Source organism: Pseudoalteromonas sp. AOP7-A1-14, from assembly GCF_052376275.1.
In the GTDB taxonomy this organism is placed as follows: Bacteria; Pseudomonadota; Gammaproteobacteria; order Enterobacterales; family Alteromonadaceae; genus Pseudoalteromonas.
Window position 1 is genome coordinate 1 of sequence record NZ_JBQSVO010000003.1, and the last position, 57671, is coordinate 57671.

Consider the following 57671-nt stretch of genomic DNA (forward strand, 5'->3'; position numbering starts at 1 on the left):
GTATGATTTTCGTTGTATTGCGTTGCTCTATTTACAGGTCGATAATTAACAGGCCTCATGGCAACACCTCTCAATCAATTCGCATCGACATAACTAACTGGATTCCCACCAACATACCCATAGGTATTGATACCACCCGCTAATCCTATTGGGTCACTCTGAATATAACGACCAATCTCTGAGTCATAGTATCTGTGCCAGTTGTAGTTATTCACAAACTTTCTTGACTTCTAAACCATCTTTAAGGGAATAGTATTCCCCACACTTTTCATCAATATTTCTAAATCCAATACCTTCAGAATCAAGCATTTCAAAAAATGTTGTAGTGCCATCATTATTCCAATCCATATGTTCAATGTCATATCCTTTCGAGAAGGCCAGGAAAACAATAAAACCAAAATACAATACGACAATAGATAACACAGCTAAAGATAATTTTTTCACTTTTAATTACCATCCCGCCCATGGAGCACTCTGATACAACTTTGGCCCCTGAGACGAACGCTTTAAGGGTAATAGTTACCATTTACAAGCTCAACATCATTAAGGACATTACTTAAATCATCAGGTGTAATATGTATTCCTAGCTCCTTCATAGAATTTCTAATGAATCACAGTTGTTACATGCTATGCACAAATAAAAAGCAATGTCTCAACCCCGAAACCATTAAAATACTAAGTCAAAATATGTAAACCCTCAGCACCGAGGTCATAATTACCATAACAATCACATAAACTACCGGGTTAATTTCACTCTAACGATCTTACTTACACCATATAAAAAATAGAGGCACGCTGTTATAGCCAAAGATTTTAAAAAAAATACAATAGTAAACCAAACGGGCCTATTATTTAGGAACAAACTGTTTCCTGTTCTTAGATCTTGTATTTCTCCCCGAGATATACCTAACCAAAGATCTAAACTAAGCCACACAACTAAAAAAATGCAAATAAATGTCCAGAGAATCAAGCTGGGTTTAATTTTAATTTTCACAACTACATCTTCCTGCCTCATTATTCTCTGACCCTAGCGATGCAAATGAATCCACACCAGAACCTCCAATCAAGGTTAACGTTGCATCAGCTGCACTAGGCCTATAAGATCCAGCTGCTGCGATTTTCCTAGCTCGAGTCTTTCTGGCTGTTCTACTATTAGCTCTCCACTTTCTTGCGTTACTTAAACCTTTATAAACTTGAAAGCCCGTACGCCCAGCATTGGCCAGTCCAAGTATAGTTCCACTTGTATTACCGTAACTATAAGAACTAGAATCATAATCTACATTACAGATACCTTGTGACTGCCTAAACTGTTTAGTTAAATTGAACGAAATTGAATCCCCAAACCCAGCAATAAAGTTAACTGTGGATGGGTCTGGCGTCCACCCCCCTGTACCTTGATAAACAGCATCCCAAACAGGATCCATTGAAAATAGCCCATAAGGATCTATATACATCATCGGATTACCACCAACATACCCATAGGTATTGATACCACCCGCTAATCCTATCGGATCTGATTGTAAGTACCGACCAATCTCTGGGTCGTAGTATCTGTGCCAGTTGTAATAGAGCCCTGTTTCTGCATCGAAGTACTGCCCCGGAAAACGAATATTATTCGTTATTTGCTCAGCGATTGCTTGTTGAGTATTTACCTGCGTTGTACCAAAGGCATTATACTGGGCTTGCCATACTGTTTGTTTATATTCATCGGTGAGCCGTTGTGGGGCGCCTAAGTGCGAGTTATGAAAATAATAAATAGCGCCTGCTTTTACCATTGCCAATGGCTCACCCTGTAGATAAATGTATTCTTTGGTTATTTGCCCACTGCTATTAGCCTCACTGATTAATAAACCATTTTCATCATAAAAATAATAGCGGTTATTTCCTGCAACTGTTTTTTGAACCCTTAACCCCTTATAGTTGTACTGATAGTGCGTGGTTGACCCATTGTTGGTGACCGACTCTAATCGGTTTGCGTCATTATAGTTCAGCGTCATTTCACCACGGCTAATGGCATTTCCTCGTGCATCATAGGTAAATAATAACGGGCTTTGAGTGTTCACGGCTAATAATCTGTGCTCTGTATCAGCATAAACATAATTTACATTGGGTGTGTCGCCTTGTGTATGCGTTAAACGATTTCCTATGCCGTCGTATTCAAATTCACGCGCGGCCCAGCTGTCTAGGGCAAGCTGCCCGACATGAGTGTATGTGTAATGACGACTCAATTGCGGTTGCTCTTGGTCCGTAATATCTGAAATATTGCCAACCAAGTCATAAATATAATTTATATGATTCACCCCTGTTACTTGCTGGCTGGTCACACGGTACGCTGTATCGAACGTTTTTTGTAATGTAAGCCCATTCCCTAATTCGGCTAACGTCATCGGTCCAAATGGTAAATACTGGATGCCCGACGCTATTTGCGTTACCCCTTTTGTTGTAGTTAACTCAACTGATTGAATATTCCCCAGCGTATCGTAACTGTAGCTAACACTATTACCACTTGGGTAATGCAAACGTTGTAATCGGTCACTATCTCCATAATCAAACCCTAACGCAAATTGAACTTGATTATTAGACCAGCTTGTTTCGGTTAATTGAGCAAATTGATTGTATTTAAAGCCAGTAGTACCGCTGTGCTCAGTAACCGACGTTAGATGACCTGTGCCATTATTACTGCCGGTTGCTTCGTCATACGTAAATAACACTTGCTCCTGAGGAGTTGGATATCGAATAGCAATAGGGCGGTTAAGCGCATCGTATTCAATGTTTACTGTGATATTACGCGCATCGGTAGAGCTTATCAGGTTACCGGCCTCATCGTATTCGTAATGTGTTATACCTGAATCAGGGCTGGTACGTGTAATTAGCTCGTCAATATCATTGTAGGTGTACTGTGTTACCTTGCCTGTTGCGTCTGTCACCGCAGCTAACTTGCCTGTTATAGTGTAATCGTACAGTGTGGTATAGCCATTTTGGTCTTGTGTTTGAGTCAACCGGTTTAAGCCATCATACTGATAATTGATTGCTTGCTGGTTCGCATCTAAATTAGTGAGGGCGTTGCCTTTGGCATCGTAGGTAAATGTGTTTTCAACACCAAAGTCAGACACCGAGGCAATATTTCCGTCTACATAGTAACGATTGCTTTGATTGTAAACAACGGTATTATTTTCATTGATAAGTTGGGTGGCAATCACACGCCCAGCGCTATCTCGCTGATACTTAATTTTATCCGTCGCATTAACTTCTATCGTGTTTAAATTTTGATTGTCATCATAGGTATAACTTGAGGTGATACCCTGATTGTCTGTCACAGATTTTAATTGGCCATTTAAGTAGTAGTCGTAGTTAAGTTGGGTTATACCATTATCCCATAAGGACACTTGCCCAGTGTTTGTATAGCTCATACTCACGCTGTGGTTATCTAACTCTTTATACTGTGTAATACGGCCCATATCATCATACGCTGAGACAACTAACTGCGGTTGATATAATGCATTTTTTATTTCAGTCACTAAACCTTGGTTGTTATAGGTTAGCAGGGTAATATCGCTAACATCGACTCTTGGGCCATCGACTTTAGTAATATTGCCGTACTCATTATATGAGTATTGCGCTGTTTGACGACTCCCAATTGACGTTTCTGTTAGCCAGTCATTTTCATCATAATTAAAACGCGTATAAATACCATTATTATTAATTTCACTTAGCAAAGGTTTTTTATACTTCCAAGAATACTCTGTTATGTCAGGCTCGAGACCCTCAGCATCCACTGTGACTGATGATAAAAGCCCTGTACCATAATCCTTTTCTTGTAACGTGACCGTACCATTTACATCAACATACTGTTTATCAAAATCAATAATTTGAGTTTTAACCGATTCATTTAAGCAAGTTAAGCATTCTACTTTTGCTATTTTTCCCATCACAAAGTCAAACAGCTCAACTTTACCGGTTTTGCCTGTGACTTCTCTTTGGTTATCATTTTTATAGTTAACACTCGTAACACCATAATCACTGCCGTCTGAAGTTTCGACTACACGGCCTTTATCATCGTATTGATACGTTAATGTTGTTTTGCCTAATTCATTGGTTACAGAGGTTAATAAACTTGAATTACGTTCATCATCATAATGGTAATTAATTCTTGGGTGGATACCCTTTTTATTTTTAGGTTTTTCTATATACAGTAGCCGTTTATTATTATCAAAACGATGCCTAAACAATGCGCTACCCAGAGTAACATCGTAAAAGTAACCTGTATCATCGTATATGGTAGTAATACTACCTTGAACGCTGGGCACAGGCCCCTTAGAAACACTAAAAGTAGAGGAAACCTTGGATAAGTGATTTATTTTTACGACCGTACCATCCGCTTTTTTTATTTTAGTGAGTTGCCCTTTACTAAAGTATTCTTTGTCTAAGTTGGCTTTACTTAAAATAAAATCAGAATTTTCAGAATTGAGTTGTTGCCCGCCAGTTAACTTTTCTTGATATTTACCAACGCGGCTAACCCATTGTGGGTTATTTATGTCGTAATCGTAGTAATCAAATGACGATGATAGCTTTCCTTTTCGCCAAATCTGTATGTTACTTACTTCTTTAAGAAAATTTACTGCTTGCCAATTTTCATCTTTGTATGGCGATACAAATCCTGTATTCATTCGTATATCAAGTTGGTTAACCCATTGGCCACTTACATCAGTTATATTTTCAGTTTCGGTAGTTGTATTGGTTGAATAAGTAAAATCAAGCGGAAAATAGTCTTGTAAAGTATGGAACACACCAGAACTGTAACTCGTTGATTCTTTTTGTGGTAATGCAGGTATTGAGTTATTTATCTGCCCTGAAAAAGCATCTACGCCATTATCTTGTGGGCAACCATCATCACAATCTTTTTCTTCATTTGCGTCATAAGTAATAATAAATGGCAGAGGGTAAATATATACAGGAGCCCCCGTTCCATAACCAGGCTGGGTACATGCGGCTCTTTGCCAATATATTTTTTGATATGTAAAACCATATTGGAATATATAGCCATTGGCCCCATTAATTCGTTCTTGAAATGTTGCAGGTCTGCCGTCTGGTGGATCTCGAAACTCCCCTGCAATAGTATTGACAGTTCCATTAGTGGTTTTTCCATCTAGTGTAATATCACAAGTACCTTGCTCTTCTATAAAAGAACTATGACTTTCAACGTATTCAGTACATCGTTGTAATACATCATTATAGTTTGGACCACTTAATATCTCTTTGTGCAGTGATTGGTCTAATAAAAGATTATGGTATTGCATCGCCGCATCAAAACTTGTTAGCTGACCTCTGATCCATACACTACCAGCATTGGTAATACCTTTTATTGGGTACCAGTGTTCAAACTCTGGCGATGCAGTGGTGGGGTCAAAATCTATCGCCTTACAGTGGAATAAAGCTTGTTGCGTATTAGCTGGTGGAGTGGCATACAAAAGTGCTGAAAACAAAAAACTTACCAACACAAAAGTTAGCTTAAGTGCTCGTTTACTTGAACTATACATATTAATTCCATTTAAGTTATGTAATTTAGCTAAATAAGAACAGCGATTAAATATTCAGTCCAGATTAAAGACCCTATCCATTCAAATTGTAAGGGCTAACTAAAACTAGTTACTTTTTAGCATACACAAAAATACCGATAATAAAAACATACTGAGTACATTAATTTTAAATACCTATAACTTAAATTACCTTCCATCCCAAAAACACCAATGCAAAACCAACCAAATAAACCAAGCCAACCCAACTCAATGTTCGCACCAATTTAGAATGCTGAATACTGGGCTCTGAGCGCACTAGGCTAAAATTTAGCCATGCAAAAATAGGCGTGGTAACAAACGCAAGTGTCATGGCAAAGGTAAGCATGGGGCCGAGGGCTGATTTAAAAAATAAAATCACTGCCATGCCAGCAAAAGCTTGTAGCACGAGCCAAATATTTAAGCTGTGTTTAGATTGCTTAAAACCGAGTAGTTTGTGAGATTCATTTAAGGTGCGAGCGTAACCATCAAGCACAGTTAGGGTAGTACCAAACATACATAAGAAAGCGATAACTGATACTAATGGCCGTGCCCACTCGCCTATAGTCAACGCATACATATCAATAAGCTGCTTGGCAAATGCCACGCCACCAAGCGCAATCTCACTACTTTGGCCGAATTGCACTAATACGCCCAAGGAGAAGAATACTAATGCTAATGCTGCGGTTAACCAGTAGCCGATATTAAAATCAAATAAACCCTGCGCTCTTGTTACTGTTTGTTGGTTTTGCTTTTCTTTAAGCCAAAGCGAGCTTAATGCTGATATTTCAATAGGTGCGGGCATCCAGCCCATTAAAGCAACCATAAAACCAACCATGGCAAGTGCAAAGGGTGATGGGCCAACGGTGTCAGTACTACTAACCGGGCCATTGTTAAAAGCAATACCTAATGCAATGACAGTAGTGAAAGTTAATATAACCATAATAACTTTAGCCGCGTTATCAAGGGCTTTGAAATGGCCTAATAACAATATGCACAAGCACACAAATAAAATTAACCAGCACAATAATGTAATAGAGATATTTACGGGTAAAGCGTAGTGCAATAGGCTTGCAGTAAGTAATATAACTCCCGCTGTATTAACAATAGCAGCGACAATGTTCAGTACTATAAAGCTATAAAAAAACCACTTACCTTTGCTTTGATACCCTTCGACTAAACTATTCTTTGTCGCTAATGTATATTCGATTCCAAATCGAAAGAATGGGTACTTAAGCACATTCACAGCAATGATCAGCCACAGTAGCTGCCAACCAAACAGCGCCCCCGCTTGTGTAGATGCAACCAGGTGAGAACCACCAATTGCGGCGGTTGCCATTAATATACCGGGACCTAACGCATTTAAGCGCCCTTGCCACTTAGTAGTTGCTGTTGACATAAATTTCTTAACTGCTTATTTATAATTACTAAACAACTTACAGTCTTTTAATTTAAATTGAAAGTGAGGAAATTGAGAGTTAATGAAAGTGAATAAGTTTAATGTTGTGAGAAACTTAGAATAAAAAAAGCTGGATTTTAGTTACCTAAAAACCAGCTCCATATTAAAAACCAAAATGATTAACGTAAGTCCATTTCCTGAACTTTTTCGTGAGCAATCTCAGGGGTCGTACTCACTGGTTTTTCGTGTAGATTTGCTTTAACTTGTCCTTTTCGATGTTTTAGTGCCGCATCGAGTTTTTTGGCTGCACTTGCAATCGCAGGGTAAAGAACTTCGTTCTCACCTTTTACTGACAAGCGCGCGCCTTCATAAATGGTGCTAATTTCTGCTTGGAACTTGTGATGCTCCTTGGAAAGAATAATATCAAGTGCAATAAGAGATGGAAAATGACTTTCAATTTTTGAAAATTTTTCGTTGATGTGCTCTCTAATAGAGTCAGTAACGTCAACATGGTGACCAGAAAGATTAATTTTCATAGGGTATCCTTTTTTGTGTTACCTCATAATTAGTATTGGGGGTTATTTGAATTAACACAAGGAGAAAAAGCAGAAATATGACATTTATTTGTTACTAAAGTTGACTCAGATCAGTTCAGTCACATTAAATATGCAAAAGCCCGCATGTAGCGGGCTCTTCAACAGCATACTTAATTTTGTATATTAAGTGTACGAACAGCAATAATCAGCAAAGTCAGCCACTTTCACCTGAAATTTCACGTTAGCATCAACATTAAATGACTCGCCTTCAGACATGGTTTTCCATTCGCTCTCGCCTGGTAATAAAACTTGCCATTCACCACCATTTAATTCCATTAATTCTTTTTTGCTTGTAGCAAATTCAAATTCACCAGGTTGCATAAAACCTAATGTTTTTGTGCTGCCATCACTCATAACCACGGTACGGCTTGATACTTTACCATCAAAATATACGTTGGCTTTTTTAATCACACTTACATTATCAAACTGAGACATCCTCACTCCTGTTTATAGTTTATAAATTTAATTACGTCTACAGTGCCTGATACGCCTAAGGCTTGCAAGTAACAAGGTGTGAAAAATACTCACTTGAAACATAGAAGCTAGGTGAAAGGTCAAAGCTACTAGGGTTTAAAGGGCGAGCTTTATTCACCACAAAGGAGACTTAGTGGTAGAGATTATTCATTAGACTTTCTCTATGAAGCGCGAAGCGCCTCTGTGATCTCTGTGGTGAAATCCCTTTTACCTTAATCAGGCTAAAGTTGTATGGCTCGTGCCACTCTAGCTTTACTCTTATAATTTCCCCAACAAAAAAGCCCGCACTGCATTTAAAACAGTGCGGGCTTTTAAATTTAAGCCGTAAAAATTAAAACAATTCGTTTGCTTTGTTTACGATGTTTTCTACGGTGAAGCCAAAGTGTTCAAACAGCTCGTTAGCAGGAGCTGACTCACCAAAGGTGGTCATCCCCACTACTGCGCCATTTAGGCCAACGTATTTGTACCAGTAGTCAGCAATACCGGCTTCTACGGCTACGCGGCGTGTAACGCTTGCTGGTAGTACACTTTCTTTGTAAGCAGCGTCTTGTGCATCAAATACATCGGTTGATGGCATTGATACAACACGTACTTTTTTGCCTTGCTTACGTAGTTCAATTGCAGAGTCTTGCGCTAACTGCACCTCAGATCCTGTCGCAATTAAAATAAGATCGGGTTCGCCGTCACAACTAAGGATATAACCGCCTTTTTTCACATCACTTAACTGCTGTACTGAACGCTCTTGTTGCTCAAGACCTTGGCGAGTGAAAATCAAAGATGTTGGCCCATCTTGACGCTCGATGGCTTGTTGCCATGCAATGGCTGACTCGACTTGGTCACATGGACGCCAGTTAACAAGGTTAGGCGTTAAGCGCATGCTAGCAATTTGCTCTACAGGTTGGTGAGTTGGACCATCTTCACCTAAACCAATTGAATCGTGCGTATAAACAAAAATACTCGGCACTTTCATTAATGAAGCCATACGTACTGCGTTGCGCGCATATTCCATAAACATTAAGAATGTAGCGCCATAAGGGATAAACCCTTTATGTAATGCAATACCATTCATAATGGCCGACATACCAAACTCGCGAACACCGTAATAAATATAGTTACCGCTTGCGTCATCAGCAGTTACGCCTTTTGAACCATCCCAAATTGTTAGGTTTGAGCCAGCTAAATCAGCAGAGCCACCCATAAACTCTGGTAATAATGGACCAAATGCGTTCAATGCATTTTGAGAGGCTTTACGTGTCGCAGGGTTTGCAGGGTTTGCTTGTAGTTGCTCGATATATTCTTGAGATTTCTCGCTCCAATCAGCAGGTAGTTCTGAGCTTGTACGGCGTTTAAATTCTGCAGCAAGCTCTGGGTGTGCTTTTGCGTAGGCAGCAAACTTTTCATCCCAACTTGCTTCAAGTTGCTGACCTTTTTCTTTTGCGTCCCACTGATTATAAATATCAGCCGGAATATCAAATGCTTCCCCCGTCCAACCAAGAAATTCACGAGAAGCTATAATTTCATCTTCACCTAATGGCGCACCATGGCTGTCATGGCTACCTGATTTATTTGGTGAGCCATATCCAATCACTGTTTTACAGCAAATTAAGGTTGGTTTGTCGGTGATGCTACGCGCTTCTTCAATGGCTGCGCGAATAGCGTCTGAATCGTGTCCATCGACGCCACTGATTACATGCCAGCCATATGATTTAAAACGTGCTGGTGTGTCGTCGTTAAACCAACCTTCAACTTCACCATCAATAGAAATACCGTTGTCATCCCAAAATGCCACTAACTTGCCAAGCCCTAAAGTGCCAGCAAGTGAACACGCTTCGTGAGAAATACCTTCCATTAGACAGCCATCACCTAAAAAAGTATAAGTGTGGTGATCAACAATATCGTGGCCTTCACGGTTAAACTGTGCAGCAAGTGCTTTTTCAGCAATGGCCATACCGACGGCGTTTGTGATCCCTTGACCTAATGGCCCCGTAGTGGTCTCAATACCCGGCGCATAACCATATTCTGGATGACCCGGAGTTTTAGAATGCATTTGACGGAAGTTTTTGATTTCGTCAATTGGTAAATCATAACCACTTAAATGCAGTAGAGAATAGATAAGCATTGAACCGTGGCCGTTTGAAAGTATAAATCGATCTCTGTCTACCCACTCTGGATTGGTTGGATTGTGGTTTAGATAATCGCGCCATAATACTTCTGCGATATCAGCCATGCCCATAGGGGCCCCAGGGTGACCAGATTTGGCCTTTTGAACTGCGTCCATTGATAAGACGCGAATAGCGTTTGCAAGTTCTTTGCGAGACGGCATGAATTCTCCTACCTTTAACTGTGTTTGCGCTGGTTGTTGTATGTTACCCAAACAACTGGGATTGAACACCCATTCTTACTTATTGTGGGGGCTGTGTGCAATTAAAAACCCTATTTAATTGGCCATTATGAAAATTTTTTAAGAACAAAAAGTTATTAGTAAGGTTAATTAGCATTTAAATAGACGTCTAGGCGTAAAAATACTATGCAAATATATTTGTTTTAGATAAAATACGTCCCTTAATTTTTTAGCGCTCTTACCGACGTTTGTGAAGCGCAATATTTGTGAGCAGAAATACAATGGCAAAACATTTATTTACTTCTGAATCAGTTTCTGAAGGTCATCCGGATAAAATTGCAGATCAAATCTCTGACGCGGTACTTGATGCCATTTTAGAGCAAGATTCTCATGCCCGTGTTGCGTGCGAAACTTACGTAAAAACCGGTATGGTTATGGTCGGTGGTGAAGTCACCACGAGTGCTTGGGTTGATATTGAAGAAATCACCCGTAAAACGATACGTGAAATTGGTTACACTCATTCTGATATGGGTTTTGATGCTGATTCGTGTGCAATTTTAAATACTATTGGTAAGCAGTCTCCTGACATCAACCAAGGTGTTGACCGTACAAGCCCCGAAGAGCAAGGCGCTGGTGACCAAGGCTTAATGTTTGGTTACGCATGTAACGAAACTGAAGTGCTAATGCCTGCACCAGTGACTTATTCACACCGCTTAGTCCAGCGCCAAGCGCAAGTACGTAAAAGTGGAGAGCTCAACTGGTTACGCCCAGATGCAAAATCACAAGTTACTTTTGCATACGAAAATGGCAAACCAGTAAGTATTGATGCGGTAGTGCTTTCTACTCAACATAGTGAAGACATTTCACAAAATGATTTAGTAGAAGCAGTGATGGAAACTATCATCAAGCCAGTACTTCCAGCTGAGCTTATCACCAGCGAAACTAAGTTCTTTATTAACCCAACAGGTCGTTTTGTTATCGGCGGCCCTATGGGTGACTGTGGTTTAACGGGTCGTAAAATCATTGTTGATACCTACGGCGGCATGGCGCGTCACGGTGGCGGTGCTTTCTCTGGTAAAGATCCATCAAAAGTTGACCGCTCAGCGGCATATGCTGCACGTTACGTTGCTAAAAACGTAGTAGCTGCTGGCCTTGCTGATAAGTGTGAACTACAAGTGTCTTACGCAATCGGTGTTGCAGAGCCTACCTCAATCAGCGTTGAAACGTTTGGTACCAGCAAGTTAGAAGAAAGCCGTTTAATCGAGCTTATTCGTGAACACTTTGACCTGCGTCCATATGGCCTAATTCAAATGCTTGATCTTGAACGTCCAATTTACCTACCAACAGCCGCTTATGGTCACTTTGGTCGTGAAGAATTCCCTTGGGAGCGCACCGATAAAGCCGACGCACTTCGTGCAGCAGCTGGCCTTTAATTCCAGCCTTTATGCAAATACAAAAAAAGCGCCATTTGGCGCTTTTTTTGTATTTTTCTGACCGATATTAAAATAGGTTATGCTAAAACTTTACTTAGCTAACTCGGCTTAACCAACTCACCCGCTACACTGACCCACCACGCTCACTTGCTCAGCCTTGGTATAGTCTTTATTAATGAGCTGAACACGTAAAGCTTGCATCGTTTTAAGCGCACTTTTTAAACCTACTTTATTGCTTATCCAATAAGGCAATGACCCTCCGGGATCTGCAAATGCGGTATATTCAATGCTGAGCTGTTCGTTAATTTGTGTAAGTAGCCAACTTGCACGTAATTGCTCAAATCGAATAAAACCTTCAAGCCTTGGGATATAATCAGGGCGGCCTTGAATAATAAGCTCAGTTTGCTTGGCACTTATGGCTTTGTAGCAAGAGTGACTAACCATGTCGCGATTACTTACCGGCCACGGTGGATCGAACTGGGTATGAACAAGGGCTTCATTACGACTGGGCCGTGCAATAACGTCGACCTGAGTGACATTTTCAAGCCACTGTGGTGCGCTCGAGGTATCACTTAATAAGGCCATAAAATCACTCGCCATTACGGCTTTTACAGTCATATCAGCCTGCACTTCAAAAATACCGTTTGCGTGCTTTTTATAGTTTACCGTAACCCCATCTTGAGACTTCCAATGCTGCCACGGCGCCTCTTTTGCTGCGCAGTTAAAACCAATTAATAATATTAGCAAATAAACAATGCGCACTTTTAATCATCCTTGTAACTATCAATTACAACCAGTAAGGTGGTTTTGCCAATGAGGCGTGGCGGCTTTTTTCCATTGCGCTAACTAAAAACTCTGACTTTTGCTCCAACCAATTTTGAATTTTTATTAAGCCTTCATCATCTTGTCCTGCGCAAAGTTGCTTTAAATACTCAAGCGTACTTAACTCATAAATTCCATGAGAAATATCAAGCCATGGCACTCTAAATTCACTACGCTCTTCTTTATCAAACAAAGCGCCTAAACAATTGCCGCTGAGTAAACTATTTTCAAGCCTCACTTTAAGCCCTAAATAGTCTTTATAAGAAAACGATTGTTGTTCTGGTAATAAGCGGTGCATATCTTGCCAGTCTTTCTCGAACAATCGATTAGCAATATCTTTAACAGGCTTTTCAGCAGCTTGCAATTCAACCTGCCCCCAATCTTTACGCCACTGCTTCTCTACTAACCAAGTCGTTAGTGAGAGTAATAAACGATTGTAACGAGTGCTATGAAATAAAGCGTTAATATCTTCAATGTTTGGCTGTAGCTCTTTTAAGTCAGTGATAACTTGGGTGAGCTCAGGAGCATTATTAATTTTTTTATAGTAAGCGTGGCGCTTTGAAGTATAAGTTTTTAGTTGAATGGCATTTTCAACCCAAGCAATCTCACTTAACAGCCACTTTAGCTCAGTCCGTAGCTGATTAGTGCTATCTTTACTAACAATGTCATCATAAAGCCAAAAAGTATGACGAATTAAACTAATACCATCGGTAACACGCTTGAGGGTTTTTAAGCTCGGCTTATCAAAGTAGCATTGCTCGTGCTGCTGTACAAAGCGAATACCAAAATTCATAGCAGCTATTAACGCTTGTTCTTGGCTGGCATTTTGCGTTAGCGAAACAAAGCCTATTGATTTAGAAGGTTTCAGCGGCTTGTTGTCAGCAAGGCGGTAGCCCCGCGCGGCTTTTGAGTATAACCCAAGGCGGATTTTCCCTGTGCCAACTAACTTATCTGCAAGAGCAAATAACTCACTACGGCTGCCCTGCATGAGTTCTATTTCAAGCTCACAAATTGGCTCCATTGCACCCGATGCTGCTACTTCTCCTTTATCAAGTACCACCTCTATTTTAGCACCGCTATCGGTTTCAACGAGCCAAGTACGGCGTATAAAGTTAGTACTAAAAATAGGATAAAGATTTTCAGCAATAGCATTTACCTGCATGCCGTGAGGCCAAATACTGGTATCGAATGCTAATAAATCTGGACGAGCGTTGGCGATGGGTAGATTAAACTCAGGGCGTTGATGCAACCCACCGACTACTTCTCCTGCTAATTTAATGGTTTGCTCACATTGACTATCAGCGCAGCGGGTTCTAAAACCAATATCCAGCGCGCGAAGTTCACGACTTGGCGTATCGTAGTAAGCGTTTTGCAAACTGCGCGAAGGTTTATTAGTAACGGTTTTAGCAAATTGAGTGATTAACGCGGGGATCAGTGAAACTACAGCATCTGACACCAAAAATTTCAGTTCTATCTCAGTATCCATTAGAGTCGCGGATTACCTTTAAAATAATTAAGTGCTCAAAATAAACAAAGCAGACTAACAATGCAAATTTTTTAGTTAGTTAGGTAAAGCTGTGTCCATAATCAATGGATTACAATATCAGCCTTGCTATTAATTAGTGAAATCCATACTATCCCTATATATAATTGAAATAAAAATCATGACCGCTACGGACAAGGTTACATTAACAAGGTAGATTGATGTTAAAACACTGTTTATTCGGGCTACTACTGCTAGCCACTTCGTTTATTAGCTACGCTGAAGAAACGTCAAACTCAGCGCCAGAAAATGAAAATACCGCCTACATTATAGATAACCTCTATATATTTATGCACTCCGGTCCGGGAAAGAACTATCGAATTTTGGGTTCTGTGGATGCAGGTACGCAAATCGCCCTTTTATCCGATGAAGATAACGGCTATTTTAAGGTGTTAGATGATAAAGAGCGTGAAGGCTGGGTTGAAAGCAAATATATAAGTAAAACAGCTGGCTTACATCAACAATATCAAGCACTCAATAATGATATGACGTTGATGCAAGAGCAGCTTCGTCAAGCTGAAATAGAATTACCACAGTTGCAAGAGCAAAACCAAGAGCTAACAGCTCAAAACCAAGCGCTTGCAGAGCAAATAACTAAATTAAAAACGACTATGGAAGCAGAACGTAACCAAAAGCAAGCAGCAAGCTCTAAAGAAAAACGTCAACTATTAACTTACGGCGGCGCAATTGCTTTTATCGGATTATTTTTAGGCATTATTTTAACGATTGTTTTATCACGTCGTAAACGTTATGACGGTTGGGCATAAGCTAAGTAATAAAAAAGCATCTTTTTGGATGCTTTTTTACTTTATGCACTAAATATATCAACATCAGATAAACCCGAACCGATGATAGCTTTATTTTAGCGCTCGCAAGCCACTCACTAACAAAAAATGCAATCACAGCACTTCTGTAAAGTGCAGTACGCTCATAATTTATTTGTGCATATTTTAAATTGCGCTGCCATCTCGCCTAAACGTGGCTGTACTCATCCATGCCCGGGACGCGATTTTTCAGTAACTAGTCATTACTCCCGACGACCATCTAGCACCCAATAACTTGGTTTTTTTAGAATATGCCCACGTCCCCACTACCACAGCTGTGTTAGGTAACTAACGATACTTGCATATGAGCGTCTAAACGTTGATTAAGTTTAGCCTCACTAGTTTGGCGTAATAACCTTCAATATATCTTTCTTGTTCAAGCCGTTTTATACGGTCTAGACATGGGCTTGGGCTTAAGTTAACCTGCTTAGCAAGGTTAACATTTGAAATTCTGCCATTTTTTGCAGAACATCTAAAATTGATAAGATCGAGCATGCGCCATATATTTAGACTTGCCATGGCAGAATTTTATGTGGATAAGCTTAAAGTATGCCCTGTGAATTATCGTAAAACGTAAAATTTAACCAGCATATTCTGCTGGAATTTCATTAGAATGCACGCATTACTACAATGAAAATCGACGAGCAAAGTAATTTGCTTAAAGACACTCCACACTCTTGAGGGTTGCTTATGTTATTCAAAGGCGATTTAACAACAACTTGTCCTATCAGGCAAAAAATTCGTGATTTCTACCGTATAGACGAAAATGAAGTGATTACTCATATTTTACCATTAGCAGAAGTGGGCGTAAAAGCGCGAAGCCGTGCTTGGGAACGTGCTCGTCAAATGGTACATCAAATTCGTGAAGATCTTGATGGGCAAAGTAGTGTTGATGCACTATTGAATGAGTTTTCACTTTCAACTGAAGAAGGTGTCGTACTAATGTGTTTGGCCGAAGCACTACTTCGCGTTCCAGACAAAGACACTCAAGAAACACTTATCCGTGACAAGCTCGCTAATGGCGACTGGAGTTCACATTTAGGTAGTAGTGATTCATTATTTGTAAATGCATCATCGTGGGGCTTATTAGTTACCGGTAAAATGGTTAACTATAATGATAAAAGCAAAGAACAACAGTTTGGTATGTTAAAGAAAACTATAGGCCGCCTTGGCGAGCCGGTTATTCGCCGTTCTGTAAACTTTGCTATGAAGGTTATGGGTAAACAATTCGTTCTGGGCCGAAACATTGACGAAGCCATTGAGCGAGCAGCCGATACAGAGCGTAAAGGCTATGTATATTCATATGACATGCTTGGTGAAGCCGCCCGTACTATGGAAGATGCTGAGAACTATTACCAAAGCTATTTAAAAGCGATTCACTCAATTGGTAAAGCTGCTAATGGCCGCGGCCCAGTAAAAAGCCCAGGTATTTCAGTTAAGCTGTCGGCTATCCATCCTCGCTTTGAGTTTACCCACCGCGAACGTATAATGAACGAAATTCTGCCAAAACTTAAAGAACTGGCAATGGTGGCTAAAAGTTACGATATTGGCTTTACAGTCGACGCCGAGGAAGCGGATCGCTTAGATGTATCATTGGATGTTATTGAAGCGTTATTTAGTGATGATGACTTAGGTGAGTGGGATGGCTTTGGCCTTGCTGTACAAGCATATCAAAAGCGCGCAATTTTTGTAATTGAATGGCTAACCGACCTTGCTCGTCGCGTATCCAAACGTAGACTGATGGTGCGCTTAGTAAAAGGCGCTTATTGGGACACTGAAATTAAAACCACTCAGCAAGGTGGTTTAGATCACTTCCCGGTTTTTACCCGTAAAGCGACCACTGACGTATGTTATAAAGCCTGCGCCATTAAATTACTGGAAGCACGTGATGTGCTTTATCCTCAGTTTGCGACGCATAACGCTTATACTGCAGCGACTATTTTAGAAGTGGCTAAAGGCAACCATGAAGGCTTTGAGTTCCAACGTCTGCACGGTATGGGCGAATCATTATTTGACCAAATAGTTGAAAAAGAAAAACTGCAATGCCGCGTATACGCGCCCGTTGGTGAACACGAAGACTTACTTGCTTATTTAGTTCGTCGTTTACTTGAAAACGGTGCAAACTCTTCATTTGTTAATGCAATTGTAGACACAAAACACCCCGTTGAAGCATTACTACCTGACCCAGTCGAAACATTGCAGGGCTTACGTAATAAATATAATACGCAAATCAAAATGCCAATTGATTTATACGGTGATGAACGCGCCAACTCAAAAGGCATGGACTTAACCGATATCAATGCTATTACGCCACTCAAAGAAAACCTTGATAACTGGTTTCGCGAGCACAATATTGAGCAAAGCCAAGTACCAGAAGGTGCATTAGCAGTAAAGAACCCGGCGAACCACAAAGAAATTATTGGTCATGTGAAGCTGCAAAATAGCGATGACATGAAAGTAATACTAGAAAACTCCGAAACGGCTTTTGAATCTTGGTCACAAACATCCGTAAAAGAGCGCGCTAACTTACTGCGCCGTATTGCCGATATTTTAGAGCGTCATCACGATGAATTAGTCGCTATATGTATTAAAGAAGCCGGTAAAGTCGCTCAAGATGGCATTGATGAAGTTCGTGAAGCCGTTGATTTTTGCCGCTACTACGCAGCCCGTGCAGAAGAGCTTGCTGAAGATGAGCGCTTTGAACCTCGTGGTGTTATTTTATGTATTAGCCCGTGGAACTTCCCGCTAGCCATATTTACAGGCCAAGTCGCCGCTGCAATAGTCACTGGTAATACGGTTATAGCTAAACCCGCGGAGCAAACTAGCTTTATCGCGCTTCGCGCTATTGAGCTAATGCTTTCTGTAGGCTTACCTGAACATGTTGTACAGCCGGTTGTTGCCAGCGGCAGTGATGTGGGTAAAACCATCGTCCCTGACGAGCGCATTCAAGCGGTAATGTTCACTGGCTCAACCGATACCGGTACCTTAATTTCGCGAACACTTGCTGCTCGTACCGATACACAAGTGCCACTAATTGCAGAAACGGGTGGTCAAAACTGTATGATTGTTGACTCCACCGCACTACCTGAGCAAGTCGTTGATGATGTAATTAGCTCTGGTTTCCAAAGTGCGGGACAACGCTGTTCAGCACTACGGGTACTCTTTATTCAAGAAGATGTTGCTGACGGCATTATTGAAATGCTTGCTGGTGCATTAAAAGAGCTACATGTTGGCGACCCATCATTACTTTCGACCGATGTCGGCCCTGTGATTGATGAAAAAGCGCTTAACAACCTCAATGAACATGTGGAGTACTTAAAAGACAAAGCCACACTTCATTACGAGTGCAACATTCCTGATAACACTGAAAACGGCGCGTACTTCTTTGCTCCGCGTTTATACGAAATCAAAGATTTATCTGTATTAAAACGAGAAGTATTTGGCCCATGCGTACATATCATACGCTTTAAAGGTACTGATATTGAAAACGTTGTTGAGCAAATAAATGGCACCGGCTTTGGTTTAACTATGGGTATTCATTCGCGTATAGAGGAGCGATGCGAACGATTAGCTAAGCTATCACGTGCAGGGAACGTATACGTAAACCGTAACATGATTGGCGCAATTGTCGGTGCACAACCATTTGGTGGTCGTGGTTTATCAGGGACGGGTCCTAAAGCGGGTGGTCCTAACTACTTACAACGTTTAGTTAAAGAGGTTGCCTCTCCAGATAACGTACAAATGACCAACTTAACTCCTGACGAGCTTGATTTACACCACTACGAAGGTGCTGCAGAGCAAGTTGATGCACTCATGGCAAACTCCGTTCGTGATGAAAGAGTTTGGCGCAGAACAGCCCTCAATGACCGTGTTTCAGCTGTACGTCAGTTACTTGCTAAAATCGCAACCGTTGAAATTATTGACGATCTAGCCGACGATTTAGCCTTAACACTTTCAGATGCTCGCGCACAGCTTAACCGCCTTGAAAAACGCATGCGTAAACATACTGTGCTACCGGGACCAACGGGGGAATCAAACACTCTACACCTTGAGCCACGAGGCTGTGTTGTTTGCTACGCCGATAAGAGCACTTCATTTAACTTTTGGGCTATCTCTATTATCACGGCCCTTGCAGCAGGTAATACAGTGATAGCCGTAGCCTCTGAATTATTTTATGAAGAAGCCGTTGCCTTCAAAGATAAATTTATCGCAACCGGTGTTGCTGAAGGGGTATTCCAAGTAGCCAAACCAAGCGAATTGCAAGCTATTTTGGCACACCCTCATTTAGCTGCGGCTGTTATTGCTTCTCGCTCTTCTCGTCTTGGTTATTTCAGCCAACAGTTGGCTGAGCGTGAAGGTGCGATTCTACCGGTTATCAGCTCTGAGTATTACGATACACTAATCAAACGCTTACTAAGTGAAAAAGCCATTAGTATTGACACCACAGCCTCTGGTGGCAATACCTCATTAATGACGCTGGTTGAAGACGACGAATAATCACCCGTAAATATAACAAAAGGGCATCAATTTGATGCCCTTTTTACAAGGGCCTGTTGACCTTTGAGGATGAGAATTTGTTCAATCTAGGCAGACTCCTTTGGACAACGCACTTTTGGAACTTATTAATCATTACCTACCACTTATAAAGGCGGTCACATCATAAAAGAGCTCGATTTAGCTCATCGCCGCAGCCAAGATAGCCTTGAAGCCGCAGTAAAGCCGACCGACTTTAACATTGATTTCAACCGTTTTTTAAGCAATCAATTTTAGCATAAAACTGATTTATTCAGGCCAATCCTGTAGCGCTTTTAAACTAAACTCATAGCCGTCAAAACTCAGCACACTTTGTTCAGGAGTGATCTCTAACAACCGGATCTCCCCCATGCTATCACCTTCGAATAATTCACGGTTATTAAGTTTTATCCAACGCTTGTCTGGGGTTGATGAATAAATATGAGCTTGGTATTTAATTTTTGGTAACATGGCATGTAAGCCATCGGGTAGCAGCTCAATAGGGTCAGCATAAGATGAACTTTTAGTACCGCGCGTTACCTGATGAGATTCGATTTTGTCGGTATCGGCAACGGCTTGGGCAAACGCATTTTTTAAGTTATCAGATACCCCTTCAAGCTCTTCATCTTGTTTAGCTACTACCCTTTTTTCTTCAGGGGCTTGTTCAATCGCTTTACCAAGCACTTTGTATTTACTTAAGTCGAGCGCTTCGGATGAATTAGTTGGCTTTTCTGGCCCGGCTACGGCTGCATTATTTGGCATTGTGTTTTGCATTACAGGCGCGTTAGTTTGCGACCCACCACCATTATTTATCATCGCTTGGTTTTGTGAATAGTTTGATAGTGTATTTACTGGCACTTGCACCCATTGATACTGCTGATTGTTCGGGTTACTTGGTGCTAAAGGCTGATTATTTAGCGGCTGATTACGTTGAGGCTGAATGTTCGGCGCTATTGTTTGTGAAGTAGCAGGTTTAGTCGCTTGCTCTGCATTTTTTTCAAGCTTCATAGGCTCTTTTATTGAGTCCGGGTTCTTTTCAGTGACGACTTCTATATTTTGGTTCGACATTTTTTTTTGGTTATTGCTTTGCAGCCACTTTCCTATTGAAAAGCCAGCAAATAAAGTTAAACAAAAGCCAAGTATTAAGCCAAAAGAAATTGCTAAAAAGCGATAGCGCTTTAATTGCTGTTGTTGCTGTTGTTGCTGCAAAGCTAAATCATGCTGCTGGGCAGAATCTGTTTGTTGTGATTGTTTTAACGCATCTAATAAGTACGACATAGTTTATAACTTCTTAAATAACATAGGATAAACCAACACCTAAGGCGAACACGCCAATAAATGCGATAGGGTAAAGCCACGCATAAGAAGCGGCTTGTTGCTTTCTGTGTTGGGTTTGATAAGCATCACTTTGCGGTAAAGCTTCAGCAGCTGAGCGCATCACAATATCACTATCTACAGCCGTTCTCTGCTGAGCAAACGCCCCTACTAAACAGCGCTCACACAGTAAATTAATTAATCTAGGCGTTCCTGCACTTAAGTGAAAAATAGCTTTTAATGCATCAGTCGAAAATACGCCCTGCTCACTGCCTGCAACATATAGTCGGTGCTTAACGTAAGCAAAAGTTTGCCCTTCTGTAAGCGGCAGTAAATGGTAACGAGCAGTAATACGCTGAGCAAGTTGGCGTAATTCATTGCGCTTTAATAACGCTTGTAGCTCAGGTTGGCCAACTAATACGATTTGTAGAAGCTTTTTATAGTCTGTTTCAATATTGGTAAGTAGGCGCAGTTGCTCTAAGGCATCTGGGGCTAATAGCTGAGCTTCATCAATAATTAAAATAGTATGGCCACCAGCTTCATGATTAGCCATTAATTTATTTTTAATTGCGGTGGTTAAGGTTTTTAAGGTCGCACTTTGCTCATCATAACCAATCGCAAATTCATCACAAATACTGGCTAATAACTCTAACTGAGAAAGTGCAGGATTATGAATAAGCCCAACTTGGGTATCATTTGGTAACTGTTCTAGCAAACTGCGGGTGAGTGTTGTTTTACCGGTGCCTACTTCGCCAGTTAATAACACAAAACCACCGGACTCACCCAAACCATAGGTTAAATGTGCCAAGGCTTCTTTATGGCGCTCACTTAAAAATAAATATTGTGGATTTGGCGCAATTGAAAACGGTTTTTCTGACAAGCCAAAGTAGCTTAAATACACCCTAAAATTCCTTGCTTAGTAAATCAACGTCTATAATGGCAAAAAAATTGCCTAAGTGAAAACCTTGTTATCGTTTATTGTGTAATTAACGTAAAATAAATTAAAACGAATGATTGGTGAAGCTTTAAACATGCAAATTTACTTAGTTGGCGGCGCAGTTCGCGATGAATTACTGAATCGAAAAATTAAAGAGCGTGACTATGTGGTTGTCGGGGCAACCCCCGAGCAACTGCTTAATTTAGGCTACCAACAAGTGGGTAAAGACTTTCCGGTATTTTTGCATCCAAAAACTAAAGACGAATACGCACTTGCTCGCCTCGAGCGAAAACAAGGCCAAGGCTATACCGGCTTTGTATGTGAATTTAGCCCAAATGTAAGCCTAGAAGATGATTTGAAGCGCCGCGATTTAACCGTTAACGCCATTGCAAAGGCCGATGATGGCAACTTAATTGATCCTTACGGCGGCAAACAAGACTTAGACAACCGTATTTTACGCCATGTATCATCCGCGTTTAGTGACGATCCGTTACGTATTTTACGTGTAGCGCGTTTTGCTGCCCGTTATCATTACTTAGGCTTTACCATCGCCGATGAAACGAAAACATTATTAAAGCAGATGGTTAGAAAAGGTGAGCTAAAGACCCTTACGCCTGAGCGATTATGGCTTGAATGTGAAAAATCATTAAGCGATGGCGCGTTTGCTGAGTTTTTACAAACACTGGCCGAGCTAAATGCATTAACAGCCATTAGCCCCGCACTTGCCAAGCAGTGGGATGACGCTTTATATCAAAAAATAAAAGCACGCTTTAACTATGCGAATGATCATAAAATTTTCGATACCGCATTACTTTTTTGCCAAGCCACCAGCAGCTTAAATAATGACGAGATAAATGCGATTGCACAAACAATAAGATTACCTAACGAAGTACGCGATCTGGCTTGTTATGTAGTGCAGCATCAGCAAGTGCTAACAGCTAAAACAATAAACCCTGAGCAGTTACTCTCAAGCTGCAATCGGCTTGATTTATGGCGGCGCCCTGAGCGCTTTACGGCATTATTAAACGCACTCGAGATAAATCAATGCAGAAAACTTGAACATCAACAAACTTTATTGCAAGCAAGCCATGAAGCAAGGGCGGTTAACCCACAACAATTTATTGCTCAAGGTATTAAAGGGGCAGATATAAAAACCGCGCTAGAACAAGCGCAGTTAGCTGTATTTAAACGTTACTTTTCATAACGCACAAAGCGTAAAAACATATCCGAGGTCTTTGCATGTAAACTGTTAAGACCTTTATCAAATTGATACACCCACGCTAGATCAGCTCTTGAAACTCCTGAGGTACTGCTCCAATAATTATTCAATTGCGTGTCGAGAAAACTATTTCGTTTTTTAATCCCAGCGGCTTGCCGTGATCTCAAGGCCATTGTGCGTTACTTTTATACGAGGTTGGTTCTCACCGTTAACTATAACCAAATCGAGCTTTTTATCTTTATGTATTATGGTATTACTGCCACTTTTTATAAAAGATTTTTCTTAACTCATCGCTAAATCATACTCGCCATCATTCAATCTTTAGGTAAATGGGCTTTTATAAAAGCATTGGGATCTTTGCGCCAATGGTTTAAACAATAGCTAAAATCCCAAATACTGCGATCTAATACACTGGCAGGTAATAATAAATCATAACCCGTTAATTGCTGTAAGTGCTGCATTCGATTAGCAAACATTGCCAACAAACCATCTAACTGAAAACCACTGCTTGACGTGTAATGATTATCTTCTACTAACCATTCTGATGGGCAATTGCCATTTTTGCAGTGTTTTTGAACTGCTTGCATAAATAAATGGCGCTGCTCTATTAATAACTTACCCGCTATACGTGGGGCTAATTGTAATAAAAACTCATCACTGTCTTTAAGCTTAATACCCACAGCATTTAGCTCTAAATAATCAAGGCTTTCCTCCACTTTAGGAATACCAACCTTTTGTAAGTTAGATTGCAACATACACCAAAAGCCATACTTATGGTTATAGGTCAGTGAATGGGCAGTTATGATTAAACTATAGTAAGGTTCTTGGGTTTTTAAAAACCCCACAAAAATCGCCGCACAACAGGCACTGGCTAAAAATATTTCTAAAATACTTATCTCAGCAGGCCTTAATAAATTCACCAACATAATAAAAGTCAGCCCAACAGCACCAACTAATAATATTTCAATGCCGTTTTTTGCCCCTTGCGCCCTTAATTTTAACGCTAATTCAGAAGTACTAGACATAGTAATAAAACCAATAAAAAAAAATCATTACCAACATCCACAAAGTTAACTGACGAAACTTTAAACATCGCTTACATTTAGTCTGAAAAGACATAATACCTTCACAATTAGTTACATTACAGGAACAAAATACGAGTAATTTTTAACTTTTACGCCTAAGTCACAAAATTTTGAGACATATAACACCTTTTCTCCGGTCTTATTTTGTACACTACCTTCAACTTATTTTCCGGTATTATAACAATGTATTCAAAGCAATCTGGCAAAGCACTCTTTCCTTTCATTATTACTTTGTTATTGGGGCTATGTGTGTATCTTTACCTACCTAGTAGTCAAGGTGAGCAAAATAGCCTCACCTCAACAACAACGCAAGTTTCAGCTCATACTGTCGCTCAGCAAGAAAATGCGATTTTGATTGAAGCCATAGGTAGCGCTCGAGCTAATCAAGCTATTTACATTAATAGTGCGCAAAGCGACTATGTCACCGCTATTTACTTTAATGATGGAGACTTAGTTAGTAAAGGGCAAAAGCTCGTTCAGTTACAATCTCAACAAGAAGAATTAGCCTTAAAAGAGTTAAGTATTAACTTACGCGAAGAAAAACGACAATTAGATCGTCTAACAGAGCTGTCTCGCTCACAAGCCACTGCAAAATCATTATTAGAAGAGCAGCTTTCTCGCGTTGACGCCACTCAAGCGCAATTAGAGGCAGCTAAAACCAAGTTGGCTGAAATGACTATCTCAGCGCCTTTTTCAGGTATCTTAGGTAAACGCCAAATATCTGTTGGCGCTTATGTTAACAGCGCGACTATTATTTCAAACCTTGATGATATCAGCATCATCAAAGTAGACTTCAAAGTACCTGAGAAATACTTAGCTCAGTTACACCTAGATATGAAAGTAATGACGCAAAGTGATGCTTACCCCGAGCAAACATTTACTGGAAAAGTAACCCATGTTAGCTCACGGATTGATTCAGTAACACGTAGTGTCGAAGTAACCGCAAGCTTTGCAAATAAATCAGGATTACTGCGCCCTGGCATGCTACTTAATACCGCTTTAGAGATTAGTTCAAGCCAAGCATTAATGGTGCCTGAAAAAGCGATAATCCCGCAACAAGACAAACACTTTGTATTTAAAGTTAACGATGGCGTAGCGCAAAAGGTTGAAGTGAATGTAACTGGCCGTCATAACGGCTGGGTTGCAATTGATGCTGGGCTTAAAGATGGTCAACAAATTGTTACTGAGGGAATTATAAAAATTCGCTCAGGCAGTCAAGTCACTGTGAAGGGATAAACCGTGAAAATAACTGATATAAGTGTTAAGCGCCCCGTTTTTGCCATTGTGATTAATTTACTATTATTAACTTTCGGCTTAGTGGCCTTTTCGATGTTGCCACTGCGTGAATTTCCAGATATTGAATCGCCGATTGTCAGTATTAGTACTGAGTATACTGGCGCTTCAGCAGAAATTGTTGAAACAAAAATAACTCAAGTGCTTGAAAATAGGATTTCAGGCATTGAGGGCATTAAAAATATTAACTCATCAAGCCGTAATGGCCGGTCATACATTACGATTGAATTTGATATCGAGCGCGATATTGATGCCGCATCAAATGATATTCGAGAACGTGTTGCCCGTGCCCTCGATAGCTTACCTGAGCAAGTGCTCCCGCCTGAAGTTTCTAAATCCAATACTGATGAAAGCCCTATTGCTTGGTTTGTATTAAACAGCACCAATATGGATTCGTTACAGCTTTCTGATTATGCTCAACGCTTTATTGTTGACCGCTTAGCGGTTGTTGATGGAGTATCAAATGTACGCCTTGGTGGTGAGCGCCAATATGCCATGAAAATATGGCTTAATCGCCAAGCCATGGCGGCACGTGGTATTACCAGTTCTGATATTGAAGACACACTTCTTAGTGAGAATGTTGAGCTACCTGCGGGTGAAATAGAATCCATCGATCGCGACTTTACTGTACGTACAGCTCGCAGTTACAAAAATCAGCGAGACTTTAAAAACCTAGTAATTAAACGCGGTGTTGATGGCTACCTGGTACGTTTAGGAGAAGTAGCAGATGTACAACTTGAGGCTGCTGACGACGAAAGCCTCTTTAAAGGTAACGGCCGCGATATGATTGGCCTAGGCATTGTTAAACAAGCCAAAGCTAACACTTTAACAGTAGTCGATAATGCCCGCGCCGAACTTGAAAATATAAAACGTAACCTACCTGAAGGCACTACGATACAAGATAGCTATGATTCATCTGTATTCATTAAAGAGTCAATCAGTGAAGTATACAACACCCTGGCTATTTCAATGAGCTTGGTCGTGTTAATTATTTTTATATTTTTAGGCAATATTCGAGCAACATTAATTCCAGCGGTCACCGTGCCAGTAGCCTTGGTTGGCAGCTTTATGTTTTTGCTTGCGATGGGCTACTCAATTAACTTACTAACTCTATTAGCCCTAGTGCTTGCAATCGGTTTAGTAGTGGATGACGCGATTGTTATGCTTGAAAACATCCACCGCCGTATTGAACTTGGCGATCCACCACTATTAGCGGCTTTTCGTGGCGCGCGTGAAGTAGGTTTTGCGATTATAGCGACAACCTTAGTACTTATTTCAGTGTTTGTGCCACTGGTATTCATGGATGGTCGTATTGGTGCACTATTTACTGAGTTTGCTATGGCTGTAAGTGCTGCAGTGTTCTTTTCTAGTATTACCGCCCTGACTCTATCTCCGGCGCTTTGCTCTAAAATATTAAAGCCATCGGCGAAAGAAAGTAAATTCAGTCAATGGATGGATAAGGTATTTGCTAAAATTGAACAAGGCTACCGCAATTCCTTACATAGTAATATGAAACGCAGTGGCGGTTTGACCATCACGATACTACTGGCAGGCGTTGCAAGCTTTCTATTATTTAAGCAAATTCCTTCTGAACTAACTCCTAAAGAAGACCGCGGAACTTTCTTTATAGCAATGAATGGCCCAGAAGGCGCTAGCTATGAAAATAATGCTGCGAATATGGCCGAAATTGAAAAGCGGCTAATGCCTTACTCTGAATCAGGCGAACTTAGCCGAGTGCTAGTTCGTGTCCCCGGTTGGGGCGACAGTGGTGGTGTGGCTATTGTGGGCATGGCTGACTGGGATGAGCGTAAGCGCTCAACTTGGGAGGTAATGGATGAAATCAGCGAAAAAATGACTGAAGTAACTGATATTCGCGCTTTTGCTATTATGCGCAGCGGTATCGGCGGTGGTGGTTCATCACGCCCTATTGAGTTTGTACTACAAGGTAATGACTACGACCAATTAGCCGATTGGCGCGACCGTATTATCGAACGCGCTGAGAAGAACCCAGGTTTAGTACGCATAGATCACGACTATAAAGAAACCTTCCCACAGTTTTTAGTTAATATTGATAAAAATAAAGCCGCTGACTTAGGGGTTTCAGTGTCTGACATTGGCCGTACTTTAGAAACCATGCTTGGCCAACGACGTGCCACCACCTTTATTGACCGTGGTGAAGAATATGATGTTATATTAAAAGGCACTAAAACAGACTTTACCGATCCGACTGATATCTCGAATATTTACGTTAAATCTCGCTCAGAGGAGCTTGTGCCACTTGATAGTTTAATTACCCTTAAAGAACAAGCGACCGCATCACGATTAAACCGCTATAATCGTATGCGAGCCATTACTTTAAGTGCAAATTTGGCGGATGGTTATACGTTAGAACAAGCCCTTAACTTTTTAAATAAAGTTGCCGAAGAAGAAAACGACATAGAAGGCGCTATTGATTACAAAGGCGAATCGCAATTATTTTACGAAGGTTCATCAGCGATGACTTACGTATTTATCCTTGCATTAACAGTTACCTTTTTAGTACTAGCAGCACAATTTGAAAGCTTTGTTCACCCATTTGTGATCATGCTAACAGTACCACTGGGTTTAGTGGGTGCTATGTTGGGACTTTGGGCAACGGATTTAACGCTTAATATTTATAGCCAAATTGGTATTGTTATGTTGATTGGTCTTAGTGCTAAGAACGGTATTTTAATTGTTGAATTTACCAACCAACTACGCGACCAAGGTATGGAGTTTAGCGAAGCAATTGTGCAAGCGGCCTCACAACGTTTACGTCCAATTATTATGACATCACTCACCACCGTAATGAGCTCAGTACCGCTCGTTTTAGCCTCGGGGCCCGGAGCAGAGAGTCGAATGGTAATTGGTGTTGTGGTGTTTACTGGCGTTATTGTTGCCACTATTTTAACTTTATTTGTAGTCCCAGGCGCTTACTATGCACTAGCGCGTAAAACGCAATCTCCTGAGTTTTTAGAGCATAAACTAGAACAACAAGCGATTGCCAAGCCGCTATCAGATAAATAAAAACTGTAAAAAGTGCTGTGAGAACGACCACTCACAGCATCTCCCTTTCTCTGTTTCGATTCAAAACTTCCTTATTCATGTTTTATCACGCTAAAATAAGTCATACTAAAGAAACCAATCTTCACCTTAAGCTATCTACTAAAGCAACGATATTATTTTGGAGAATATAATGAGCACAACAAAGCAAATAGCAACTTTCGGGGGCGGCTGTTTTTGGTGTATTGACGCCGCATTTAGACGAGTTAAAGGTGTATTAGCGGTAAGCTCAGGTTATACCGGCGGTGACACCAGTGATCCGACTTACAAACAAGTTTGCTCTGGCACCAGCGGCCATGCAGAGGTGGTACAAATTACCTTTGATAGCCAAAAAATAAGCTTTGATACCTTATTAGCGATGTTTTTCACCTTGCATGATGCCACACAGTTAAATCGCCAAGGCAACGATGTAGGCACCCAGTACCGCAGTGTAGTTTATTATCACAACCAAGAGCAACATCAGAAAACTCACGATTATATTGACGAGCTTAGCGCTAAAAGCGAGCAAAAAATTGTTACAGAGGTAAGCTCTGCAAGTACTTATTACCCCGCTGAACAATTTCATCAAGACTACTACAATGAAAACCCAGAGCAGCGCTATTGCAGCTTATTAATAGCCCCGAAATTGCAAAAGTTTGAACAATTATTTGACGAATTTTTAGTTTAGTCGTTTATTTTAAAACAAAAACGCAGCCTAATTTGGAATGCCCAACTATTGAAGGCCACTTAAAATTAAACTGCGTTTTTACATCACTATATGATTTGCTACTGTTAAGCTAGGCCACCAAATAAAGTAAGTAGTGCTATCAATACTAAGTAAAACAGCACATTGCGCTTTACTAATCGCATCATACAGGTCGCTTCATAAGTACAACCAAAATGCTGCTGCTCTATTTGTTCTGCTGCAAGTGCAGTCTTTGTTACTACTTTGCGGTTGCTCACTGAAAAATCAAGAATATACCTTAACCAACAACTAGTGCCTTTATTAAAGTTACCAATCACCAAGTAACCAAAACTGGCCACTCGTGCGGGCAACCAATCTAGCCAGAATAACAATGAATGTATTAGCTTAAAGTGTTTTGCAAAAACTACCTGATGATCGTCTCGAACTAGATCGGCAAAGGTACGTACCAATGCATATAAAACAGCTCCCGGTGCGCCCAAAACCACAAACCAAAATATCACTGCGCAATAAAAACGAAAGTTTATCCATGCTAGAGTCTGGCCAAATGTTTCGCCATTTTCTTCACCTGCGGTATGCTTTTGGCCCATTTGGTAGGCGTACAAAGTGGCGGCTTCGTTATCATCCCGAGTAAGCGCATTTAAATAAGACTTATATAACGCACGGTGTTTAGCACAGCCAAAACACACCAATAAAACCACAACATTAATTAGTAACTGCCAAATTACAAAATCTAAAAAAACATATAGCAATGCAACGGCAACTACAGGTAACAATAACCAAACAACAAAGCCCGCAGGGGAGTTAAACACCCCCTTTTCTGAAAGTAACTTTTGCGAACGTGCTAGATAACCTTGCCCATAGTAACTAATTTGCCAATAGTTTGAACGTGCACCTAAACGCTCTAAAACTAACGCGATAATGATAGAAATTAAAATCATAGTATTCTCACTCAACGCTTTTTAAGGCGGCCAAAAAGTACTGCCAGTTAAAACTTTCACCAGGATCAGTTTTACGCCCTGGTGCAATATCACAATGACCCACGATACGTTCAAGGGTAATTGCAGGGTAAGTTTTCATTAATAATTTAGTTATAGATTGTAATGCATTATATTGCGCTTGGGTATAAGGCGTAATATCGGTTCCTTCAAGCTCAATACCAATACTAAAATCATTACATTGGCTTTGTCCTGCAAACTCAGAGTTGCCTGCATGCCAAGCGCGCTTTAAAAATGGCACATATTGAACTACTTCACCTGTGCGCTTAATAAAGCAATGGGCAGAGACCCGTAAACCTCTCAAGTCGGTAAAGCCTGGTTCGGCACTACAATCTATACAGCCCATAAATAAATCATCAACGTAGGGCGTTGCAAACTGCCCTGCTGGCAATGAAATATTATGGATCACTAGCAATGATATATTGGTTTGCTCTGGACGCTCGTCATAATGTGTACAAGGGCGCTGCAAAGCACTGGATAAAACACCTAGTTGACTAATTCTCATAATAAAACATGAATATTACATTAATGGGTTTATGCTAATTGATTTAACGTCATAATGATAGCTAAGCCAAAGTGAGTTGACCCAGCTGCATTTTTTCAAGATATACGCTAGGAAAAATACAATGAAATAATACAGTGGCATAAGATAGTAATGGAATTATGTACTAAACAACTTAATGAGCGTTTGCAGCACCACCCATTGTCAGCACTCGAAAATGATTTTAAAGCCTTTAATGTTCACCAACAAAGCGCCGAGCTTGAGCACTTATACTTAAGTGCCCAACGCGTGGAAGCAAAATACAGCTTTTGCAAAATGTAGCGACACACTTACTTAGTCAACAAGCATTTACTTATAACAAGCGACTTATAAGGTTTCAGCTTTAATCCGATAAGTAATATTCAACACTACTGACGACACGTACTTTTTTAATTTGCGGTGTGGTTGAGTCGCGATCATTAATACTAAATAACCCTTGGCGCGCAGTTTTTATTTTACCAAGCTGAGACTGTGAATCTTTAGCAAACTTAAGTGCGACCTCACGGGCTTTTTCGGTGGCCTTTTGAACCATTGCCGGTTTAATATCGTTAAGCCCAGTAAATAAATACTGTACTCGCGTTTCGTAGTTATCTTGTACAATAGCAATACCCTGCTTTGCCAGCTCGGTTATTTTACTCAACGCATGCTGAACTTTTTCGGGGTCGTTAGAGTGCACAGATACATTAACGCGCCCAACATACCTAAACTTCTGGTTTTCGCCGCCGTACTCACGCGCTTGTTTATCAATAATTGACTGTGTTGATGCTGATATTTCAGCGTCATCAAAACCATGTAATTTTAAGAATGCCTGCACTGCGTCATTTTTTTGCTCAATGCGGTCAACCAACGCCACGAGGTCATTATCAGCATCGCTAAATTGGATAGGCCAAATAACCGTATCAGCTATGACTTCTCGCTCAGCCAACCCTTTAACTTGAACGCTTCGCTCCATCGACTTAACATCTAAGGCGGCACTTTTTAAAATAAGCCCTAAGCCAAGCAGTCCCAACATAAAAGCGACAGCAGCAATAGCTAAAGGGTAATAATGTTTGGTATTCATTTTTTACTCCGTGATATAGATTATGGATCATACCCATGAAACTCGAAAAAAACCTTTAAACAGGTTACATTAAATAAAGCAAAATAGCTGCACAGGACAGGCAATGAGCGTAAAGCGTATTAATCAATTTTTTACTCCCACTTCAGTAGCCGTAATTGGCGCTTCTAATAACCCTGCGCGAGCAGGCTTTGTAGTGATGAGAAACTTACTACAAGGTGGGTTTAATGGCCCTATTATGCCCGTAAGCCCAAACCATAACGCGGTACGCGGTGTACTGGCTTACCCAACGATTAAAGCGTTACCTAAAGTCCCTGACCTGGCTGTTATTTGTACAAACAAACATACCTTAGTCAATATAATTAGCGAACTCGGTAAGCTGGGTTGTAAAAATGCCATTATCATTGCCGATGGCCTTAATAATGAACAAAAAAACCAACTCACACAAGCGGCTAACAACGCAAAAGTATCAATTTTAGGTTCAAATAGTTTGGGGCTGCTGATCCCTCACTTAGGACTTAATGCCAGCTTTTCTCATACGGTGGCAAGCGCGGGCAAGCTTGCGTTTGTATCGCAATCAGCAGCGGTATGCTCAACAATTTTAGACTGGGCTAAGAATAAAGAAATTGGCTTTTCGTATTTTTTATCTGTTGGGGATTGCTTAGATATCGACTTTGACGAATTGCTTGATTTTTTAGGGCGTGACTCAAAAACCAAAGCCATTTTACTGTATATCGATAATATAGATGACATTCGCAGCTTTATATCAGCTGCTCGAGCTGCTGCCTTTAGTAAACCTGTAATTGCTATTAAAACCGGTAAAACGACTACTGGATCTTTAGAAAACCACTCTGATGGACAACATAACTCAGATGCCGTTTATGATGCCTTATTTCAACGCGCCGGTATGTTAAGAGTAAATGACTTACGAGAGCTTTTTGCTGCCACACAAACACTTGCTATGCATCCAAAACTCTTAAAGGTTGAGCACCTGACTATTTTAACGAATGGCGGCGGCCCAGGCGTTATGGCAGTTGATAGCTTACTACAAAGCTCAGGAAAGTTAGCTGAACTTAGCGAGCAAACACGTGCTGCGCTGAATAAAGTTATTCCACAATCTGAAATGACCTCAAACCCAGTCGATATTTTTGGCGACTCTGCACCTGAGCGCTATAAAAAAGCCCTAGAAATTTTATTACACGCCGAAGAAGTAAAAAACTTACTTATTATTCATACTCCTTCGGCCCTTGCTCCCAGTGAGGATTACGCAAAAATTATTGTCGAAACACTGCGTAAACAGCCCCCCATGGCGCGCCCTTATGTCATGACTAATTTTATGGGCGAAGATGCCGCCTACCCGGCCAGAAAGGTTTGCACTTATAATGCTATACCAACTTATCGTACCCCTGAAGGTGCAGTTGGCGCATTTATGCATTTAGTGAGTTACCGTCGTAACCAAAAACATTTAACACAAACGCCAGAGTCAAATACTGATGATAAGCAGATTAATAAACCCGCGGCTAAACAGTTAGTTAATGAATTTATTGAACAGCAACAAAATTACTTATCAACTCATCAAGCAAGCCAAATATTAAGCCATTACGGTATTGATTGTATTCAAACTGAAATTGCCTATACCCCAACCGAGGCAAAAGAACATGCTATAGAGCTTGGCTTTCCGGTAGCATTAAAACTAATTAGTCCTAGTATTGCATCAAAATCAGAAGTCGGTGGTGTGGTGCTTAATTTAAATGATGCACAAGAAGTTGAGCAAACGGCTTTTGCAATGCTGTTACGAATTAAAAATACTTATCCAGATGCAATTATTGAAGGTTTTTCACTGCAAAAAATGGCGCCGCGCGCAGGTGCAAATGAGCTTCGTGTTGCAATTAAAACCGAGCCTAACTTTGGCCCTGTTATTTTACTCGGTGAGGCTGGAACAGGGCTAGAGTCTGCACAAGCAGCAGTGGCATTGCCGCCACTTAATATGAACTTAGCAAAATACTTAATTGCTGCAGCGCACGATAAAGGAGTGTTAAAAGAGCGTATATTACCTAATAAAGTTGATAAATATCGGCTTTGTGCGTTACTAACCCGCGTCTCTCAGCTGATAATTGACCAACCTGATATTACTTCTTTGGAGTTAAATCCAATTCTTGCCAGCAGCGGGCAGCTTTTAGTGCTTGATGCGAGCATGGCCTTAAGCCGTTACAAAATTCAATCACATCGTAAACGACTATCAATTCGCCCTTACCCTATTGAACTAGTGCAAAAAATCACTTTAAAAAACAATACTGAGGCGACTCTCAGGCCAATTAAGCCAGAAGATGAAAAAGCTCATCAGATATTTGATCGCTCATTAGCAAAAGAAGATCGTTATAAACGATTTTTTGGCGAGCTTCCGCAGTTTAATCATGATCAACTCGCTAAAATGACTCAGATTGATTACGACCGAGAAATGGCGTTTATTGTCACTCAAAATAATCAAGGGCAGAGCCAAACCTTAGGTGTATCACGCGTGTTACTCGACCCTGATAAACTACACGCGGAATTTGCTATTGTGGTGGGCTCTAAAAGCCAAGGCTTAGGACTAGGTAAGATATTAATGAATGCTGCAATCAGTCACTGCCAAAGCCAAGGCGTACAAGAAATTTCAGGTATTACCTTACCAGAAAACACCGGAATGATTGAACTGGCACGCAAGCTTGGCTTTGTTATTAGCCGCGACTTTGAGGAAGGCAGCATAAATATGCACCTAGATTTAACAACTACATAAACTGAGCCGCAAGTGATAATACTACGTCAACATACCACGCTGTTACTGCAACCTTTTACTGGAGGAAATGCGAAAATCTTGAAAAAGTGCGTATAAAGTAAGGTTAACTTACAGATTAAAAATATTACCCCACGGCTTAGAAAGTAGCAGGCTTACATCGTCCCCTGGCACGGGTTTACTAAATAACCCCCCTTGATAGCCCCTACAGCCAAAATCATTTAAGAATGCGACCTGTGAAGTATTTTCAACACCTTCTGCGACACACTCTAAACCTAAGCTTTGCGCCAGTGCGAGAATTGATTTGATGATCGCTTCATCATCATTACCAATATCACTAACCAAGCTACGGTCGATTTTAAGCACGTCAATTGGAAAGCGTTTTAAGTAGGTCAATGAGGCATAACCAGTACCAAAATCATCCATATAAAGCCGACAGCCTAAGCTTTTTAATTTTAACATGCTTTTTAATGCATGCTTAGAGTCATGCATCATCACTGACTCGGTGATTTCAAATACCACTGCTTGAGGAAGGATTTGAGCATTTACTAATAGGGCTTCAATCTCAGCGACTAAGTCATTACATTCAAAATCCAACGCTGACAAGTTAATAGATAAATACAAATCAGGTTGTATTTTTTGCCATTGCTTTAGCTCAATTAACGCCCGCGCAAAAGTTTGCAGCATAATTTTAGTGATAAGCCCCATTTTTTCTGCTGCAAGGGCAAACTCCTGGTTTTGATATTGCTTATTACCAGGCCAACGTAATAAAACTTCCAACCCCTCAACTTGGGTCGTATAGGAGTTCACTATAGGTTGATAATAATTACAAAATTCATGTTCGTGATAAGCTTTTATCAATTGTGACTCTAGGTTTAACGTCCTTTGCACATGCTCATTCATTTCTTGATGATAAAACTGATAGCACGGCTCCAAACTTTGCTTTGCATGATATAAAGCAATATCCGTAGCTTTAACTAATGCCTTGGCTTGAGTGGCATCATCAGGATAAATCGCCACACCAATACTTAAATTAACACTTAAATGTCGCTCATTAACCGTAATGGGTTGCACACTGCTTTGCATTAATTTAGCACAGAGCAATAGTATCTCTTCTATTTGCTGAGTATCTTCAATAAGTACTTTAAATTTGTCGTCCTCAAAGCGTGCAACACTGTCTTGAGGGCGCAAACAGCTTTGAATACGCACAGCTATTTTTTTAATTATTACACTAACTGTCTCATGGCCAAATGAGTCATTGAAGTGTTTAAAGCGCTTAATATTAATGGTTAACAGCGCTACTTTACGCTTATGCCGTGATGCTTGTTCAAGAGCATGTTCGAGGCGATCGTAAAATATAGTGCGTTTGGGTAAGCCCGTTAATTCATCATAATTAACTAATAAATTAAGTTCTTGCTCTGCAGTTTTTTGAGCACTTATATCAGTTAGAGTAATAACATAACTCTCAAGCTGATTATTATTACCTGCCACAGCACTAATTTTAATCAACACTTGGCGTTTATCACCATTAGCTAGCTGCACAGTATCTTCTAGTGAAAAGTGCTCACTAACAGCAAGCTTTTGCATAATTCTTAAGTAATGAATTCGGGTTCGTAAACCCAGCCCCAATTTTAAATGACGACTAGAACGAAAATCTCTAGGAAAGTTAAAAGCGCTTTGTAATGCTTTATTTGTCGCAAGTATGCGCAGGTTTTTATCGAGAATAAATACCCAATCACGAGTTTGCTCAAAGGCTGCACCGAATAACCTGGCGTGCTCAGCAAAAACCAACTCTCGAGTCATATTGGTATACGTACCCGCAACCTTAAGAGGCGTGTTTTGTTGCCACTCGATCACTTTCCCAAAGTCTTTATACCAGCGCCACTCGCCTTCGGCATGACGTAAACGATAAGTACAATTAAAGTAGCCTTTATCGGTTGATAAAAACTCCAACCACTCCAAGCGAAAGTTTTGCTTATCTTGCGGGTGAATTTTTGCTAAATAACCATCTAAGTTAGCCGACTCACTCTGATAACCTAACTCGTTTTTTAAACGCGGCTGATAAATTATTGGACTTGATGATTGCCAGTCCCACACCCCTGAATGACTTCCTTCGAGAGCCAGTTTTAATCTTGCTTCACTTTCTTTGCTTTGTTTATGTGCGGTTAATAGTATTTTCTGGATACGGTGACGCCTTATCATCCAAATTGCGATAAGGGAAAATGTAATAAATAAATAAAGCGCAATAAAATGCGGCGTTCGCCACGGCGGGTAATCAACAATAATGTCTAAATTAGCAGGCGGCGTATAATTACCGGTTAGAGGGTCTTTTGCCCACACTTTTAGCTGGTAGTTACCGGGGTTTAATTTAGGAAATAACACACGGTTATTGTTGCGCGTATAGGTTTTTTGTTCATCCGCAAGCTGGTACTCATAAACTATGCGCTCTTGATAATTAAACGCCATTGCAGAAAAAGCCACTTCTAAACCGATATCATCATGCGCTAAGGTTATTGAATCAATAGATTGCTTTAACTCAGGCCGGCGGTTTCGTGACATTAAATCAATACTAGTAATGTTTACCCGATCAATTAAATCATGCTTAGGGTAGTTATCTAATGGGTAAAAATAAGTAATTCCCTTTAAAGAGCCATATACAATTTGACCACTTTTTAATTGTGTAAATGCGCCACTATTAAATTCAGTTGATACCAGCCCTTCGCCACTAGTAAATTGTTGAAAGTGCTTATTTTCAGGATTAAATCGCCACACACCTTTATGGCTACTCATCCAAATCATACCTTTTTCATCAAGTACCATGTCATATAGCAATGTACCTAATTTATGCTTATCTAAATCAATGGTGTGAATATGCTCATAGGTGTTGGCATCAAGACCAATAAGGCCAAAGTTAGATAACGAAAGCCATAACACATTGTTATTATCTACAATATATGACATCACATTAATAGCCACATTATCATGCTGCTTTGGTATGGTATAAATTTTGGTCAGTGAAAAATCATGGCTATCAACTTGATATAAAATCCCAGCATTATAAAATAACGGTGATGTTGGCTTAGTTGAAAGCGGAGCTAAAAAGCCATACGCTAAAAAGGGGTCAAAATTGTCAAACTCACCACCTAACTGAGTTATCGTTTGATTATTAATATTATAAACGAACATGCCATAATCTGGATGTACATAAAATAACTCACCATTAGGCATTAACGTAACACCATGTACCCACTCTTTTATTTGTGTACGCTGACTAGGATCTTTTAATGGCGGCGCACTCACCTGTGCCGTTTTTGGATCAAATTGAAATAACCCTCGGTTAGTATGCAGCCATAGCTTATCCTTATAAGGCATTACTTTATAAATGCTAAACTCTGTAGTAAATAAATCCACTTGATAATTTTTCAAATAAACTTTGCTTTGATAGCTGTTTAAATCAATTACGGTTAAACCATTATGCGTTGCCAGCCAAAGTCTATCTTCAAACTCAGTGATCCCCCAAATGGAGCTATGTGAAAGTCCATCACCTTTAACTTTACTGCCATCGACATTTTCAAAGTGATAATTATCCGAAGGAAGATAAAAAGCACCATCACTTTTAGTCCCAGCCCAAATCCCCCCTGAACTGTCTTTTACTATATCAATAATACTGTTATCAGATAGCGTATACTTACTTTTATTTATACGTTCATCTTTAGTCAGCTTTGTGGTTGTTAAGTTATACTTGAACAACCCCTTATCCGTACCTAAATCAAGAACTCCCTGCTCGTTTATAATTTGCCAAATATTTAAGTTAGGTAGCAGCACTTTATTCTGAAGAGTTTGATTGGTCGAACCAAATAGGGCCGCTATATTACTAATATCGACTTCATAAAGTCCGCGAACAGTTCCAACAAGCAGTTTATCGTTTTCGGCCAGTGCAAAAGATTTAATATAGTTTTGGTAAGCGTGAGTAGGTTCGCCAGTAAGGTGTTCAAATTTACGATACTCATTAGTTGCAATATCATAAACAAAACCGCCATCACTGGTGCCAATAAAAATATAGCCTTGATAATGAAAAAGCGCACGTATAATAGTGCTATCTTTTCGATTAGGCAGCTCAAAAATAGTGTCTATTTCACCTGTTTCTACATCTAACTTTGCAAAGTCACCACCACGTCCTATCCATAGCGTTTTATCATCAACTGCTAACATACTAAAAACGGATTGCTGAAATATTTGTTCTTCAGATAGGGGTTTTGATAAAAACTGATTATAAATATCGTTTTTGGGATCATACCTAAATAATCCCGCAAGCAATGAAGCTATCCAGATATTACCCTGCGGATCTTGATAAATCCGATCAATAATTACTTCATCTAACTCGCCGTTAGGACCCTCAACATGCACCACTTGATAGCCATCATAGCGATTCAGTCCGCCTTCTGTCGAAAGCCACAAATACCCTTTATTATCAATAACCAAGGTATTTACATAACTCTGAGAAAGCCCCTCTGTAGGGGATAACCGTTTTACTTCAGCTACCACTTCGATACTTGTCAACGTAAGGCTGATATATAAACCTATAGTCAAAAATACGCTAACAAATTGATTCATTTATAATCCGGTGATGCAGTAGATAAAATTATCGGGTGATAACTCATAGGGATAATATTACGGTTTTTATAGCTGTTATAAAGTACCTCAAATACCTCTGGTAAATCTGTTGTAACGATAAAGCCAAGCCCGCTATATAGCGCAACAACATTGCGATACGAAAAAGTATATACCACTTGCTGTTGCTCGCTTAATATAACCTGTAGAAGTTGTTGAGCTACCTGCTGACGGCGCCAAGGTGGTGCAACTAGCAAGGTTGATAAAAATAAGTAGCTCTGTCGATGTTGAATACGACACGCGGCTATTATTTCATGTCCATGGTAAGCAACCCATACTTGGTCTTGCTTATTGGCGCGACCACGAGCGTTATGAGCCGTGTAAAACTTATTGACTAGCGGTGTTTTAATTGCCGCCAAACGCTCAAAACGCAGTTTACTCATTAACTCAACATCAATGCCAAGTATTGTTCAAACTGCTGCTTTAAAAAGGTCTGCTCAGCAATAGGCCTGCTATTAATCGTGTTATAGACTTGTTCACGGGTATTTTTATTTCGCTTTATTTGATACGCCCAAAATGAGGCTTCATAATCAAGTTGAATTTGATACTTTTGCTCACGGGGCAGTAAACATAAATTATATGACATAAAAAACACTTTAACTTTGCTAATATAACGAACCTAAGAGTATACCCAAACCACCATAAGATGCGAGTTTGCGCTACTATTAAAGCACCTCAAACATAAAACCAATTAAAAAGTTAACAACCTCAACAGGTTTAACTTACAAGGTTCTAGGTCAAAAGTAGATCCGTGGCGTTTTCAACAGGTGCAAACTTTATAATTTAGATTAAAAATCAAAGCCATCTTGTTGCGGTGCTGATTTATTTTTTTCGCTATTTTGCTTTTTTTGTAAGTAACGCTTATAACGTTGCTGGCACAAAACAACCACTTTACGCTTTTCAGTATTACTAAAGTTATTCCAACCAAAACGCTCATCGCGGCTACGATAACAGCCCTTGCAATAACCTCGATTATTAACTTGGCAAATACCCTTGCATGGACTTGGAATATCAAATATTTCAATTTGTTGCATTATTTTGATTTAAATCCACACAAGACTAAATAGGTCATTTCAGTATAGCGCGAAAATTAGTCAAAAAAAAAGCCACCTTAAAGTGACTTAATTCATAGTAATAAGTTAAATTAAGGTTCGCTATTAGAAATCTCTGCTTTACGATGAAATGGTTTGGCATACATAGCCATTACTAAGGGCTTGAGTTCATCAGGCACCTTACTCATACGTTGCTCAAATTTAGTCGCATCATTTTTATCAATCACCGCTTGCTTACAGCCACCAGCAATATAATTACCTGGGTGTAAAAAAAACGAGTTAATAATTTGCTTATCAATAGTTTTAGCCAGCTCTTCTGGCGATTCACAACCTGATTCAATCGGTTGTCCAAACGCTAAATGCACATGCCCTTTAGCACTACTAAAGCCTTCAACAATACTGGCTATGTCTTCGCCGGCAGATTTAACATATTGCCCATGGTTCTGTTTATGATGAAGCTCTTTAGCTTTAGCGATAGCACATGGCTCGTATTGATACGAAATAGACACAGGCACAATTTTTAGTTCACGAACGTAGTCAGCAAACTCTTTCTTTTGCTTGCGCCCTTGTAGTTGTAACATTTTTAAAAGCGCCGGATCAGTTTGATCAAGACCATCTTTTGCTCGGCCTTCTTTTTGGGCAATCCAAATAGAATTGCCTCCCATTAATGAATCATAAATATAAGCTGAAAGTTGCGATAATGCTTTCAGCATTTCTTTAGGTGCTTTAGCTGAACGCTTTACTATAAAACTTTTATTTAGCCGCATCAGCTCAGTAATAAATGGTCGTTGCAATAAATTGTCACCAATCGCAATACGCACTGTTTTCATTTTATGACTGAATAAGCCCCAATTAATAAGCGCAGGGTCGAGTACAATATCGCGATGGTTTGATATAAATAAATACGCTTGCTTAGGGTTAAGCCCGTCCAAACCTGAAAAAGTCACCTCTGAGGTCGTGCGCTTAACTAACAAGCTTAAATATTGAGCTACTTCTTGCTGAACTTGCTCTACACTGTTAAGTTTTCCCCACTTTTTACGTAATTGGCTACGTACCAAAGGACGCGTTAAAAAAGGAAAGGATGAAAGAAAACGCGGCAGATTATACTTAGCGAGCACGTCAACAAACGCATTATCATTAATCAAACGTGTAACTGAGTCGGCTACCTCGTCATCATTGTAAGGTCTAATATCGGCGTATTTATCCACTAATTCACTCATTACTACTTCTATAAAGTTAAAAAACGGTACGCCAAAGCGCACCGTTTATAGTTGGGGTGATTATAACTCAGACAATCTGAAATGCGAACCAAGTCATTAATATAGCCACAATTTATACCCAAACCACCCACGCATGCCTTAAATGTTTTTAATAACAAAACTTACGAAATGATCTCATCCGTATTTTGATATTTTTTGGTTATCCCTTTGACCACCAACCGTAGTATAAGTGCCATTAAAATTACGCCGCTTAGCATACTTAACCAATGAGGCAATACCGCCTGTTCTTCACCTAATAATGGGCTCACTACAAAGCCAAATTCAGTGACTAAATAATCGGTTAAAAAGCCAAATAATAACGCAACACCTATAACCCCTATTAAATAGGCAACTACGGCTCGTTTTCCGAGTTCATTTGCAACCACACCTAGTGTGGCAATATTGGTTGCGGGGCCTGCCAACATAAACACCAGCACCGCACCGGGTGAAACGCCACTTAATAAGAGCCCCGCTGCAATCGGCGTAGAGGCTGTGGCGCAAATATACATCGGAATACTAACTGAGATCACCACCAACATAGCGAGTATACCGCTCCCCCACTGAGTTAAAAATGATTCAGGCACAAAAGTTTGCACTAAGGCCGCAAAAAACAAACCAATCATTAGCCACTTCATAGTATCTGAAAGTAACTTATTACAACTAAAGTTAATCGCCTGCTTAAACTTATGCCACTGGCTAACAGATGCTACCGTTGATGTACAACAACTGGATTCTGGCTCAACTTTTTCTGTTGATGAGCAGCAATTACTTGCGGCTTCATATTCAGACTCATCTGCAAAGTCTGGTTTGGAATGAGTCTGCTTTTGTGTTTCATTTGATGTATCACGCCCCACCAATACACCTGCGGTAATTGCGCTACATATAGCTGCAACCGGGCGAATTACGGCCATAAAGGGCCCCAGTAACACATAAGAGACGGATACCGAATCCACCCCAGTTTCAGGAGTAGAAACTAAAAACGCAGTGGTGGCACTTTTTGATGCGCCAGCTCGTCTTAGACCAATAGCAGCGGGAATTACCCCACATGAGCAAAGCGGCATGGGCGCACCAATTAATGCAGCCTTTATGGTCGTCCAAAGCCCTTCTTTACCTAAGTGTTTATTTAAAAAGTTCACGGGTAAATAAACATTAAGTAGCCCGGCAATAAATAACCCCAACATCAACCACGGTGCAGAGATCAAAAATAGTTCCCAGAAATTAATTAGTAAGTTCATCTATATCCTCCAGCGCGGTGAGTATTGAGCAGCTATCAGCTGGCTCTTCACCGCCACAACATTTATCGGCTAGTAACGATAATGACTGATGAAATCGTGTAAGCTCAGCGATACGTTCAGCGACTACATCGCGTTTATGTATTGTTAGCCTCTTCACTTCATGGCACGAATGCTGATTTTTATGAAACTTAATTTGTAGTAGCTCTTTTATTTCTGACAAGCTAAAACCAACATTTTTAGCGCGCACTATAAATTTCATTTGTATAATGTCTGCTTTACTATAATCACGATAACCCGCTTGCGTTCTTGCCGTGATCATTAACAAACCCTGTTTTTCATAGTATCTTAGCGTATCGGTTGAGATACCTAGCTGGTTAGCAAATTCGCCTATTTTCACCATTATCTCCAATTAAGATATTATCAATATGTACAAGCATAAACCTTAGAGTTAACACCAAGGTCAACAAATAAAAACATTTAAAGGAACAGCCAATGAATATTACGGTACTTGATACGGCAACTCTTGCTAAAAGCCCACTAACCAAAATTGAGAATCTAGGGACGGTGACTTGCTTTGACTTAACAACCCCCGAAGATGTTATAGAACACAGCCAAAATGCTGAAATATTGATCACCAATAAAGTTGTGCTAAACCGCGATACTATGAGCCAATTACCTAAACTTAAACTTATTTGTGTAGCAGCAACAGGCACCAATAATATTGACTTAGAGGCCGCTGAAGAACTAGGTATAGGCGTTACTAATGTTGCTGGGTATTCAACACCCTCTGTAGTACAACACACCTTTGCTTTAATCACTAACTTACTGGGCAACACCCATCGTTACATTAACGATTGCCAGCAAGGGGCTTGGCAACAAAGTAATATGTTTTGTCGCTTAGACTACAGCTTTGAAGATATGAGCGATAAAACTCTCGCTATTGTCGGTTATGGCTCCCTTGGTAAAGCCGTTGCTAATGTTGCACAAGCATTTGGCCTAACGGTTATCATCGCAGAACGTAAAGATACTCCAACCCGCGAAGGTCGAACTGAGTTTAATCAAGCAATTACAGAGGCTGATATTATTAGTGTTCATTGCCCACTTACCGAGCAAAGTCGAGACTTAATAAGCACAAAAGAATTGCAGATGATGAAACCAACCGCAATTTTAATTAACACAGCCCGCGGCGGTATTATAAATGAAGCCGACTTAGCTCAGGCACTAGCCAGTAACGAAATAGCTGGCGCTGGCGTTGATGTGCTTTCAAAAGAACCCGCTCAAGCGGATAACCCTTTAGCTCAATACCGTGGTGATAACTTATTACTTACTCCGCATATTGCGTGGGCAAGTAAACAGTCAATTGCCCGACTGATTGCGGAAATTGCACTTAATATTAAAGCCTTTGAACAAAGTGAAGCACGTAATAGGCTCGTTTAATTGACTAAGCCGCGATTAGCTTGCTTGCACTAGCCTAGCAATAATCTGGTCGCGGCCATTATCTTTTGCTTGATAAAGCCCAAGATCAGCCTCTTCTAATAAAGCATGCTCAGCATATACTTGGCCATTTTCGGTCGTAGCAACACCGACACTAATCGTAATACATTCAGCATTTAATGATGCTCTATGAGGAATATTAAGTGATTTTACGGCGTTAAGTAGTTTATTAGCAAATTCCATTGCATCATGTTTACCCATATTCGGCAGCACAGCTGCAAATTCTTCACCGCCATAACGCGCCACAAAATCACTGCCTCGCTGGCATACTGCAACTAAAGCATGGGCAACTTGCTTTAAGCAGTCATCGCCGGCGCGATGTCCATAGCAATCGTTATAACGTTTAAAGTGGTCAATATCCATTAACACTACAGATAAGGGCGTGCCATTACGACGACTTCGTCGCCACTCGCGAGCAAGATTATCGTCTAAATAGCGCCTATTAGGGATTTCAGTTAAACCATCTATTGATGCAAGCATTTCTAGTAAGTCATTTTTTTGCTTTATCATCAGTTGATTGCGTACTCGAGCACGAACAATCGCGGTGCTAAACGGCTTAGTTATATAATCCATTGCGCCAAGTTCTAAGCCTTTTGCCTCATCATCGTGACTATCATTCGCTGAGATAAAGATCACCGGCACAGCTTGAGTGGTTGGGTTTTCCTTAAGCTCAACCAATACTTCATAGCCATCAATGCCAGGCATCATAATATCGAGAATAATTAAATCGACATGATTACTTTTCACAAAGGTTAAGGCTTTTTCACCACTTGGCATTAAAAAAACTTGGTACTCATGCTGCAATGTTTTTTCAAGCACTAAACGATTTAGAGGATCATCATCAACGATGAGTATTTTAGCTTGCTGTGACATCTATTAACCCTTGTACTTGAAGGTAGCTAAGCACTTGCTTTAAATGCGTTCTCAGCTCAGTAATTAACACCTGAGCATGCGCGTTACTGGCCGTCCTTATGTTGGTTTCAATCTTTTGTGCTACCTGAGATAAACGCATAAAACCTAAGCTTCCTGAGACGCCTTTAATATTATGCACTAATAGTTGCAGCTCACTCTGTTCTAAGTGGGTTTCTAACAGGTTTAATTGAGAATCGCATAATAGTGCAAATTTTTGCAACATTTTTACCATTAAATCTTCATTATCAGCAAATTGTGCTAAGGCAAAGGGACGGTCAAAAAACACCGATGCAGTTAAGTTTAACTGACCAATTTCACGCACTAACGTTGCAGCAGCTACCGGTTTAGTTAAATACTTATTCAACCCCACCGCCGCAGTTCGAGCTTTATCCTCTACTTCACTATGAGCGGCAAGTGCAAAAATAGGCAGTTGTTGCTTATCATAATGCTTACGTATTCGCTTGATAGCTTGGCAATCATCCAGCTCAGACATTTGCAAATCTATTAAGATAAGATCAGGTCTTAAACTATCAACTAGTTCAATGGCGGTTATGGCATTATCGACTGTTACAACATTAATATTTTGTTGGCACAAAATACGACTGATAGCATCCTGGTTCAGCTGATTATCATCCACCACTAAAATAAGCATACCCGTAACATCAGGTGTAGTGACAGGTGTGCTCTGTAGAGGCGCGTGGCTATACAATAAACGTTGAGCAAGCGCTATTTTATTGATGCTCCGTATTTTAACCTCCGCTATCGCTGGCATGCCTTATTGGTTATCAAGATCAACCACCACCCACAGCGTTTATTGCAGATTGATGATGAACTCATAAGTTGTAATAGTGGTTTAAATTTACCGTCAAGAGACGAGGTTAATAATTCACTTTTCTTTCCTCTCACAGCGGGGTTAACATAAGCCATAGGACTGAGTTATTACAGAGAAATATAATACTAAAAGCTGAGATTAAGGCAATAACTTTTTGCCAGTCATTAACGGCCTTAAGGTCGGAAGCAAATCGACCTTAACCAACTGTTTCACCACCTTTACTTGGGGGTTTTACGATAGCAATAATTTTCCGCCTTATTTACATCACTAAGCCACACTCTATCAAGCTGATACGACAACCGCAGGTCATACAAATTAAACATGGTATCAAGTAAACCTGCCACACTCATTGCATGCTGTAACTGCGCTACGCTTTACTTTAATTGTGTATAAAGTAAGCATAGCAAAAATACCACCAGCAATGGCACAACCAGTGCCACCGCCAGAGATCGCTAATGTTATTATCTTAATGATAAAAATTAAAAGCGGATTCTATAAAATAACCCTATACAAACACAGATTAGCGAGCTTACATAGTCGGTGTAAGCTATAAGTTTTCCTCTGCGAATGAAGCCAAGCGACTACGAACCACACCATTTAAGTTCACTGTTGCGCTGCCTTCAAAGTCTTTAAAGCGCTCGACAATGTAAGTTAACCCCGATGTCACGGGGGTTAAATAGTTGCTATCAATTTGCGCAAGGTTACCTGAGCAAATCAGTTTAGTGCCTTCGCCACAACGCGTAATAATGGTTTTTAGCTGTGAGGCGGTAAGGTTTTGGCTTTCGTCTAAAATTACCACCGCATTTTGAATACTACGACCACGCATAAAGTTAACCGACTTAAACTGTATATTGGCCTTTTCCATAATATAGTTACGGCTTGATACCGGATTTTCATCACCTTTATGTAATACCTCCAAGGTATCAGTAATAGCAGCCAGCCACGGCGCCATTTTCTCTTCTTCGGTACCAGGTAAGAAGCCAATAGACTCGGCAATTTCAGGGGTGTTACGTGTAACAATCACTTTATCGTAAATACCTTTTTCAATAATCATTTCAAGAGCACTGGCAAGCGCGAGTAAAGTTTTACCACAGCCTGCAGGGCCCGTTAAAATAACTAGTTCGATACCAGGATCAAGTAGTGCATCAAGCGCCATACCTTGATAAACATTTTTTGGCTTAACTCCCCATGCATTTTGGTTCATTAAACGCTCTACGCTAATATCTTTTAAGGTCAACGTTTTATCATCGTAACTTTCAACTCTTGCAGCAAAGTGATCGCTGCTATCTAAAATATATTCATTACAAAATGCATCCGGAATGGTTTCTTTAGCAACATGATGAAAAGTATCTCGGCCTTGTTGCTCGCTTTCGCACTCGCCTATTTGCTGCCAAAAATCACCATTAATTTTTTTATAACCACTGGTTAATAGTGCAATATCATCTATAAGTTGGTCAGTGCGATAATCTTCAACAAACTTAAGCCCAGCGCCTTTGGCTTTTAAGCGCATGTTAATATCTTTAGTAACCAGCACCACCTTGCTATCACTATGCTGTTTTTGTAAATGTACGGCGCAATTGATTATACGGTGGTCATTTTCATTACCCGGCAATCCTGAAATAGAGTCAGCAAATAAGTGGTCGTTAACGATAATTAAACGCCCCGTGGAGGCCGCTCGGGCTTTTTTATTGCTGGGTAATGCAACCCCTTGTAACATTTGCTCGGGGCTGGCATCTTTAAGTATTTCGTCTAGACCACGAATTGCCACTCGCGCATCGCGGCTCACATCGTGTTTGCGATCTTTAATATGATCCAGCTCCTCTAGGACTGTCATGGGGATCACTACGTCGTGTTCTTGGAAAGATAAATAAGCGAGAGGTTCGTGAAGTAATACGTTGGTATCAAGCACATACATTTTACTATCAAGGGTCGAAGCTTTTTCCATAGCACTTTCCTTACGTTTTATGATTTTTATGCTATACCCAATTAACTAAGTAACACTGGCTGAAATTCATCCTGCAATACTTAATTATTTAAGTATAATTTCAGTTTAGTCTATTTGTCATAAAAGACCCTTTTATGACAAAGCTTTTTTTGTTTTGAATTTACCTATTTACGTTTTATATAAATGGAAATAATTCACAGTTATAAAGTTAATTAAAAGCGAGCTAAATAGCGCCTTGCAGTGGTGTTAGTGAACAGGTAACATAGCCGCCTTTTTCTTCATAGACGAGACATACATGAATTTTTCCTTAGGTCAGCGTTGGATCAGTGATACAGAGTCAGATTTAGGATTAGGCACGGTAGTAGCCCTTGAAGGCCGCCAAGTCAGTATTTTATTTCCCGCCAGTGGCGAAACCCGTGTTTATGCAATGTCAGAAGCCCCGGTAACTCGTGTGGCGTTTAATCCTGGTGATGTGATCAAAAGCGTTGAAGAATGGGAACTTGAAGTCGAGTCAATTGAACAGCAAGGCGAGCTTTTATGTTATCACGGCACCCGCGTTGATAACGGTGAGCAAGCGCAGTTAAAAGAAACATTGTTAGACCATTTTATTAAATTTAATAAACCGCAAGACCGCTTATTTGCCGGTCAAGTAGACCGCTTTGATCGCTACACTTTACGCTATCAAACTTGGCAGCATCAGTTTGAACGTCAGCAATCCCCTATTAAAGGCTTAATTGGCCAACGTGCCAACCTTATACCGCATCAACTTTATATCGCACAAGAAGTGGGTAAACGCTTTGCGCCAAGAGTATTACTTTCAGATGAAGTAGGCTTGGGTAAAACCATTGAAGCGGGCATGATTTTACATCAGCAAATTTTAACTGGCCGTGCTAGCCGAGTGCTCATTGTGGTACCTGAAAATTTACAGCATCAGTGGTTAGTTGAAATGCTGCGCCGCTTTAATTTACATTTTTCTATTTTTGATGAAGAACGCTGCGACGAAGCCTTTGCCGACTCACCTAATGTATTTGAAACCGAGCAACTGATACTCACCAGCCTTGAGTTTTTAACCAAGAAGAAACGTTGGTTTGAACAAGCAACACTTGCCGATTGGGATTTATTAGTCGTTGATGAAGCGCACCATTTAAGCATCAACAATGATAAACCAAGCACCGAATATCAGCGCATGAGTGAGCTAAGCCAAGATATTCCGGGCCTTATTTTATTAACGGCAACACCTGATCAACTTGGTCATCGCAGTCACTTTGCCCGCTTGCAATTGCTCGACCCAGACCGGTTTTATGATTACGACGCGTTTGTAGCTGAAGAAGAAAATTACAAAGATGTAGCAGAAGCTGCTAATCAGTTATTGCAAGAAGAAACACTTGAACCCAATGCCAAAGCAACCTTAGTTGAGTTACTCAAAGAAACAGACATCACCGCAGTACTTGCTAAAGCCGAGCACGGTGACAAAGCCGCGCGCAGTGAAATATTATCAATGTTATTAGATCGCCACGGTACTGGCCGTATTTTATTTAGAAATAGCCGCAGTGGCATTGATGGCTATCCTAGTCGTAAGCTTCATGCTTATCCGATGACACAGCCTAAGCAATATAAAACGGCTATGGCGGTGCTTGGCAATATGGGCGGCATTCAAAGTGCAGAACTAACCGCACACCGTGCGTTATTCCCTGAAAAAATATTCCAAGAGTTTGAAGGCGAAAGCGCCAGTTGGGGCATGTTTGACCCACGTGTTGATTGGTTGATCGAGACGCTAAAAACGTTAAAGCACGAAAAAGTATTATTAATATGTGCCAAAGCCGAAACTGCTATTAGCCTTGAGCAAATATTGCGTGAACGCGAAGCTATTAAAGCCTCTGTATTCCACGAAGGAATGTCGATTATTGAGCGTGACCGCGCTGCCGCTTTCTTTGCCGATGAATACGACAACGCACAAATATTACTATGCTCTGAAATTGGCTCAGAAGGTCGTAACTTCCAGTTTTCACATCATTTAGTTTTATTCGATTTACCACTTAACCCAGACTTACTTGAGCAACGCATTGGCCGTTTAGATCGTATCGGTCAAACGCAAGATGTAAACATTCATGTGCCGTATTTTAAAAACACTGCTCAAGAAGTATTATTACGCTGGTATAATGAAGGTCTAGATGCCTTTGAGTCTACTTCAAGCACAGGCCAGTTACTTTATAAGGAGTTCGGTGAAGAACTACTTGAATTTATTGGCGCACACAACTGCGACGAAGAGGAGCTAGATCCACTCCTTGAGCAAGTTGCAACACAAAACGCAACATTACGCCAGCAAATGGAAAATGGCCGTGACCGTTTATTAGAACTCCATTCGTCAGGCCAAGGCGCCGCGGATTCATTAGTTAGTGAAATTGAAAAACTAGACAACCGGTTTGAATTACCAAGCTATATGATCAACGTATTTGACACTTTCGGCGTAAGCCAAGAGGATAAAGGCGAAAATACCATTATTTTAAAGCCGACCGAACACATGTTAAACCCATCGTTCCCAGGCTTAAAAGAAGATGGCATGACCGTCACTTTTGATCGTGACACCGCGCTTTCACAAGAAGATGTACACTTCATCAGCTGGGATCACCCAATGGTGCAAGGCAGCTTAGATATGATTTGCGATGACGACTTTGGTACGGCTTCTGTTGCTCTGCTTAAAAACAAAAAATTACCGCCAGGCACTTTCTTTGTAGAGCTAATTTTTGTAGCCGCAGCCATGGCGCCAAAAGCTTTACAAGTGGGCCGTTTTTTACCGCCAACACCGATTCGTATCTTGCTTGATAAGAGCAGTAACAACCTAGGTGATAACGTTGGTTTTGAAGGCTTTAACCAACAGCTTTCAGCCGTGGGGCGTCAAACAGCGAGTAAATTAGCCGGCGCATTACAAACCGCTGTTCATCCAATGATAACCACCGCAAAAGATATAGCACAAACCAAACTTGAAGACATTCGAAGTGAGGCGCTAGCCAACATGCAAGCATCACTTGCACAAGAGCAAGCACGGTTAACGGCACTTAAACAAATCAACCCAAATATTCGTGATGAAGAAATAAACTTCTACGATAAACAACGTACCGAGCTAACTATGCATATTGAAAAAGCCCAGTTACAGCTTGATGCAATACGCTTAATTGTAGTGTCACATTAATTTGAGTTGTAAGGATAAGATTTAAGTTTGTAAAAGCGTGGTGAGTATTTACGCCACGCACAAATTTTCCTTGAGCCTTTTAACTCACTCCACTAAAATAGTCCCCTTACAAAATCATTAAGGCTCGCTGTGTTAATTAACTACAATCCCCCATTAACTCCTTATCTCACGATTTTATATCAAGATGATGATTTGCTGATTTTAAATAAGCCCAGTGAGTTATTAACAGTCCCGGGTAAAGATCCTAAGCATGCTGACTGCTTAATTTCCCGCGTAAACCGTGTATTTCCTACGGCTAAAATTGTCCATCGCTTAGATATGGCGACCTCTGGGATTATTTGCTTAGCCATGAATAAAGCGGCGCACCGTCATTTAAGTATGCAATTTCAAAAGCGCCAAACCGCCAAACGTTACATTGCCCGTATTTTTGGGAGACTGGAACAAGAAACTGGCTCGGTAGATTTACCGCTTATTTGTGACTGGCCTAACCGTCCTAAACAGATGGTTGATCATGATAAAGGTAAGCCTTCGCTCACTCACTTTAAAGTACTTGAATATGAGGAACAGGCAACCCGTGTTGAGCTTATACCCATTACCGGTCGCTCTCATCAATTACGTGTACATATGCTCAGCTTAGGCCATCCTATTTTAGGTGATAGACTTTACGCTCGCTCTGATGCGTTAGCGGGGGTAACACGTTTGCAGTTGCACGCTCAAATGCTAGCCTTAGCTCACCCTGTAACCGAGGAGCAACTCGTATTTGAAGCTGAGCCTGAGTTTTAATACTAGAATCTGTTGAGCTTTCTTGCAGGATTAAAATTTGTTCAATCTAGGCAGAGCTCTAGAGACAGTGCATGCTTAAAATTTATGCTGCGTTATCGACTATTAATAAAGAGCAACCACACTACACGCGCCCTAATTTGACTTAAAACCAAACAAGCTGCTGTAAATTTAACCTAAAAAGATAGACCACCCTAATGTAGCTAAATAATATCGCCTGTTAGCCGATAAATCATTACGTTTATTTTTTAAGTGATTGCCGGTTATGTTATTCCACTATTGTACGCACTTAATCGTTGCAGCCAGCATTGCCGCTGCCACGCCAGTGTGGGAAGCCGGTTATATCATATCTAGGTCTAGCCTGATAAACGATGATATTAAGCTTTTTACCTAACGAAGAAGTTCGTCCACTGCTCGCCGGTGAAGTCGAATTTATAAGTTTGGCATCGCGAAAGTATGACAGCAAGTCAACGAGGTGTCGTGTTGATCATTGCTGATTGGCAACACACTCCAACGAATAATACAGGAGTTAACTTTTTACGTACTGAGTTAAATGGTTTACCCAGCGAGCCTGATCAGCGTCAAGGCTCGCCAAAGAAATAGACGGCTTTTTACGACGCCTTTTTTAAATACTCGTAAGCCGCTTGAATATCTTGGCTTTTTTTCACCGCAAGCTCCATCATATGCTTTGGCAACCCCTGTGATACTAGTTTATCAGGGTGATGCTGCGCCATTAGTTTACGGTACGCGACTTTAATTTCTCGTGCTGTTGCTTCACTGTTTAAACCTAGTAGTGCCAAAGCTTGTTTACGACTCATACCGTTATCAGGAGGCACATGGTGCCCTGAACCTTCGCGATAACTACTGCTTTGCCCTTGCTGGCGTTGATTATGACGTTGTTGTTGCTGGCGAAAGTTAAACTCCGCCTGGTAACGCTTGAGTAAAAAAGTAAATTGGGTTTTAGAAATACCCAGTTGTTTACTTACCTCTTGCAGTAACTCTTTTTCTTGTTCGGCAAGTACACCATCAGAGAACGCCATTTGAATTTGAATTTCTAAAAATAACTGCAGTAAATCATGGCGTCTCGCAAAGCGCTCTTTAAAGTCATCAACAGTTTCTTTAATTGAAAAATCAGTTTCTTTACCCGCATTAAAGGCTTGCTGAGCTTCGACGCGGTCGTCACCCGTAAGCCCCATTTCATCCATAAATAAGCCAGCGGCACGAATATGAATTTCACTTACTCGTCCATTTGATTTGGCAATATGCCCCATAACTGAAAAGCAACTTGAAAAAAATAGCGCTTGGCGCTCGCTTACATCGCCATCGCCTTTAAAAAGTCCGCTAAAGCCACCTGCTTTATCAAAATTTTGTTTTAAACTTTTATCAAACATATGGCCTAAATAAAGACCTATAAATAAACCAATAATACGGCCAAACATAAAACCAAAACAGGCACCAAGAATTTTACCCCACATGGGCATCGCTCCTATTAATATTAAATTCTACTTTTGAGTCATTCAGTTGCGCTAAGCGCTGAGGCGTACCAATATCGTCCCATTGCCCCAAATAAAGCTCAGTCGATACCCGCTGACTGGCGAGCTGCTTTTTTAAAATTGGACCAAGGCGTAAACTACCAGCGGGGTAATTATTAAAAAAATCACGGCCAAAACGACTAATACCTGAAAATGTAAAGCGCTCGGTTTGCATTTCGCTGTGGTTTAATGAAAAGTCCCCGTTTTGGTTATGCGCTGGATTATCGACTAGTACAATATGCCCCTCACTATTTTCAAGATGTAACTGAGTTAACGAAGTGAAATCATAATCGGTGAATATATCGCCGTTAATCACTAAAAATTGTTCAGTTAATAATGGCAGCGCAGCAATAATGCCACCCGCGGTTTCAAATCCACCTTCAGGCTCTGGGCTGTATTCAATACTCACCCCAAAGCGGCCGCCATTACCAAAGTAATCAACAATTTTACTGCCTTGCCATGCTAAGTTAATCACAATATTTGTAATACCAGCCTGCTTTAAGGCGCATATATGATGTTCAATGAGCGGTTTACCTAACACCTTAAGCATCGGTTTGGGGTACTCTTTAGTAAGCGGCATCATACGTTTTCCGCGCCCTGCAGCCAGGATTATCGCTTTCATCATATCACTAACCTAACTTCTCTTGAACATCTGGGATCACACTTTGCTCTATCCATAACCCCAGCGCTTGTAGCTCTGGGTAGTGTTTAGCCACATCACTAATATAGTGTAAGGTAGGTAAAATATTGTTCATATAGCCACTTTTACCATCGCGTAAATTTAATCTGCAAAAAATACCTGCAGCTTTTAAATGGCGTTGCATCCCCGTTAAATCAAACCACTGCTTAAACTGTGAAAAGGTCACGTTATTAAGCAAACCTTGCTGATTAAACTCAGTAAAAGCGTAATTAAGCAAATGGCTTAATTCATCAGCTGGAAGCTTAAAATAGCAGTCTCGTAATAAAGAGACCAAGTCATAACAAACAGGACCTTGAACGGCATCTTGGTAATCAATAATGGCCCATTGCTCGTTACTGCGCATAATATTACGGCTGTGAAAGTCACGATGTACTGTAACACTCGGCTGAGCGAGTACATTTCTAATTAGTATTTCACTGCTTTGCTGCCAAGTAGTTAATTGTTGTTGATTAAGGTTACTGTCAAGTAATCCTTCAATCAGCCAGGTTTTAAAAATGCCAAGTTCCAGCTCTAAAAAACTGCGATCAAAATCTTTCATATGTTTGCCAGCTGGGGTTTTTGCCCACTTGGCACTGAGTGAAATTAAATGTTGGTAATGATGAGTCCGCTGCTCATCATCAAGTAAATCTGCTAAGTGAGTGTTTCCTAAATCACTTAATAAGAAGAATCCTTGTTTTTCATCAGCGTGTAATATTTTTGGTAGTTGGAAGCCATGCTGTGAGAATACTTTGTTAAGTTCTATATAAGGGGTGTTATCGAGTTTTTGCGGATCAGAATCCATCACAATAAAGCTCTCTTGCCCTCGATTAAGGCGAAAGTAACGGCGAAAACTGGCGTCTCCGGTGATTGCAGCTAACTGGTATTCATCACCACTAAAGTGAGGGATTAAAAACTGCTGTAAACTTTTATAACGGTCCATTTCGTAATGATATCTATTTTTCACTAAGTCAATTACTGTATTTGCCATTGTTTTCCTTTATTATGTCTAGCTAATATTCAACGACACTCGATTAAGGTTACTAAATGAGCAAAACCTGGGGCATAATGATGCTAAGCGTTCTTAGCGCACCATCATTTGCCGAAACTGAGCTGGCACACAATTTTTGTGGCAATTCAATGCAAACCAGAGCTTGGCAGCCGCTTTCTGTCCTTGAGGAAGGTGTAGTTGATATTCAATCTGATGATATCGAACTACTCGGCGACCAAAGTGCAGAATTTACTGGCAATGTTGATATTAACACCCTTACTATGAGTTTGTCCGCACAAAGTGCACTTGTCGATAAGCAGCGCGGTTTACTAAATGCTACCGGGCCAATTACCTACCGCGATTTAGTTAGCGAAGTAAATAGCGCAGGATTAAACGCTGATCTGAATAACTCAGAAGTGAGCTTGCTGGGCGCTGATTACAAATTGACTCAGCAACAAGGTCGCGGCGGCGCAGAAAAACTCACAGTCAACAATTCTGGCTTAGATCTACTGAACGCAAGCTTTACTACCTGTCCAAGCGAAACACCACTTTGGGATATTCAAGCAGAGCAAATTTTACTATCTCGCGAAGAAGGCTGGGGCGAAACCCATAATATGGTTTTAAGTATTATGGATACACCGGTATTTTACTTACCTTATTTCACCTTTCCGCTAGATGATCGCCGTAAATCAGGATTATTAACACCTAATTTTTCAAGCTCCGGCCGCTATGGTATTGAATCTATCACTCCTTATTATTGGAATATTGCGCCTAATTACGATGCCACGATTACTCCTCGTTACATGTCTAAAAAAGGCCTGCAATTACAAGGAGAGTTTCGTTATTTAAATGAAAGTAGCCAAGGTTTAGTCGGTATAGAGTATTTAGACCGTGATGAATCAGAAACATCTCTAGGTTCTCGCTATTTGTTTCATTGGCAACAACAAAGTTACTTTGGTGAAAATTGGCGAGCCAATATTGATATTACCAATGTTAGTGACGATAACTACCTGACAGATCTCAATTCAAATTACGCAACAAGCACGGACACTCAGCTTTATCGTACTGGTTCGTTAAGTTACTTAGGTGAAACATGGCGCACAGACATTAAAATTCAAAACTTTGAAGTGCTTGGTGATCACCAAGAGTCTTATGCGGCATTACCACAAATTAGCTTTTCGCAAACAGCACCGTTTAATTTTGCTAACCTGAATCTAACGCTTGATGGCGAGCTAAGTCACTTCACCAATGACACGGCGCAAATTGAAAAGGCCACTCGTATACATGTCGAGCCAAAAGCAAGCTTTGAGTATCAACAATATGCATGGTCATTTTTATCAGAGTTCAGTGTACTACATACTAATTATCAGCAAGAAGGTGACTTAACGGGCACTGAGTATAAAGAATCAGTATCAAGAACGCTGCCGAAAGTGCGCTTATACAGCCAACTTAATTTTGAACGTGACACCTCTATATTTGTAGACGACGGCATTCAAACCCTTGAGCCTCAGGTGCAATATCTATATACACCTAATAAAGATCAGTCTGATATTGGTTTATATGACACCACTAAGTTACAAGATGACTTTTTTGGTTTATTTAGAGATGTGCGTTTTTCAAGCGTAGACCGAATAGCCGCCGCAAATCAGTTTACCTTAGGGGCAACTACGCGATTATTTGATAGCAATAGTGAAGAGTTATTTAATTTTAGTGCCGGGCAAATATTTTATCTCAGTGATGATGCTAAGCCAACATCACAAGGATTAAACTCAGATACCAACTACAATGCCTTGTTTGCAGCGCAAACCATGGTACATTGGCATCGCCGCTGGTATTTATCTGGAGGCATTCAATACGACACAGATGGTAGGCAAATTATCCAATCAAATGTTACTTTAGATTATAAAGGTGACAATAATGAGCTGGTACAATTGAACCATCGCTATGCAAATGATGTCTCAGGCAATACAATCGAACAAATTGGCTTGTTTACCAGTATCCCACTGAGCAAAGAATGGCAGTTTGTAAATAGCTATCACCGTGATTTAGAAGGTGGTCGTAGTATCGAAATATTCAGCGGGTTACAATATGAATCTTGCTGTTGGGCATTTCAAATTACCGGCCGTCGTCAAATTGAAACTGATTTAAATCAAGCGATTGGTCAAGACCAAGCAACTTTTGATACCAGTATTGGTTTTAATATTGTATTAAAAGGGCTAGGTAGTAAAAGCCGTTATGATGCACAAAAATTATTACAACAAGGTATTTTTGGCTATCGTAGACCCTATTTTCTTAATAACTAGTACCACTGTACTATTAGCAAGAGTATTAAAAAGAATATGAATTTAAAAAAATTATTAGTTACTGCAACACTCGCCATTGGTCTTTGCCAAAGTGTTTTAGCAAAACCTGTAGAAATCGACAAAGTAGTCGGTGTTGTTAACCAAGGCGTTATTTTAAAAAGCGAAGTTGCCACGATTGTGAACCGTGTAAAAGCACAGGCTAAAGAGCAAAACCAAGAGCTTCCTTCTGATGATACGTTACGTATTCAAGCTATGGAGCGCCTAGTCAACCAAACACTTATGATGCAACTTGCAGAGCGTATGGGCCTTGAAATTTCTGATAG

43 protein-coding genes and 2 pseudogenes (1 of these 45 running past the window's edge) are annotated in these 57671 nt (G+C 40.4%); 15 read left to right on the forward strand and 30 right to left on the reverse strand.

Annotated features, from left to right (window positions below; genetic code table 11):
• Positions 1-74 precede the first annotated feature (74 nt).
• The 7 genes from ACT3RM_RS00900 to tkt all read right to left on the reverse strand — a co-directional run bounded on the left by ACT3RM_RS00900 (position 75) and on the right by tkt (position 10344).
• Positions 75-215, reverse strand: a complete 141-nt coding sequence (locus tag ACT3RM_RS00900) for an RHS repeat-associated core domain-containing protein (protein WP_441992716.1) — start codon at positions 213-215, stop codon at positions 75-77.
• Positions 208-444: a hypothetical protein gene (locus ACT3RM_RS00905; RefSeq protein ID WP_193226219.1), complete on the reverse strand. Its 237-nt coding sequence runs from the start codon at positions 442-444 to the stop codon at positions 208-210. The genes ACT3RM_RS00900 and ACT3RM_RS00905 overlap by 8 nt, the downstream gene beginning before the upstream one ends.
• Before the next feature lie 539 nt (positions 445-983).
• Complete coding sequence (locus ACT3RM_RS00910) at positions 984-5537, reverse strand: RHS repeat-associated core domain-containing protein (protein WP_441994528.1); 4554 nt, start codon at positions 5535-5537, stop codon at positions 984-986.
• Between the two features lie 181 nt (positions 5538-5718).
• Positions 5719-6891, reverse strand: a complete 1173-nt coding sequence (locus tag ACT3RM_RS00915) for an NRAMP family divalent metal transporter (RefSeq protein ID WP_441992718.1) — start codon at positions 6889-6891, stop codon at positions 5719-5721.
• A 239-nt stretch (positions 6892-7130) separates the two neighbouring features.
• Positions 7131-7487: a ribosome hibernation-promoting factor, HPF/YfiA family gene (hpf, locus tag ACT3RM_RS00920; protein ID WP_441992714.1), complete on the reverse strand. Its 357-nt coding sequence runs from the start codon at positions 7485-7487 to the stop codon at positions 7131-7133.
• 183 nt (positions 7488-7670) lie between these two features.
• Positions 7671-7982, reverse strand: a complete 312-nt coding sequence (gene ppnP / locus ACT3RM_RS00925) for a pyrimidine/purine nucleoside phosphorylase (protein ID WP_441992713.1) — start codon at positions 7980-7982, stop codon at positions 7671-7673.
• Positions 7983-8352: 370 nt separating this feature from the next.
• Entirely contained in the window at positions 8353-10344 is a 1992-nt protein-coding gene (tkt, locus tag ACT3RM_RS00930) for a transketolase (RefSeq protein ID WP_441992712.1), read from the reverse strand.
• 299 nt (positions 10345-10643) lie between these two features.
• On the opposite strand from tkt, the gene metK reads away from it, so the two are divergent.
• Positions 10644-11795, forward strand: a complete 1152-nt coding sequence (gene metK / locus ACT3RM_RS00935; RefSeq protein WP_441992711.1) for a methionine adenosyltransferase — start codon at positions 10644-10646, stop codon at positions 11793-11795.
• Between the two features lie 117 nt (positions 11796-11912).
• On the opposite strand, the gene ACT3RM_RS00940 is transcribed toward metK, so the two are convergent.
• Together ACT3RM_RS00940 and ACT3RM_RS00945 are read right to left on the reverse strand one after the other, a co-directional pair.
• Complete coding sequence (locus tag ACT3RM_RS00940; RefSeq protein ID WP_441992710.1) at positions 11913-12557, reverse strand: START domain-containing protein; 645 nt, start codon at positions 12555-12557, stop codon at positions 11913-11915.
• A 25-nt stretch (positions 12558-12582) separates the two neighbouring features.
• The gene (locus ACT3RM_RS00945) at positions 12583-14103 is read right to left on the reverse strand and encodes a CYTH and CHAD domain-containing protein (RefSeq protein WP_441992709.1); all 1521 of its coding nucleotides are present in this window, start codon (positions 14101-14103) and stop codon (positions 12583-12585) included.
• Between the two features lie 218 nt (positions 14104-14321).
• Here ACT3RM_RS00945 and ACT3RM_RS00950 point away from each other — a divergent pair, with 218 nt between their 5' ends.
• Complete coding sequence (locus ACT3RM_RS00950) at positions 14322-14927, forward strand: TIGR04211 family SH3 domain-containing protein (RefSeq protein ID WP_441992708.1); 606 nt, start codon at positions 14322-14324, stop codon at positions 14925-14927.
• 256 nt (positions 14928-15183) lie between these two features.
• Here ACT3RM_RS00950 and ACT3RM_RS00955 read toward each other — a convergent pair.
• Positions 15184-15490 (reverse strand): annotated as a pseudogene (locus ACT3RM_RS00955) (Lrp/AsnC family transcriptional regulator); the annotation flags it as partial.
• Between the two features lie 184 nt (positions 15491-15674).
• On the opposite strand from ACT3RM_RS00955, the gene putA reads away from it, so the two are divergent.
• On the forward strand, positions 15675-19481 hold the full coding sequence (gene putA / locus ACT3RM_RS00960) for a bifunctional proline dehydrogenase/L-glutamate gamma-semialdehyde dehydrogenase PutA (protein ID WP_441992707.1): 3807 nt from the start codon (positions 15675-15677) through the stop codon (positions 19479-19481).
• 285 nt (positions 19482-19766) lie between these two features.
• On the opposite strand, the gene ACT3RM_RS00965 is transcribed toward putA, so the two are convergent.
• On the reverse strand, positions 19767-20774 hold the full coding sequence (locus ACT3RM_RS00965) for a general secretion pathway protein GspB (protein ID WP_441992706.1): 1008 nt from the start codon (positions 20772-20774) through the stop codon (positions 19767-19769).
• Between the two features lie 13 nt (positions 20775-20787).
• Complete coding sequence (locus ACT3RM_RS00970; protein ID WP_441992705.1) at positions 20788-21711, reverse strand: ExeA family protein; 924 nt, start codon at positions 21709-21711, stop codon at positions 20788-20790.
• A gap of 130 nt (positions 21712-21841) precedes the next feature.
• Here ACT3RM_RS00970 and ACT3RM_RS00975 point away from each other — a divergent pair, with 130 nt between their 5' ends.
• Positions 21842-22951 (forward strand): tRNA nucleotidyltransferase, encoded by a 1110-nt coding sequence (locus tag ACT3RM_RS00975; protein WP_441992704.1) that lies wholly within the window; start codon positions 21842-21844, stop codon positions 22949-22951.
• Here the strand turns inward: ACT3RM_RS00975 and ACT3RM_RS00980 are convergent.
• A pseudogene (locus ACT3RM_RS00980) lies at positions 22939-23091 on the reverse strand (DUF1566 domain-containing protein); the annotation flags it as partial. The gene ACT3RM_RS00975 and the pseudogene ACT3RM_RS00980 sit on opposite strands and share 13 nt — an antisense overlap.
• A 189-nt stretch (positions 23092-23280) precedes the next feature.
• On the reverse strand, positions 23281-23991 hold the full coding sequence (locus tag ACT3RM_RS00985; protein ID WP_441992703.1) for a DUF2982 domain-containing protein: 711 nt from the start codon (positions 23989-23991) through the stop codon (positions 23281-23283).
• 243 nt (positions 23992-24234) lie between these two features.
• Here ACT3RM_RS00985 and ACT3RM_RS00990 point away from each other — a divergent pair, with 243 nt between their 5' ends.
• The 3 genes from ACT3RM_RS00990 (at position 24235) to msrA (ending at position 29092) form a co-directional block, all read left to right on the forward strand.
• Positions 24235-25287: an efflux RND transporter periplasmic adaptor subunit gene (locus ACT3RM_RS00990; protein ID WP_441992702.1), complete on the forward strand. Its 1053-nt coding sequence runs from the start codon at positions 24235-24237 to the stop codon at positions 25285-25287.
• 3 nt (positions 25288-25290) lie between these two features.
• Positions 25291-28389 carry an efflux RND transporter permease subunit gene (locus ACT3RM_RS00995; RefSeq protein ID WP_441992701.1) on the forward strand — a complete coding sequence of 1033 codons (3099 nt, stop codon included), beginning with the start codon at positions 25291-25293 and terminating at the stop codon, positions 28387-28389.
• A 169-nt stretch (positions 28390-28558) separates the two neighbouring features.
• Positions 28559-29092 carry a peptide-methionine (S)-S-oxide reductase MsrA gene (gene msrA / locus ACT3RM_RS01000; protein ID WP_441992700.1) on the forward strand — a complete coding sequence of 178 codons (534 nt, stop codon included), beginning with the start codon at positions 28559-28561 and terminating at the stop codon, positions 29090-29092.
• Positions 29093-29196: 104 nt separating this feature from the next.
• On the opposite strand, the gene ampE is transcribed toward msrA, so the two are convergent.
• Positions 29197-30048 (reverse strand): beta-lactamase regulator AmpE, encoded by an 852-nt coding sequence (gene ampE, locus ACT3RM_RS01005; protein WP_441992699.1) that lies wholly within the window; start codon positions 30046-30048, stop codon positions 29197-29199.
• A 7-nt stretch (positions 30049-30055) separates the two neighbouring features.
• Entirely contained in the window at positions 30056-30610 is a 555-nt protein-coding gene (gene ampD / locus ACT3RM_RS01010) for a 1,6-anhydro-N-acetylmuramyl-L-alanine amidase AmpD (RefSeq protein ID WP_441992698.1), read from the reverse strand.
• Between the two features lie 150 nt (positions 30611-30760).
• Here ampD and ACT3RM_RS01015 point away from each other — a divergent pair, with 150 nt between their 5' ends.
• Positions 30761-30928 carry a hypothetical protein gene (locus tag ACT3RM_RS01015; protein WP_441834365.1) on the forward strand — a complete coding sequence of 56 codons (168 nt, stop codon included), beginning with the start codon at positions 30761-30763 and terminating at the stop codon, positions 30926-30928.
• A 61-nt stretch (positions 30929-30989) separates the two neighbouring features.
• Here the strand turns inward: ACT3RM_RS01015 and ACT3RM_RS01020 are convergent, their stop codons facing one another.
• Positions 30990-31706 (reverse strand): SIMPL domain-containing protein, encoded by a 717-nt coding sequence (locus ACT3RM_RS01020; protein WP_441834366.1) that lies wholly within the window; start codon positions 31704-31706, stop codon positions 30990-30992.
• A gap of 103 nt (positions 31707-31809) precedes the next feature.
• Here ACT3RM_RS01020 and ACT3RM_RS01025 point away from each other — a divergent pair, with 103 nt between their 5' ends.
• Entirely contained in the window at positions 31810-34479 is a 2670-nt protein-coding gene (locus tag ACT3RM_RS01025) for a bifunctional acetate--CoA ligase family protein/GNAT family N-acetyltransferase (protein ID WP_441834367.1), read from the forward strand.
• 108 nt (positions 34480-34587) lie between these two features.
• Here the strand turns inward: ACT3RM_RS01025 and ACT3RM_RS01030 are convergent, their stop codons facing one another.
• The 7 genes from ACT3RM_RS01030 to zntR all read right to left on the reverse strand — a co-directional run bounded on the left by ACT3RM_RS01030 (position 34588) and on the right by zntR (position 43093).
• Positions 34588-39090, reverse strand: a complete 4503-nt coding sequence (locus ACT3RM_RS01030; protein ID WP_441834368.1) for an EAL domain-containing protein — start codon at positions 39088-39090, stop codon at positions 34588-34590.
• Positions 39087-39530 carry a GNAT family N-acetyltransferase gene (locus tag ACT3RM_RS01035; protein WP_441834369.1) on the reverse strand — a complete coding sequence of 148 codons (444 nt, stop codon included), beginning with the start codon at positions 39528-39530 and terminating at the stop codon, positions 39087-39089. The genes ACT3RM_RS01030 and ACT3RM_RS01035 overlap by 4 nt, the downstream gene beginning before the upstream one ends.
• On the reverse strand, positions 39530-39733 hold the full coding sequence (locus ACT3RM_RS01040) for a DUF3283 family protein (RefSeq protein ID WP_441834370.1): 204 nt from the start codon (positions 39731-39733) through the stop codon (positions 39530-39532). The genes ACT3RM_RS01035 and ACT3RM_RS01040 overlap by 1 nt, the downstream gene beginning before the upstream one ends.
• A gap of 202 nt (positions 39734-39935) precedes the next feature.
• The gene (locus ACT3RM_RS01045) at positions 39936-40181 is read right to left on the reverse strand and encodes a DUF1289 domain-containing protein (RefSeq protein ID WP_441834371.1); all 246 of its coding nucleotides are present in this window, start codon (positions 40179-40181) and stop codon (positions 39936-39938) included.
• Positions 40182-40291: 110 nt separating this feature from the next.
• Complete coding sequence (locus ACT3RM_RS01050; protein ID WP_441834372.1) at positions 40292-41419, reverse strand: 1-acyl-sn-glycerol-3-phosphate acyltransferase; 1128 nt, start codon at positions 41417-41419, stop codon at positions 40292-40294.
• A 161-nt stretch (positions 41420-41580) separates the two neighbouring features.
• Entirely contained in the window at positions 41581-42693 is a 1113-nt protein-coding gene (locus ACT3RM_RS01055; protein ID WP_441834373.1) for an SO_0444 family Cu/Zn efflux transporter, read from the reverse strand.
• Positions 42677-43093 carry a Zn(2+)-responsive transcriptional regulator gene (gene zntR, locus ACT3RM_RS01060; protein WP_441834374.1) on the reverse strand — a complete coding sequence of 139 codons (417 nt, stop codon included), beginning with the start codon at positions 43091-43093 and terminating at the stop codon, positions 42677-42679. Before zntR ends, ACT3RM_RS01055 begins: the two co-directional genes overlap by 17 nt.
• Positions 43094-43185: 92 nt before the next feature.
• On the opposite strand from zntR, the gene ACT3RM_RS01065 reads away from it, so the two are divergent.
• Positions 43186-44130 carry a D-2-hydroxyacid dehydrogenase gene (locus tag ACT3RM_RS01065; protein ID WP_441834375.1) on the forward strand — a complete coding sequence of 315 codons (945 nt, stop codon included), beginning with the start codon at positions 43186-43188 and terminating at the stop codon, positions 44128-44130.
• A gap of 15 nt (positions 44131-44145) precedes the next feature.
• On the opposite strand, the gene ACT3RM_RS01070 is transcribed toward ACT3RM_RS01065, so the two are convergent.
• The 3 genes from ACT3RM_RS01070 to ACT3RM_RS01080 form a co-directional block, all read right to left on the reverse strand.
• On the reverse strand, positions 44146-45060 hold the full coding sequence (locus ACT3RM_RS01070; protein WP_441834376.1) for a diguanylate cyclase: 915 nt from the start codon (positions 45058-45060) through the stop codon (positions 44146-44148).
• A complete protein-coding gene (locus ACT3RM_RS01075; RefSeq protein ID WP_441834377.1) occupies positions 45044-45871 on the reverse strand; it encodes an Hpt domain-containing response regulator in 828 nt (275 codons plus the stop codon). Before ACT3RM_RS01075 ends, ACT3RM_RS01070 begins: the two co-directional genes overlap by 17 nt.
• 607 nt (positions 45872-46478) lie before the next feature.
• Positions 46479-47876: a PhoH family protein gene (locus tag ACT3RM_RS01080; protein WP_441834378.1), complete on the reverse strand. Its 1398-nt coding sequence runs from the start codon at positions 47874-47876 to the stop codon at positions 46479-46481.
• Between the two features lie 295 nt (positions 47877-48171).
• On the opposite strand from ACT3RM_RS01080, the gene rapA reads away from it, so the two are divergent.
• From rapA to ACT3RM_RS01095, 3 genes are all read left to right on the forward strand, one after another.
• Positions 48172-51066, forward strand: a complete 2895-nt coding sequence (gene rapA / locus ACT3RM_RS01085) for an RNA polymerase-associated protein RapA (protein ID WP_441834379.1) — start codon at positions 48172-48174, stop codon at positions 51064-51066.
• 129 nt (positions 51067-51195) lie between these two features.
• Entirely contained in the window at positions 51196-51849 is a 654-nt protein-coding gene (gene rluA / locus ACT3RM_RS01090; protein WP_441834380.1) for a bifunctional tRNA pseudouridine(32) synthase/23S rRNA pseudouridine(746) synthase RluA, read from the forward strand.
• Between the two features lie 453 nt (positions 51850-52302).
• Positions 52303-52449 (forward strand): hypothetical protein, encoded by a 147-nt coding sequence (locus ACT3RM_RS01095; protein WP_441834381.1) that lies wholly within the window; start codon positions 52303-52305, stop codon positions 52447-52449.
• Between the two features lie 8 nt (positions 52450-52457).
• Here the strand turns inward: ACT3RM_RS01095 and djlA are convergent, their stop codons facing one another.
• Genes djlA through ACT3RM_RS01110 form a run of 3 tightly spaced genes read right to left on the reverse strand, consistent with a single transcriptional unit; the run spans position 52458 to position 54997 of the window.
• On the reverse strand, positions 52458-53321 hold the full coding sequence (gene djlA, locus ACT3RM_RS01100) for a co-chaperone DjlA (RefSeq protein ID WP_441834382.1): 864 nt from the start codon (positions 53319-53321) through the stop codon (positions 52458-52460).
• Positions 53311-54000, reverse strand: a complete 690-nt coding sequence (gene murU / locus ACT3RM_RS01105) for an N-acetylmuramate alpha-1-phosphate uridylyltransferase MurU (RefSeq protein WP_441834391.1) — start codon at positions 53998-54000, stop codon at positions 53311-53313. The genes djlA and murU overlap by 11 nt, the downstream gene beginning before the upstream one ends.
• Before the next feature lie 7 nt (positions 54001-54007).
• Positions 54008-54997 carry an aminoglycoside phosphotransferase family protein gene (locus ACT3RM_RS01110; RefSeq protein ID WP_441834392.1) on the reverse strand — a complete coding sequence of 330 codons (990 nt, stop codon included), beginning with the start codon at positions 54995-54997 and terminating at the stop codon, positions 54008-54010.
• Positions 54998-55101: 104 nt separating this feature from the next.
• Between ACT3RM_RS01110 and lptD the strand changes: the two genes are divergently transcribed.
• The gene (gene lptD / locus ACT3RM_RS01115) at positions 55102-57348 is read left to right on the forward strand and encodes an LPS assembly protein LptD (protein ID WP_441834383.1); all 2247 of its coding nucleotides are present in this window, start codon (positions 55102-55104) and stop codon (positions 57346-57348) included.
• A gap of 36 nt (positions 57349-57384) precedes the next feature.
• Positions 57385-57671: the beginning of a peptidylprolyl isomerase SurA gene (surA, locus tag ACT3RM_RS01120; RefSeq protein ID WP_441834384.1), read on the forward strand. The gene runs 1009 nt beyond the window's last position; 287 of the gene's 1296 nt are visible here — the first part of the coding sequence; the start codon lies at positions 57385-57387; the stop codon falls past the right edge of the window.

Bases quoted from the DNA above. Each gene is read 5' to 3' on its own strand.
- ACT3RM_RS00990 (WP_441992702.1), top strand. From the start codon at position 24,235: ATGTATTCAAAGCAATCTGGCAAAGCACTCTTTCCTTTCATTATTACT.
- ACT3RM_RS01050 (WP_441834372.1), bottom strand. From the start codon at position 41,419: ATGAGTGAATTAGTGGATAAATACGCCGATATTAGACCTTACAATGAT.
- ACT3RM_RS01020 (WP_441834366.1), bottom strand. From the start codon at position 31,706: ATGAATACCAAACATTATTACCCTTTAGCTATTGCTGCTGTCGCTTTT.
- ACT3RM_RS00945 (WP_441992709.1), bottom strand. From the start codon at position 14,103: ATGGATACTGAGATAGAACTGAAATTTTTGGTGTCAGATGCTGTAGTT.
- ACT3RM_RS00965 (WP_441992706.1), bottom strand. From the start codon at position 20,774: ATGTCGTACTTATTAGATGCGTTAAAACAATCACAACAAACAGATTCT.
- hpf (WP_441992714.1), bottom strand. From the start codon at position 7,487: ATGAAAATTAATCTTTCTGGTCACCATGTTGACGTTACTGACTCTATT.
- murU (WP_441834391.1), bottom strand. From the start codon at position 54,000: ATGAAAGCGATAATCCTGGCTGCAGGGCGCGGAAAACGTATGATGCCG.
- putA (WP_441992707.1), top strand. From the start codon at position 15,675: ATGTTATTCAAAGGCGATTTAACAACAACTTGTCCTATCAGGCAAAAA.
- ACT3RM_RS01015 (WP_441834365.1), top strand. From the start codon at position 30,761: ATGGAATTATGTACTAAACAACTTAATGAGCGTTTGCAGCACCACCCA.
- msrA (WP_441992700.1), top strand. From the start codon at position 28,559: ATGAGCACAACAAAGCAAATAGCAACTTTCGGGGGCGGCTGTTTTTGG.
- ACT3RM_RS01035 (WP_441834369.1), bottom strand. From the start codon at position 39,530: ATGAGTAAACTGCGTTTTGAGCGTTTGGCGGCAATTAAAACACCGCTA.
- ACT3RM_RS01075 (WP_441834377.1), bottom strand. From the start codon at position 45,871: ATGCCAGCGATAGCGGAGGTTAAAATACGGAGCATCAATAAAATAGCG.
- ACT3RM_RS00985 (WP_441992703.1), bottom strand. From the start codon at position 23,991: ATGTCTAGTACTTCTGAATTAGCGTTAAAATTAAGGGCGCAAGGGGCA.
- rapA (WP_441834379.1), top strand. From the start codon at position 48,172: ATGAATTTTTCCTTAGGTCAGCGTTGGATCAGTGATACAGAGTCAGAT.
- ACT3RM_RS01030 (WP_441834368.1), bottom strand. From the start codon at position 39,090: ATGAATCAATTTGTTAGCGTATTTTTGACTATAGGTTTATATATCAGC.
- ACT3RM_RS00950 (WP_441992708.1), top strand. From the start codon at position 14,322: ATGTTAAAACACTGTTTATTCGGGCTACTACTGCTAGCCACTTCGTTT.
- zntR (WP_441834374.1), bottom strand. From the start codon at position 43,093: ATGGTGAAAATAGGCGAATTTGCTAACCAGCTAGGTATCTCAACCGAT.
- ACT3RM_RS01080 (WP_441834378.1), bottom strand. From the start codon at position 47,876: ATGGAAAAAGCTTCGACCCTTGATAGTAAAATGTATGTGCTTGATACC.
- ACT3RM_RS01025 (WP_441834367.1), top strand. From the start codon at position 31,810: ATGAGCGTAAAGCGTATTAATCAATTTTTTACTCCCACTTCAGTAGCC.
- ACT3RM_RS01055 (WP_441834373.1), bottom strand. From the start codon at position 42,693: ATGAACTTACTAATTAATTTCTGGGAACTATTTTTGATCTCTGCACCG.
- ppnP (WP_441992713.1), bottom strand. From the start codon at position 7,982: ATGTCTCAGTTTGATAATGTAAGTGTGATTAAAAAAGCCAACGTATAT.
- ACT3RM_RS01070 (WP_441834376.1), bottom strand. From the start codon at position 45,060: ATGTCACAGCAAGCTAAAATACTCATCGTTGATGATGATCCTCTAAAT.
- tkt (WP_441992712.1), bottom strand. From the start codon at position 10,344: ATGCCGTCTCGCAAAGAACTTGCAAACGCTATTCGCGTCTTATCAATG.
- ampD (WP_441992698.1), bottom strand. From the start codon at position 30,610: ATGAGAATTAGTCAACTAGGTGTTTTATCCAGTGCTTTGCAGCGCCCT.
- ACT3RM_RS00975 (WP_441992704.1), top strand. From the start codon at position 21,842: ATGCAAATTTACTTAGTTGGCGGCGCAGTTCGCGATGAATTACTGAAT.
- ACT3RM_RS01065 (WP_441834375.1), top strand. From the start codon at position 43,186: ATGAATATTACGGTACTTGATACGGCAACTCTTGCTAAAAGCCCACTA.
- ampE (WP_441992699.1), bottom strand. From the start codon at position 30,048: ATGATTTTAATTTCTATCATTATCGCGTTAGTTTTAGAGCGTTTAGGT.
- lptD (WP_441834383.1), top strand. From the start codon at position 55,102: ATGAGCAAAACCTGGGGCATAATGATGCTAAGCGTTCTTAGCGCACCA.
- ACT3RM_RS01040 (WP_441834370.1), bottom strand. From the start codon at position 39,733: ATGTCATATAATTTATGTTTACTGCCCCGTGAGCAAAAGTATCAAATT.
- metK (WP_441992711.1), top strand. From the start codon at position 10,644: ATGGCAAAACATTTATTTACTTCTGAATCAGTTTCTGAAGGTCATCCG.
- ACT3RM_RS01045 (WP_441834371.1), bottom strand. From the start codon at position 40,181: ATGCAACAAATTGAAATATTTGATATTCCAAGTCCATGCAAGGGTATT.
- ACT3RM_RS00910 (WP_441994528.1), bottom strand. From the start codon at position 5,537: ATGTATAGTTCAAGTAAACGAGCACTTAAGCTAACTTTTGTGTTGGTA.
- djlA (WP_441834382.1), bottom strand. From the start codon at position 53,321: ATGTGGGGTAAAATTCTTGGTGCCTGTTTTGGTTTTATGTTTGGCCGT.
- ACT3RM_RS01095 (WP_441834381.1), top strand. From the start codon at position 52,303: ATGACAGCAAGTCAACGAGGTGTCGTGTTGATCATTGCTGATTGGCAA.
- ACT3RM_RS00915 (WP_441992718.1), bottom strand. From the start codon at position 6,891: ATGGCAACCGCCGCAATTGGTGGTTCTCACCTGGTTGCATCTACACAA.
- ACT3RM_RS01110 (WP_441834392.1), bottom strand. From the start codon at position 54,997: ATGGACCGTTATAAAAGTTTACAGCAGTTTTTAATCCCTCACTTTAGT.